Annotated in this window: 51 protein-coding genes; 25 read left to right on the top strand and 26 right to left on the bottom strand. The window is 47.0% G+C overall.

Annotated features, from left to right (window positions below):
• A partial coding sequence (locus AC6R1O_RS02125) for a CreA family protein (RefSeq protein ID WP_500656430.1) occupies window positions 1-331 on the bottom strand: 331 nt, incomplete at its 3' end.
• Window positions 332-503: 172 nt separating this feature from the next.
• Here AC6R1O_RS02125 and AC6R1O_RS02120 point away from each other — a divergent pair.
• Together AC6R1O_RS02120 and AC6R1O_RS02115 are read left to right on the top strand one after the other, a co-directional pair.
• On the top strand, window positions 504-1,010 hold the full coding sequence (locus AC6R1O_RS02120) for a GNAT family N-acetyltransferase (protein WP_500631268.1): 507 nt from the start codon (window positions 504-506) through the stop codon (window positions 1,008-1,010).
• Between the two features lie 169 nt (window positions 1,011-1,179).
• Entirely contained in the window at window positions 1,180-1,821 is a 642-nt protein-coding gene (locus tag AC6R1O_RS02115) for an HAD-IA family hydrolase (protein WP_500631269.1), read from the top strand.
• A gap of 76 nt (window positions 1,822-1,897) precedes the next feature.
• Here AC6R1O_RS02115 and AC6R1O_RS02110 read toward each other — a convergent pair whose 3' ends face one another.
• Together AC6R1O_RS02110 and torT are read right to left on the bottom strand one after the other, a co-directional pair.
• Window positions 1,898-2,353, bottom strand: coding sequence for a methylglyoxal synthase (locus tag AC6R1O_RS02110; protein WP_487901476.1), 456 nt, complete (start codon window positions 2,351-2,353; stop codon window positions 1,898-1,900).
• Between the two features lie 25 nt (window positions 2,354-2,378).
• Window positions 2,379-3,371: a TMAO reductase system periplasmic protein TorT gene (gene torT, locus AC6R1O_RS02105; protein ID WP_500656432.1), complete on the bottom strand. Its 993-nt coding sequence runs from the start codon at window positions 3,369-3,371 to the stop codon at window positions 2,379-2,381.
• An 89-nt stretch (window positions 3,372-3,460) separates the two neighbouring features.
• Between torT and torS the strand changes: the two genes are divergently transcribed.
• A complete protein-coding gene (gene torS, locus AC6R1O_RS02100; RefSeq protein WP_500656429.1) occupies window positions 3,461-6,346 on the top strand; it encodes a TMAO reductase system sensor histidine kinase/response regulator TorS in 2,886 nt (961 codons plus the stop codon).
• A 56-nt stretch (window positions 6,347-6,402) separates the two neighbouring features.
• Here the strand turns inward: torS and AC6R1O_RS02095 are convergent, their stop codons facing one another.
• Entirely contained in the window at window positions 6,403-7,551 is a 1,149-nt protein-coding gene (locus AC6R1O_RS02095) for an iron-containing alcohol dehydrogenase (RefSeq protein WP_500656428.1), read from the bottom strand.
• Window positions 7,552-7,695: 144 nt separating this feature from the next.
• Between AC6R1O_RS02095 and AC6R1O_RS02090 the strand changes: the two genes are divergently transcribed.
• A complete protein-coding gene (locus AC6R1O_RS02090) occupies window positions 7,696-8,583 on the top strand; it encodes an AraC family transcriptional regulator (RefSeq protein ID WP_487901479.1) in 888 nt (295 codons plus the stop codon).
• Window positions 8,584-8,753: 170 nt separating this feature from the next.
• On the opposite strand, the gene glgC is transcribed toward AC6R1O_RS02090, so the two are convergent.
• The 5 genes from glgC to fruB all read right to left on the bottom strand — a co-directional run bounded on the left by glgC (window position 8,754) and on the right by fruB (window position 16,139).
• The gene (glgC, locus tag AC6R1O_RS02085; protein WP_500656427.1) at window positions 8,754-9,971 is read right to left on the bottom strand and encodes a glucose-1-phosphate adenylyltransferase; all 1,218 of its coding nucleotides are present in this window, start codon (window positions 9,969-9,971) and stop codon (window positions 8,754-8,756) included.
• Window positions 9,972-10,116: 145 nt separating this feature from the next.
• Entirely contained in the window at window positions 10,117-12,036 is a 1,920-nt protein-coding gene (locus AC6R1O_RS02080; RefSeq protein ID WP_500631272.1) for a GGDEF domain-containing protein, read from the bottom strand.
• Between the two features lie 221 nt (window positions 12,037-12,257).
• A complete protein-coding gene (gene fruA, locus AC6R1O_RS02075) occupies window positions 12,258-13,994 on the bottom strand; it encodes a PTS fructose transporter subunit IIBC (RefSeq protein WP_500631273.1) in 1,737 nt (578 codons plus the stop codon).
• A gap of 54 nt (window positions 13,995-14,048) precedes the next feature.
• A complete protein-coding gene (pfkB, locus tag AC6R1O_RS02070) occupies window positions 14,049-14,999 on the bottom strand; it encodes a 1-phosphofructokinase (protein WP_500631274.1) in 951 nt (316 codons plus the stop codon).
• 9 nt (window positions 15,000-15,008) lie between these two features.
• The gene (gene fruB / locus AC6R1O_RS02065; RefSeq protein WP_500631275.1) at window positions 15,009-16,139 is read right to left on the bottom strand and encodes a fused PTS fructose transporter subunit IIA/HPr protein; all 1,131 of its coding nucleotides are present in this window, start codon (window positions 16,137-16,139) and stop codon (window positions 15,009-15,011) included.
• 375 nt (window positions 16,140-16,514) lie between these two features.
• On the opposite strand from fruB, the gene cra reads away from it, so the two are divergent.
• On the top strand, window positions 16,515-17,492 hold the full coding sequence (cra, locus tag AC6R1O_RS02060) for a catabolite repressor/activator (protein WP_500631276.1): 978 nt from the start codon (window positions 16,515-16,517) through the stop codon (window positions 17,490-17,492).
• A gap of 100 nt (window positions 17,493-17,592) precedes the next feature.
• On the opposite strand, the gene AC6R1O_RS02055 is transcribed toward cra, so the two are convergent.
• Window positions 17,593-18,111, bottom strand: a complete 519-nt coding sequence (locus AC6R1O_RS02055; protein ID WP_487901486.1) for a hypothetical protein — start codon at window positions 18,109-18,111, stop codon at window positions 17,593-17,595.
• Between the two features lie 215 nt (window positions 18,112-18,326).
• On the opposite strand from AC6R1O_RS02055, the gene AC6R1O_RS02050 reads away from it, so the two are divergent.
• The 5 genes from AC6R1O_RS02050 (at window position 18,327) to modC (ending at window position 23,279) form a co-directional block, all read left to right on the top strand.
• Entirely contained in the window at window positions 18,327-19,124 is a 798-nt protein-coding gene (locus AC6R1O_RS02050) for a MetQ/NlpA family ABC transporter substrate-binding protein (protein ID WP_500656426.1), read from the top strand.
• Between the two features lie 130 nt (window positions 19,125-19,254).
• The gene (locus AC6R1O_RS02045; protein WP_500631277.1) at window positions 19,255-20,730 is read left to right on the top strand and encodes a cobyric acid synthase; all 1,476 of its coding nucleotides are present in this window, start codon (window positions 19,255-19,257) and stop codon (window positions 20,728-20,730) included.
• Window positions 20,727-21,482 (top strand): molybdate ABC transporter substrate-binding protein, encoded by a 756-nt coding sequence (gene modA / locus AC6R1O_RS02040; protein WP_500656425.1) that lies wholly within the window; start codon window positions 20,727-20,729, stop codon window positions 21,480-21,482. Before AC6R1O_RS02045 ends, modA begins: the two co-directional genes overlap by 4 nt.
• Window positions 21,469-22,158, top strand: a complete 690-nt coding sequence (modB, locus tag AC6R1O_RS02035) for a molybdate ABC transporter permease subunit (RefSeq protein ID WP_500656424.1) — start codon at window positions 21,469-21,471, stop codon at window positions 22,156-22,158. The genes modA and modB overlap by 14 nt, the downstream gene beginning before the upstream one ends.
• Complete coding sequence (gene modC / locus AC6R1O_RS02030) at window positions 22,155-23,279, top strand: molybdenum ABC transporter ATP-binding protein ModC (RefSeq protein WP_500656423.1); 1,125 nt, start codon at window positions 22,155-22,157, stop codon at window positions 23,277-23,279. Before modB ends, modC begins: the two co-directional genes overlap by 4 nt.
• Before the next feature lie 55 nt (window positions 23,280-23,334).
• Here the strand turns inward: modC and AC6R1O_RS02025 are convergent, their stop codons facing one another.
• Window positions 23,335-23,772, bottom strand: coding sequence for a DUF3069 domain-containing protein (locus AC6R1O_RS02025; RefSeq protein ID WP_334551889.1), 438 nt, complete (start codon window positions 23,770-23,772; stop codon window positions 23,335-23,337).
• A 169-nt stretch (window positions 23,773-23,941) separates the two neighbouring features.
• Between AC6R1O_RS02025 and AC6R1O_RS02020 the strand changes: the two genes are divergently transcribed.
• Window positions 23,942-24,871: a GGDEF domain-containing response regulator gene (locus tag AC6R1O_RS02020; protein ID WP_500627183.1), complete on the top strand. Its 930-nt coding sequence runs from the start codon at window positions 23,942-23,944 to the stop codon at window positions 24,869-24,871.
• Window positions 24,872-24,940: 69 nt separating this feature from the next.
• Here AC6R1O_RS02020 and AC6R1O_RS02015 read toward each other — a convergent pair whose 3' ends face one another.
• On the bottom strand, window positions 24,941-26,176 hold the full coding sequence (locus tag AC6R1O_RS02015; RefSeq protein WP_500656422.1) for a GGDEF domain-containing protein: 1,236 nt from the start codon (window positions 26,174-26,176) through the stop codon (window positions 24,941-24,943).
• Window positions 26,177-26,394: 218 nt separating this feature from the next.
• On the opposite strand from AC6R1O_RS02015, the gene AC6R1O_RS02010 reads away from it, so the two are divergent.
• Window positions 26,395-26,766 (top strand): late competence development ComFB family protein, encoded by a 372-nt coding sequence (locus tag AC6R1O_RS02010; RefSeq protein WP_334551886.1) that lies wholly within the window; start codon window positions 26,395-26,397, stop codon window positions 26,764-26,766.
• A 10-nt stretch (window positions 26,767-26,776) separates the two neighbouring features.
• On the top strand, window positions 26,777-27,055 hold the full coding sequence (locus tag AC6R1O_RS02005) for an HlyU family transcriptional regulator (protein ID WP_334551885.1): 279 nt from the start codon (window positions 26,777-26,779) through the stop codon (window positions 27,053-27,055).
• Here the strand turns inward: AC6R1O_RS02005 and AC6R1O_RS02000 are convergent.
• Complete coding sequence (locus AC6R1O_RS02000) at window positions 27,048-27,323, bottom strand: hypothetical protein (protein ID WP_500627181.1); 276 nt, start codon at window positions 27,321-27,323, stop codon at window positions 27,048-27,050. The genes AC6R1O_RS02005 and AC6R1O_RS02000 overlap by 8 nt on opposite strands.
• Window positions 27,324-27,448: 125 nt before the next feature.
• On the opposite strand from AC6R1O_RS02000, the gene pntA reads away from it, so the two are divergent.
• The 8 genes from pntA (at window position 27,449) to AC6R1O_RS01960 (ending at window position 35,717) form a co-directional block, all read left to right on the top strand.
• Window positions 27,449-28,996, top strand: coding sequence for a Re/Si-specific NAD(P)(+) transhydrogenase subunit alpha (gene pntA, locus AC6R1O_RS01995; protein ID WP_500631282.1), 1,548 nt, complete (start codon window positions 27,449-27,451; stop codon window positions 28,994-28,996).
• 12 nt (window positions 28,997-29,008) lie between these two features.
• The gene (pntB, locus tag AC6R1O_RS01990; RefSeq protein WP_500631283.1) at window positions 29,009-30,385 is read left to right on the top strand and encodes a Re/Si-specific NAD(P)(+) transhydrogenase subunit beta; all 1,377 of its coding nucleotides are present in this window, start codon (window positions 29,009-29,011) and stop codon (window positions 30,383-30,385) included.
• Window positions 30,386-30,539: 154 nt separating this feature from the next.
• Window positions 30,540-31,991, top strand: a complete 1,452-nt coding sequence (vxrA, locus tag AC6R1O_RS01985) for a sensor histidine kinase VxrA (RefSeq protein ID WP_500656431.1) — start codon at window positions 30,540-30,542, stop codon at window positions 31,989-31,991.
• The gene (gene vxrB, locus AC6R1O_RS01980) at window positions 31,966-32,625 is read left to right on the top strand and encodes a response regulator transcription factor VxrB (RefSeq protein ID WP_334551881.1); all 660 of its coding nucleotides are present in this window, start codon (window positions 31,966-31,968) and stop codon (window positions 32,623-32,625) included. Before vxrA ends, vxrB begins: the two co-directional genes overlap by 26 nt.
• A 1-nt stretch (window position 32,626) precedes the next feature.
• Entirely contained in the window at window positions 32,627-33,502 is an 876-nt protein-coding gene (locus AC6R1O_RS01975) for a DUF2861 family protein (protein ID WP_334551880.1), read from the top strand.
• Between the two features lie 60 nt (window positions 33,503-33,562).
• The gene (locus AC6R1O_RS01970; protein ID WP_500656421.1) at window positions 33,563-34,711 is read left to right on the top strand and encodes a conjugal transfer protein TraF; all 1,149 of its coding nucleotides are present in this window, start codon (window positions 33,563-33,565) and stop codon (window positions 34,709-34,711) included.
• 72 nt (window positions 34,712-34,783) lie between these two features.
• Window positions 34,784-34,936 (top strand): YoaH family protein, encoded by a 153-nt coding sequence (locus AC6R1O_RS01965; RefSeq protein ID WP_500627178.1) that lies wholly within the window; start codon window positions 34,784-34,786, stop codon window positions 34,934-34,936.
• A 430-nt stretch (window positions 34,937-35,366) separates the two neighbouring features.
• Window positions 35,367-35,717: a DUF3693 domain-containing protein gene (locus AC6R1O_RS01960; RefSeq protein ID WP_500656420.1), complete on the top strand. Its 351-nt coding sequence runs from the start codon at window positions 35,367-35,369 to the stop codon at window positions 35,715-35,717.
• 813 nt (window positions 35,718-36,530) lie between these two features.
• Here the strand turns inward: AC6R1O_RS01960 and AC6R1O_RS01955 are convergent.
• The 7 genes from AC6R1O_RS01955 to AC6R1O_RS01925 form a co-directional block, all read right to left on the bottom strand.
• The gene (locus tag AC6R1O_RS01955; protein ID WP_500656419.1) at window positions 36,531-37,643 is read right to left on the bottom strand and encodes a zonular occludens toxin domain-containing protein; all 1,113 of its coding nucleotides are present in this window, start codon (window positions 37,641-37,643) and stop codon (window positions 36,531-36,533) included.
• Complete coding sequence (locus AC6R1O_RS01950; RefSeq protein ID WP_500656418.1) at window positions 37,640-37,954, bottom strand: DUF2523 family protein; 315 nt, start codon at window positions 37,952-37,954, stop codon at window positions 37,640-37,642. The genes AC6R1O_RS01955 and AC6R1O_RS01950 overlap by 4 nt, the downstream gene beginning before the upstream one ends.
• Before the next feature lie 3 nt (window positions 37,955-37,957).
• On the bottom strand, window positions 37,958-39,469 hold the full coding sequence (locus AC6R1O_RS01945; RefSeq protein WP_500656417.1) for a hypothetical protein: 1,512 nt from the start codon (window positions 39,467-39,469) through the stop codon (window positions 37,958-37,960).
• Between the two features lie 142 nt (window positions 39,470-39,611).
• Window positions 39,612-39,812: a hypothetical protein gene (locus tag AC6R1O_RS01940; protein WP_500656416.1), complete on the bottom strand. Its 201-nt coding sequence runs from the start codon at window positions 39,810-39,812 to the stop codon at window positions 39,612-39,614.
• A 259-nt stretch (window positions 39,813-40,071) separates the two neighbouring features.
• Complete coding sequence (locus tag AC6R1O_RS01935) at window positions 40,072-40,422, bottom strand: DUF1293 family protein (protein ID WP_500656415.1); 351 nt, start codon at window positions 40,420-40,422, stop codon at window positions 40,072-40,074.
• Between the two features lies 1 nt (window position 40,423).
• The gene (locus AC6R1O_RS01930; RefSeq protein WP_500656414.1) at window positions 40,424-41,584 is read right to left on the bottom strand and encodes a replication initiation factor domain-containing protein; all 1,161 of its coding nucleotides are present in this window, start codon (window positions 41,582-41,584) and stop codon (window positions 40,424-40,426) included.
• Entirely contained in the window at window positions 41,577-41,783 is a 207-nt protein-coding gene (locus AC6R1O_RS01925) for a hypothetical protein (RefSeq protein ID WP_500656413.1), read from the bottom strand. The genes AC6R1O_RS01930 and AC6R1O_RS01925 overlap by 8 nt, the downstream gene beginning before the upstream one ends.
• A 156-nt stretch (window positions 41,784-41,939) precedes the next feature.
• On the opposite strand from AC6R1O_RS01925, the gene AC6R1O_RS01920 reads away from it, so the two are divergent.
• Window positions 41,940-42,308, top strand: coding sequence for a DUF3693 domain-containing protein (locus tag AC6R1O_RS01920; protein WP_500656412.1), 369 nt, complete (start codon window positions 41,940-41,942; stop codon window positions 42,306-42,308).
• A gap of 147 nt (window positions 42,309-42,455) precedes the next feature.
• Here the strand turns inward: AC6R1O_RS01920 and yciH are convergent, their stop codons facing one another.
• Together yciH and AC6R1O_RS01910 are read right to left on the bottom strand one after the other, a co-directional pair.
• Window positions 42,456-42,767, bottom strand: a complete 312-nt coding sequence (gene yciH / locus AC6R1O_RS01915) for a stress response translation initiation inhibitor YciH (protein ID WP_500631286.1) — start codon at window positions 42,765-42,767, stop codon at window positions 42,456-42,458.
• 1 nt (window position 42,768) lies between these two features.
• A complete protein-coding gene (locus AC6R1O_RS01910; protein WP_487901497.1) occupies window positions 42,769-43,143 on the bottom strand; it encodes a DUF3319 domain-containing protein in 375 nt (124 codons plus the stop codon).
• A gap of 135 nt (window positions 43,144-43,278) precedes the next feature.
• Here AC6R1O_RS01910 and AC6R1O_RS01905 point away from each other — a divergent pair, with 135 nt between their 5' ends.
• On the top strand, window positions 43,279-44,199 hold the full coding sequence (locus tag AC6R1O_RS01905) for a tyrosine-type recombinase/integrase (RefSeq protein ID WP_500656411.1): 921 nt from the start codon (window positions 43,279-43,281) through the stop codon (window positions 44,197-44,199).
• Here the strand turns inward: AC6R1O_RS01905 and AC6R1O_RS01900 are convergent.
• Both AC6R1O_RS01900 and AC6R1O_RS01895 read right to left on the bottom strand, forming a co-directional pair.
• Window positions 44,189-45,184 carry a D-alanine--D-alanine ligase gene (locus AC6R1O_RS01900; RefSeq protein WP_500637607.1) on the bottom strand — a complete coding sequence of 332 codons (996 nt, stop codon included), beginning with the start codon at window positions 45,182-45,184 and terminating at the stop codon, window positions 44,189-44,191. The genes AC6R1O_RS01905 and AC6R1O_RS01900 overlap by 11 nt on opposite strands.
• 171 nt (window positions 45,185-45,355) lie before the next feature.
• Window positions 45,356-45,931, bottom strand: coding sequence for an SPOR domain-containing protein (locus tag AC6R1O_RS01895; protein ID WP_334551873.1), 576 nt, complete (start codon window positions 45,929-45,931; stop codon window positions 45,356-45,358).
• 221 nt (window positions 45,932-46,152) lie between these two features.
• On the opposite strand from AC6R1O_RS01895, the gene AC6R1O_RS01890 reads away from it, so the two are divergent.
• Window positions 46,153-48,834, top strand: coding sequence for a bifunctional acetate--CoA ligase family protein/GNAT family N-acetyltransferase (locus tag AC6R1O_RS01890; RefSeq protein WP_500656410.1), 2,682 nt, complete (start codon window positions 46,153-46,155; stop codon window positions 48,832-48,834).
• 31 nt (window positions 48,835-48,865) lie between these two features.
• On the opposite strand, the gene AC6R1O_RS01885 is transcribed toward AC6R1O_RS01890, so the two are convergent.
• Entirely contained in the window at window positions 48,866-49,762 is an 897-nt protein-coding gene (locus AC6R1O_RS01885; RefSeq protein WP_500656409.1) for a LysR family transcriptional regulator, read from the bottom strand.
• A gap of 247 nt (window positions 49,763-50,009) precedes the next feature.
• On the opposite strand from AC6R1O_RS01885, the gene AC6R1O_RS01880 reads away from it, so the two are divergent.
• Complete coding sequence (locus tag AC6R1O_RS01880) at window positions 50,010-52,142, top strand: TonB-dependent hemoglobin/transferrin/lactoferrin family receptor (RefSeq protein WP_500656408.1); 2,133 nt, start codon at window positions 50,010-50,012, stop codon at window positions 52,140-52,142.
• Window positions 52,143-52,546: 404 nt separating this feature from the next.
• Here AC6R1O_RS01880 and AC6R1O_RS01875 read toward each other — a convergent pair whose 3' ends face one another.
• A complete protein-coding gene (locus AC6R1O_RS01875; RefSeq protein ID WP_500656407.1) occupies window positions 52,547-54,241 on the bottom strand; it encodes an SgrR family transcriptional regulator in 1,695 nt (564 codons plus the stop codon).
• Window positions 54,242-54,418: the final 177 nt, after the last annotated feature.

Raw genomic sequence — 54,418 nt, 5'->3', positions numbered from 1 at the left:
GGCGCACTTTCATGGTTTTGAAGAAGATGCTTTTTGACTTTTTGAACACCACTTCACCCGACGCGCTCTTATCGATTTTTGCAATCATATCCGTGGTGATTTCGCCGGTTTGACGGCATGAAATGGAACTGTCGCTTGGATCGGAGAGGCTAAGATTCGCTTCAATGGATGCGATGTGGCAGGTCACGCCTGTCACCACCTCATCTTGCAGTGAGGTGATCTTAATGTCTTTCAATGTAAATAGACCGAGTGAAACGTCACCCACTTCGTTGCTATCACACGCGGTGAGCAGCAGTGAAGCCATGGCAACGCCAAGTAATTTTATCCGCATGGCCGCTATCCTTTCTTAAATAATGGTTGAGTTTTGTGATTGTCGAGCTAATTATGAACCAAGCTTATCTGTTTTATGCTCAAGCAGCCAATAGTTCAATGAAAAACTTGTCGCATCATGATCTTATCGTTAAGCTCATGACGATAAGACTCATGACGTTAAAAGATATCCCATGCCCAATACCGCCTCTGCCATCACCGAGATGAAAAACCAATGGCTTGCCAGCCAAGTGGACGTTGAATTTCCAACGCCAGAGAGCCTCAAAGGGCACGAACTTTATCAAGCACGCGCTTCAGAGCGAGAGACACACTTGCTTGATCTCAGTGAGTTGTCTCTAGACGAATTCAGTGAGCAAGATGTGTTTGTGGCGGATTTTCATCGCATGACCGTGATGTTTGCCTTGCAACAGGCCAAACAGTGGCAAAGCCAACAAGACAGGGAGTGGATTGTTGAGTTTTTCACTCAGATCATCTACTCAGCGCCTTGCCAATTGATCGTTGCGTTTAAAGGTAATCAACCCGTTGGCGCAGCGTTGGTGACCACGCATCAAGGTGCTGCTTTGGTTTCAGATGTCGTGGTGGAGCCGGAATACAAGCGTTCTGATCTGATTGCAGCGATAGTGAGTAAACTTGAACTCAATCAATGTGATGCTGTATATGCTGAACACAGCGCACATTAAGCGCACGAGATAGTCGTTATCTTCATCATTTATTCTACCTACCATTCGTGACGCGTGCGAGGGTTCTCAGCAAAACCCTTCCCTTGTCACTTAAAGTGTTAAGTGACGCATTTCAAATCGTGGCCGCTCGTTTACTATTTTGTTTAACGAATTAACAGAGTGTGCGGCTATGTCAGAAACCCAATGCGTGATATTTGATTGTGATGGAACGCTAATCGACAGCGAGAAGCTGTGTTGCCAAGCGCTGAGTGAGACGTTTCATCATTTTGGTGCTGGGCTTTCTACTCAAGATGCCTTAGCCCATTTTGAAGGGGGGAAGTTGGCTGACATTTTAGCAGCAACGAATGAGCGCCTTGGCTGTCGAATTTCAATTGATCAACTAGAACCTTTTTACCGTGAGCGGCTAGATGACTTGTTTGAACGTCATTTAAAGCCCTCGCCCGGTGCCACCGAGCTTTTGAAGCAGCTCGAAGCGAAAGGGATTGAGTACTGTGTGGCTTCAAATGGCCCAAAAAGTAAAATCCGCCGATCGCTTGAGCTGACAGGACTTTACCCTCATTTCGAGAATAAGATTTTCTCTGCGTTCGATACCAACAGTTGGAAACCTGAACCGGATCTGATTTTATATACTGCCATGACCATGGGATTTCGCTTAGAAAATTGTGTCTATGTTGATGACACAGTCAAAGGGTTAGAGGCAGGGATTCGAGCGGGGATTAAAACTGTTCACTATCTGGGCGTCAATAATCGAGTGCATGAGCACGCCCTGCCCAAAATTCACGATTTACGCGAACTGACCACCTTGATGTGAAGCGATCGATAGACAAAAACAGCCTGCGACGGTGGCAGGCTGAATACTTGATAAGCGAACTAGGTGAATGAAGGCGTTAGGTACGCTTGGCCAGATACGCCGGGTAGTCAGGGATCTCAATGTCCACTTCTTTCTCAAGTAAGCTCGACTCAAACAGGAACTTGGCCGTTGCGCGGTTGGTAGCAACGGGAATATTCCATACGCTCGCAATACGCAATAGCGCTTTGACATCTGGGTCATGTGGAACCGCGTTGAGTGGATCCCAGAAGAAAATCAGCATGTCGATTTTCCCTTCCGAAATGAGGGCGCCGATCTGTTGGTCCCCGCCCATCGGGCCACTGATCATACTCTTAATGGCAAGGCCGGTCTGTTTACTTAGCATGGTGCCAGTTGTGCCAGTGGCATAAAGAAAGTGACTCTGTAACTTTTCTTTGTTTTCCGTTACCCAGCGCAGCAACTCTGGCTTGCAGTTGTCATGCGCGACCAGCGCAATGTGTTTGTGTGCAGGTAGGGTACGTGTTGTTTTTTCCATGAATGTTCTTCCTGATTATGAATCGTTATTCTTTAGCTAAGACATTAAAAATGGGTCGGTATTCGGATGGAGACAGCGAGGCTTCGATAACCGAACGTGGTAAATGATTGGGCGTTAGCTTAACAATATCGGGCGCAATATGCCTGTCAAAAGGCGCTTGTTTGAGAGATTGAACCGCTTGACGAACCGATAGACGACCTTGCAACACCATCTGATCGCTCGGTGCAAACAGCACTTTATTGCGAAGTAAACCGCGATAGACGCCATGACTGAGGTAGGTAGAGACAAGACCGATATGCGCGCTCTTTCCGCCGAGGCGCAACTCACTGATTGCCGCTTCAATCGCGACCGCACTGCCAATTAGGTAATGGATATCGCGGTTTTCTGTTATGCGCTGAACTAAATTGCGTTGCAGCTCTTTGTCGTTGTCTGCCCAATACACGCCGGTGATAGTGACATCACTGCCTTTAATTGCAGCCTCGATGCCTTGCATCACAGGTTTGGTGCCACCACTTGCCACGGGGCCGGGAAGCACCGCGACGTTAACATGACCACTGCCTTTCGGGTGACGTTTTGCCAAAAACTCGCCAGAGAAATAGCCCATCTCATACCAATCAACTCCGACCTCGCCAAGCAAGACGTCATCGCCGTGCTCGGCACTGTCTAACTGATTGATGGTGGCAAAAACCGGGATATCGGCAGAGAGTTGCGCTAATTTGCCCAAATAGATGTCTGGGGCAACGGTACCGAGCAATATCGCATCGGCTTGCCAATCTCGACAGCGTTGCAACTGAGCGGCCTGTTTACTTTGATTGGGGTAGCCGCCCGCTTCCAGTACTTTCAGTGTCACGTTCTTCGCTTGGGCTTCTTGCACCATGCCATAGTTGACCGACAGCCAGTACGAGTCTTTTAGATGCGGATAAAGCGCGCAGATCTTAAACACGGGTGAGGCAATCGCCACCGATGACCATGATACAAACAGCGCACCAAGCAGCAGAGAGGATTTCAGTGTTGGGATCAAAGTCATTAAGCAATTCATTGGTAAAGTCGTGATAAACCTTGCAAAATATAACCCAATATTTCGGTGTACAGAAGCGATGATTTGTTATGTTACTAGCCAAGGCCAGCATTGGGCGTACGCTCTTATTCGCCTTTGTCGCAATGGGGCTGCTGGTTGTCATCTCGGCGCTGATCGGCATGGCGGGCTTTTCTATGGTGGCGAAAACCGAGCGCGGCGTGGTCAATACGGCAATTCCCTCCATGGTGGAAGCGCGGCAAGTATCGGAGCTCAGCGCTCGTATTCTCTCATCTGTCCATACCTTATCGAACGCGAAAACCGCTCAGCAACATCGTGACTCCGGTCAAGCGCTACTGACACAGCTCGAATCTTTGTTATTGCACATTAAACAACTTGGCGCAGAGGCGTTTGATTCAACCTTATTGGAACAGTTAGAAATCGATGTCGAGCAGGTGATTGATAACGTAGTGCAACTGGGCGTCGTGGTGGAAAAGCGTTTGAGCTTTAACCAGCAACTTTCGGCAGATACGAGGGAGATGCGCCAATTTGCAACGGAGCTTGAAGAGCTCACCCGCACCCAAGTGGCAAACACCAGTACTATCGCGGTGGCCAACGTGACGCATATCTATAATCTGCTTGGTGAAAACAAGCTCACGGATGCCTACCAAGCGCTGGATGCGCTGGTGGAAGTGGACATGGATTTGTCTGAACGTTTGCACGAACTGCATCTGCTGGCGTTTCGATTGCTCAATCAAATCGAAGAGTCGCGGACCATGAATGATGCGCAGCGTATTGAGGCCGTCAAATCCGCTTATCAGAACAACATCGAGATTATGCAGCGACGGGTTATGGGAGTCGAAGATCCCACTCGCTCACAGCAAATGGCCGACTTACTGGAACAATTGGCGCAGCGACAATCGGTATTTACGCTATTGCTTGAGCGATACCAAAATGAGCTTGCCGCACAGGCGCTGCTCCAAGCTACATTTGATCAATTTTCTCAGCTCAACTCGACAGTGACACATCTAGTGGATCAATCCAACCGCTCGACTACTACAGCGGTTGAACGGCTTAAAGGCACGTTGAGCTATGCGCAGTGGCTCTTGGCGATTATTACCGCGCTTGGCTTAGCGGTGGCCATACTCATTGTCTGGCGCGTTGTATATCAATCCGTGCTCAAACGTTTGGATAACTACTCGACCGCACTGCTCACGATCTCTAAAGGGGATCTTAATGTGGATTTTGAGGTGCGTGGTAAGGATGAGTTAGCAGAGATGGGGCGCGCGATTCTGACCGCCCGAGACACCGCCAAAGCGCTGAAAGTGGTGGCTGACAGCGAAGCGAAAGCCAAACAAGCGCTTGAATCACATAAAAGCCACCTGGAAGAACAGGTTGAATTGCGCACTGAGCAACTGCAAACGGCCAATCAACGTCTCAATCAAGAAGTGGAGCAGCATGCTGATGCGCGTTCACAAGCAGAGCAAGCCAGCCAAGCGAAATCCGCCTTTTTAGCCACCATGAGCCATGAAATTCGAACGCCGATGAACGGAGTTCTCGGCACCGCGAGGCTGCTTACAGAAACGCTGCTTGATCAACAGCAGCAGCGTTACGTCGACATCATCACCCACAGTGGGCGAACCTTGCTGGCAATACTTAATGATGTGCTCGATTACAGTAAAATTGAGGCCGGGCATATGGAGATTCGTCCGGTGTCATTCCCTATCCGCGCTATGGTGGAAGATGTAGTGGCGCTGCATCAGGCCGACGCGTTGGCTAAAGGATTGTCACTCTCATATACGGTTGAAAGCGATGTCGCCGAGAGCGTGTTTGCCGACAGCACGCGTCTTAGCCAAGTGCTGAATAACTTGGTGGCGAATGCGGTTAAGTTTACTGACAGTGGCTACATTGATGTGTATATCGCCAATGATCCAGCGAAAGCTGAGCACGTTTTGTTCGATGTGAGTGACAGTGGCGTAGGAATAGCCAAGCCAGATCAAAGTGAGCTCTTCTCTGCGTTTACCCAAGTGCATCAAGGACAAGGCAAGCTGGGTGGAACAGGGCTTGGGCTTGCGATCAGCCAAAAAATTGTGCGGGCGATGGGCGGCGAGATTGCGCTTGAATCGGATCAGAATCAAGGCAGCCGCTTCTACTTTTCTTTGCCGATGCCTGTAGGGGCGACATCACGCAAAGATTCACACAATCATACAGTGACAACACCGTCTGCTCGCGTATTGCTGGTAGAAGACAATGAAGTCAATCGCTTTGTCGCTGAGGGATTTTTGGCAGCGCTCGGGCATCACACCGACGCAGTCGACACCCTCGCTAAGGGAGCCGCGCGATTTAAGGCTCATACTTATGATATTGCGCTGATTGATATTAATCTTCCAGATGGCAGTGGTGTGGACTTAATGCAAAGCATGAAGCATGACACCGATTGCGAGACAAAGATGATTGCGGTGTCTGCGCACGTGTTCAACCAAGAGGTCGAGCGATACCTGCAAGCGGGATTTGATGGCTATCTACCCAAACCGCTAGATAAAGACGCCCTCGATGCCATGATTCATACATTGATGACGGGAGAAACGGTTGATGATACGCCGCGCCAACCCGCGCCTATAAATGCAGAGGCTCCCAAGCTATTGAACACACAACTGATTGACACCGACATCAAGGTGTTGGGTTTTAGCCAAGTACAAGAACTCGCCGATCTTTTTGCCCGCACTACCCGGACATCGTTAACTCAACTGGAACAGGCATTCGTCGAAAATCATCCTAGCGAGGTGTCTGACATCGCACATAAATTGAAAGGCTCTGCTGCCAGCTTGGGCTTGGAGCAACTGAGAGTACTTTGTCACCAATGGGAAAACTCGCCGAGCGAAATGGGTAACGACATCATCGGACTTCGTGAGGAGGTCGATAAGTCTTTGCAAGCATTGCAGGCTTATTTAAAGGAAAGATCGGAGAAGCGTGAATAGGTTAAGGAATTAGAAAGAGCAGCGTTTGCTGCTCTTTGCGTTATTAAGCGTTTTGATTAGGCGATCGCCGCTTCAAGAATTTGACGACTGGCCTTAAGGTCAATGGCTTGGTTTTCACCGAGCGCCGACATGCCGTGGCTCTCTAGTTGTGATACGACACTGTCAACGGCCGCGCCTTTATCTGCCTGATACTCATCAAACTGTGTTGACACACCGAGTGAGTGGTAGAAGGCTTCAATGTGCTGAATCGTCTCTTCGGCAAGGTTGTCGCTGGCAGCTAGACCAAAGACGTTGATGCCCATCTGCTCGAGTTTGCCTTTTTTCGCCGCTAACTGGTTGCGCAGTAGGGAAGGTTGCACAATCGCCAGTGAACGTGCGTGGTCAACACCCCAAAGCGCCGTAAACTCATGACCAATCATGTGCGTTGCCCAATCTTGCGGGACACCTGCACCGATCAAGCCGTTAAGCGCTTGGTTGGCCGTCCACATCAGGTTTGCGCGCCACTGATCGTTGTCACGGTCAGCAAATTGTTCACCGAGCTGTTTTAGATTTTTCAACAATGTTTCTGCGTAGCCATCTTGAACCATAGCGCCATGTTGGTAGGTGATGTACTGCTCACAGACGTGTACCCACGCATCAACAATACCGTTGACCAACTGTTTTTCCGGTAGGGTTTTCATTACGTCCGGGTCCATCACAGAAAATTTAGGCTGCACGAAAGGTGACATGAATGCCAACTTATCATGCGTTTCCGCTTTAGTGATCACGGCGCCTGAGTTTGACTCAGAGCCAGTCGCTGGTAGGGTCAGAATCGCAGCAAGTGGTGTGGCCGAAGTGACAGGGTGTTTACCTGTCAGAATATCCCAGCCGTCGCCATCAACGTGTGCAGCAGCAGCGACGTATTTAGAGCCATCAATCACTGAACCACCACCCACAGCTAAGATGAAATCGACCGATTGCTCTTTAACGATCGCTACCGCTTTGTCGAGTGTTTCTTTGGTTGGGTTTGGCTCAACGCCGGAGAATTCAACCCAAGAATGCGCGTTGAGTGCCGTGACGACTTGGTCATACACGCCATTTTTCTTGATGGAACCACCACCGTAGATCACGAGTACTTTTTGGTCTGTAGGAATTTGCGCAGCGATGTTCGCGATTTGACCTTGACCGAATAAAATTTTGGTTGGATTAACATAGGTGAATTGCATTGACATTACCCTCTTGTGTTATTGGGATAGTATTGATTTTGTATGTGTGCATAATAGTAATCAAATGAGATGGGATAAAGGCGAAATTCTGCAATTATTTTGCCTAATCCTACTTATATTGCTTGAGTGAATAGGTGGTAAGCGATGACGCTGGTGGATTGGATGGAGCAATACGTTGAGCAAAATGGCCTTGACGATTTGGAAGGGGTAGTCGGTACCGCCATTGAAGGCGTGTGGTTTTATCGAAGCTCCAAGGGGAACAAACGCCAACCTTTGGTCTACCAGTCAGGCGTGATCATATTGGGGCAGGGGACAAAACATATCTATCTAGGCGACAAGCCCGTTAAATATGGTGGTGATGATTATCTTGTGGTGGGTGTACCGCTCCCCCTTGAATGTGAAGCGATCGCTGATGCTGGAAAGCCACTGATGGGGTTAACGGTCGATGTCGATCCTCAAGTGCTGCACCGTTTAGTCAATAAGCTTGAAGAGCTAAACGTTCAGCCAAAGGCGATGACGCCTGCGCGCAGTGAAGGGCTCTCTTCAGTGAGTATGGACAACGATATGATGGACGTGAGTTGTCGAATCATGAAGGCACTTTGTCATCCTGTAGAGAGCGCTCTGTTAGGTGAGTCTCTAACTGAAGAGTTGGCACTGAGAGCGCTAATGAGCAGTGAAGGACATGTGTTGTTCGATTTAGCCAAGCACGAAGGGCATTACGCGCGCGTCGCCAAAGCGCTCGAGTATGTGCATCATCACTACCATGACTCACTCACTGTTCAAGGGTTGGCTGAGACGGCGAACATGAGCATTTCCGCTTTTCATCAAGCGTTTCGCTCCGTGACGTTAGAAACCCCTATTCAGTACATTAAAAAGGTGCGCCTAAACAAAGCGAAAGAGTTGATTCATCTTGATGGATTGAAGGTCAGTGAAGCCGCAAGGCGAGTGGGTTACAACAGCACCTCGCAATTCTCACGGGAGTACAAGCGCCATTTTAACGAAACACCTCGTGCTGGCGCTTTAGCGGCGTAACCAAGCCATCTTCTAAAAAGGGGAAAGTGAATCGCACGCAATTTGCTGTGTTAATCCGATCGCAAATAGGTGATAATAACTCTCAACAAATCGAAGATTTGTCACCTACCCCTATAGGAGATCTAGTCAATCTCTGAGTGAAGCCTCTAACTTAGGTTAGAGGCTTTTTTTTACGAAAAACTGTAACTCTCTGGCACCACCACGATCCCGTCTGATGAAATCTTAAAGCGCTTGGCATCTTCTTTCGCATCGACGCCAATTTCTGTGTTGGCGGGGATTCGGACGTGCTTATCAACGATGCAGTTGACCAAGCGGCAGCCTTCACCCACTTCAACATCATCAAACAAGATGCTGCCAGCGATAGTGGCGCCGTCGTTAATACGCACGTTGGGCGAGATAATGGAATGATGCACTGAGCCACCGGAGTTGATCACGCCATTGGCAATGATCGAATTAATGAAAATACCCTCGTTGCCTGTGGCTGAGGAGACGGTCCGTGCCGGAGGAAACTGGGACTCGTAAGTACGAATAGGCCAGTTTGCCTGATAGAGGTTCATTGGGGGAACGGGTTCGAGTAAATCCATATTGGCCTGATAGAAGGAGTCGATAGTACCGACATCTCGCCAGTAGCAGTCTCTGTCAACTCGACCTTTGTCGTTGCAGAAGTTATAAGCGTAGACGCCTTGCTCTTGGATGAGTTTTGGAATGACGTCTTTGCCAAAATCGTGTGAAGAGTGGCTATCTTTGGCATCCGCTTCTAGAGAGCGGGTCAGGGTTTCCATATCGAAGATATAGATGCCCATCGACACAAGACTACGCGTATCATTGCCCGGCAGTGATGGCGGATCTAGCGGCTTCTCAATAAAATCGTCGATGCGGCCGCTTTCGCCCACAGAGACACAGCCAAAGGCTGAGGCTTCACTGCGCGGGACGTCCATACAAGCAATCGTCAGCTTCGCGTTCTTGTCGATATGTTCTTTGAGCATCTCCGCGTAATCCATGCGATAGATGTGATCGCCCGACAAGACGATGACATATTTGGCATCGCTGCGGCTCAAAAGCCATAGATTATGGTAGATTGCATCAGCGGTGCCTTCATACCACTTACCACCACCCCGCATTTGAGGTGGAACGGCGGTGATGTACTCGCCAAGTTCAGGGTTAAAAATCGACCAGCCATCTCGTAGATGTTTTTGTAATGAGTGAGACTTGTACTGGGTAAGGACGAGGATTTTCCGAAGTCCAGAGTGTAGGCAATTGGTTAGGGTGAAATCAATAATACGGTACTTTCCGCCAAAAGGAACGGCAGGTTTTGCGCGATCGTCCGTGAGGGGGCTAAGACGAGAGCCCATTCCTCCAGCGAGAATGACCGTGAGAGCGTCTTGCATACTATTCTCCATAATAGTGCGGGGGTACTACTGGGGTATCAAGAACCGAGCCAACCCGAAGGTGATGGTGTTACCTAAGTATAGCGTTCGATAGGGCGTTTATCTGCGCTATCGTGGTGCGTGAACAAAATAATCTTGCACCAATTTAGACGAAGGCTTGCACCTGATCACTTTTGATCACGGAAATGCGATTTCTGCCCAGATATTTAGAGTCGTAAAGCGCCATATCGGTGCGTTTGTAGGTCTGACTTGGATTCGCGCAGACATCACTGACACCGCCACTTATCGTCACATTATGCATAGAGTGTTGTTCAACCACATTGCGTATGCGATTCGAGACGGCTTCCGCCTCTTCAACCGAGGTGTTAGGCATGATGACAGCAAACTCTTCACCACCGACACGGGCGAGCAAATCCGTTTCTCTTAACTCACCTTTCAATAACTGCGCCACGCTTTTAATCACGTGATCACCGACATCGTGACCGTACTGGTCGTTCACCTGCTTAAAATGGTCAATGTCGAATAAACAGAGCGCTGCCTGTTCCTCTTGCGGATAACGCTTCACACGCATGCATAGGCTTTGCAATTCAATATCAAACTTGCGTCGGTTCCATTGCGATGTGAGGGCGTCTTTTTCACTCAATCGGCGCAGTTGCTGTTCCAATGCCTTCAATTCGGAGATATCGACAAACGAGGCGACATAGAACTGAATCTTGCCATCGTGATTCTTGACCGTTTGTATGCGCAGCAACTCAGTGATAAGGGTGGCATCTTTGCGTCGATTGATGATTTCGCCCTGCCAAATTCCCCTTGTATGAATAGACTCCCACATCTCACGATAGAACTTTTGCGTATGTTCTCCGGAGGCAAACATCGACGGCTGTTGATCTTTGACCTCTTCAAAGGTGTAACCACTAATCCGGCAGAGCTCGTCATTCACTTTGATAATCCGATTGTCTTTATCTGTGATCATCAGAGCAGACATACCGTTTATCGCCGCGCGGGCAATTTTGCTTTCCAAGCTATTTTTGTGGTGATTGTCATTCCAAATGACAAAGGATAGGGCAATCAGAAAAATCACCGCCGAGACAGAACACAACTGAACAAATAGCTCAAAGCGTTCGGCGCGACTGATTTGGTTAGCCTGCTGCGCAGGCATAGTCACGAAGAGCAAAAGCGATTGAGTATGCTGACCGAGGGTAAAATCGATGGTTTGATAGGTCAGCCAAGCATTCGACTCGTGCACTGTTCCTGAAGCGTTTATCGCTTGCTGTCGCCATAGCAATGGGAAGTCATTGGCGACAGAATGCTGGGCTCGGCCGGGGAGCAGATCACCAAACAGCGTCGCTGTATCGGGAGACAGCACATAAAAGCCGTTTGCATTAGCAACGATGGGCTTCGAACCGCTGTTGTCTCGATACGCCAACTCGTCATAAATCATCGACAGATTGAGATTCGCAATAAAGTAGCCTTGTCGGACGCCAGAAGTCGCAACGGGCACGATCACGCGCAGCGCCGGCGTGTACGGGCGTGCGTATTCACCGTGCTCAATCTCGAGATCAATGCCATACACCCCCAGTTGGCCGTCTTCCAAGCTCTGCGCATAAGAAAAATAGTTGCGCCCGGATTTATCTTGCAAAAATACATCTTCAACGATTTGGGTTGTACGACCATTGTGGTTGATACGAATTTTTTCTTGGCCATGGATGTCCAAATAACGCAGTTGCGAGTAGTAGCCTTGGGTTCGAGCGACGAGGGCCCAAAAGTCTTCAATTATACTTCGTGAGAGCGGAGAGGGAGAGTCGATAGCACGGTGCAGCAGGCCATTGTTGGCCAGTTCCATCACAGAGAGTTGGATTTTTTGATTGATGGCATTGAGCTCTGCCACCGCGTAATTGACTTTGGCTTGCTCAATCATGGCGACTTGTTGTGCAGTACGAGTCTCGAGATCATCAAGTCGCTCATAGAAATAAATCGCAGGGACAACAGATAGTGCGCTAAACACGAGGATAAATTGCAACAAAAGTTTGGTCGGAGAGTAGTAGCGCATTGCGTCTAGAGTCATCTTCTGGATTTATTCATCGAAAAGTTTACCCCAGGGGGATATGCAATACTGTGAAGATGGTGGGATTCTATTGAGCTTAACACCCGTTCCAATATTTTTCTTGGGTATTGTGTTTTATATCAATAGAGTTGTTTGATTGCGCCGCTCTAAGCGATAAAAAAGCGCCCCGGAGAGGAGCGCTGAGCAGATTAAGCATAGATCTAATAAAAGGTTGGGGGGTGTTATGCTTGTGCTTGAACTTGTTTTGCGTCACTGCGTGCTTTTAGGAACGCGTAACCAAAGCCTGTTACTGCTGTACCCGCTGCGATAGCGACAAGATACATGACGACTGGAGTAATCGCGTTCGGGATAAGAAGAACGAACAGACCACCGTGTGGTGCCATCAGTTTAGCGCCAAACAGCATAGACAGAGCACCAGTTAACGCGCCGCCTGCCATACACGCCGGGATAACGCGCATTGGATCTTTTGCTGCAAAAGGAATCGCACCTTCCGAGATAAAGCATAGGCCAAGTACGAAAGAGGCTTTGCCTGCTTCTTGCTCGCTTTTCTCAAATTTGTTTTTCGCGATAAAGGTCGCCAAACCCATGCCCAGAGCCGGTACCATGCCCGCCGCCATGATGGCTGCCATCGGTGCGTAAGTTTGTGATGCCAATAGGCCAACACCAAACGCGTACGCTGCTTTGTTGACTGGACCACCTAAGTCGAAACACATCATCGCGCCAAGGATAATTCCGAGAAGTACTGCGCTGTCAGAGCCCATGTTGTTTAGGAAGTCTGTTAGACCGTTCATAATGCCGGAAACAGGACCACCGACGATGTAGATCATGACCAAACCAGTAAAGAGGGTCGCGACAAACGGGATGATCAAAATGGGTTTGAGTGCTTCCATCGATTGCGGAAGTTGTACTTTATCTGCAAGGAATTTCGCGGCGTAACCAGCGATGAAACCTGCGGCGATACCACCAAGGAAGCCTGCGCCTGTTGAGCTTGCGAGCATACCACCGACAAGGCCCGGTGCCAGTCCTGGACGATCCGCAATAGAAAAGGCGATGTAACCGGCGAGCACTGGGATCATCAGCGCGAATGCTGAACCACCACCGATGGTCATCAATGCTGCGGCAAGCGTGCCTTCTTCTTTAAATGCTTCAATACCAAAGACAAAAGAGAGCGCGATAATCAAACCACCTGCAACCACGACAGGGAGCATATGTGATACACCGGTCATTAGGTGTTTGTAGGCCCCTTTCTTCTCATCTTGAGCGGAAGATTGATTAGCTGAGCCAGAATGTTGGTAAACCGTCGCTTGTTCAAAGGCTCTATCCATCTCTTCGGCGGTTTTCTTCAGGGCAGGACCGGTTTTAGTACGGTACATTTTTTTGCCGTTGAAACGATCCAGTGGCACTTCAATGTCCGCGGCGATGATCACTAAGTCTGCGTCAGCAATTTCTTGGTCTGTGAGCTGGTTTTTCGCACCGACCGAACCGCGAGTTTCTACTTTGATTTGGTGACCACGACGTTTGCCTTCTTCTTCGAGTGCCTCAGCAGCCATAAAGGTGTGCGCCACGCCTGTTGGGCACGCTGTGATGGCCACAATCTTCTTCGCAGAAGAGGTGGCTGGAGCTGCAGCAACCGATTGTGTCGCACTGGAAAGGAGTTGTGCTTGGCTAGTTGCTTGCTCAAGGAATGCAACGGCGTCTTTGGTTACAGCGCTGATGTCACTGCGGAACACTTTTTTGCCGACAAAGCGCGCGTCGTCAACTTCAGTATTCGCCGCAATGACGATCACATCCGCTTGATCGATGTCCGCTTGTGAGAGCACATTGGTGTCGACAACGCTTGATTGGCATTCAATGGTCGCGTTCCATGCAAGTTTCTTCGCTGCTTTTTCTAACAGTCCAGCAGCAAGAATGCTATTTGCCACGCCGCTCGGGCAGGCAGTAATGATGGCAATATTCATAATGATAACCTTCTGTTCCTTAGTTTGCTTCTACGTTTTGGCGAACGGATTCGCTTAGGCAAGCTCATTAACTTGAGTATTAAGCTTAATTTGATCCAGCTCTTGTTGGCTGGTCACACCAACGCCGACTTGACTCACTGCAAGTGCAGAGAGGGCTGTGGCAAATTGGAGTAATTCGGTTTTTGGCATCTGTTGCATGTGGCCCCAACATAGACCCGCGACTAACGTATCGCCGGCGCCTACTGTGCTGACCACTTGCATTCTTGGCGGCTTGGCGTGGAGCCATTGATCGTCGTGCAACCACATCACACCGTCAGCGCCCATTGAAACGACAATGTTGTCGATGCCTTTGTTAGACAGGGTTTGTGCCGCGTTTTGGCACGCTTCTCGCGTATCCAGTGTTTGACCTAGGAAATCGCCCAACTCTTCCTCGTTAGGTTTGATAAGCCAAGGTTTGGCATCAAGCCCTGCGGCAAGTGCGGCTTTACTGCTGTCAAACAGGACTTTTTTGCCACGTTCACGCAACTGCGCGATCCATGCTGCGCACTGAGCCGGTGTGACACCACCGGGTAGGCTGCCAGCAAAGACAAAGTAGTCATGATCGATCGCCAGTTCGTGCAGAACTCGCTCAAATTGCGCGATTTGAGCATCGTTTACTTCGACGCCAGGAAAATTGATGTCGCTGACCTCGCCATTTTTCTCCACCAACTTGACGTTGATACGAGTGGAGCCGTCAACTTCGACAAAGCGATCCGTCACACCGATGTTTGAAAACAGTTGGTGGAACAGCTCAGGGTTATCTTTACCTAAAAAACCCGTGACAGTGACGTCAGCACCTAAATCGCGTAGGACCATAGCGACGTTGACCCCTTTGCCCGCCGCTCTTAGGTTGCTCTCTTTGACAAGACTCACGCTACCCACATTGAGGGTATCCAGACTACCGGTCAGATCGAGCGCTGGATTCAACGTGATGGTCACGACTTTATTGGTTGCAATCTCAGACATGGTCGCCCCTTAACCTTCACCAAGGCCAGATTGAATCGCGCTGCCAATGGCTTCCAGTGCTTGAGGTGCATCTGCCCCTTCTGCGGTGAATTGCAGCTGATGACCGTGTTTAACACCAAGCGCAATCACTTTCATTAGGCTTTTCGCGTTAACGGCTTTGCCGTCGCCATCAAGGTTTGCAACGCGAATGTTCGACTCAAACTTTTTCGCTTCCGCCACCAACATCGCGCCCGGTCTTGCATGTAAACCATGTGCGTTTCGAATTTTGAAGACTGCGGTATTGCCATCAGCGCTGGCTTGCTCTGCTTGTTCGCCTTTGAGTAGCGCGATGACTTGCTCGGCACTACCATCAAGCAATGAGGTGTGTTTTTGTTCAAAAACCAACTGCGTCAGGTTTTCTAAGATTGCTTGGTGTGCATTGTTGCACGCTGCAAAGGTGATCAATGCTTTGACGTTTTCACCGTCAAATTGGCATTGATTCGCCGTGGAAACAAAAGAGACACCGCTACGCTGAACGCCTTTTTCACTGCCGACTAACCAAAGCCCTTGACCAAGGTGGGTGGGTGTTTTTGATACGATATCGGCAACAAAATCGTGGTTTGCGCATCCGGTATTTTTGAGCAAACCAGAGGCGACAGCGCTGAGCTGGACCATATCACTGGCTGGAAAGCCCACTTGAACTAACGACGCGTCGAGATCCACTTCTAACTGAACATCGCCATTCAGGAGTGCGACGATTTCATCCGCGGTTTTTACCGATTTTAGGCGTTCTTCAACGCCGTCAGCGCTAAGTACTTTGGTCAATTGCTTAAGAATGCCCAAGTGTTCGTCCGATTTTGCCGCAATACCAATGGCGACGTAGACACGGTTACTGTCACCCCATTCTACACCGTCAGGGAAGTGGTGAATCGCAACGCCTGTCTCTTTGACCATGTGACGGGTGTCGGTGGTTCCGTGTGGGATGGCTATGCCGTTGCCTAAAAACGTCGAGTTTTGCTTCTCGCGATTGAGCATGCCCTCGACGTACTGCGCGTCGACTAAGCCTTTATTCGCTAGTGTCGATGCAATGTTTTGAATAGCGGCAAATTTATCATCGGCCTGTTGCGATAGGGTGATATCAGTTTTAGTGAGCTTGAGCATGGCGCTTCTCCAGCATAAAAGTCATACAGTTCGTTCTCAGTCTGTGGGCGCGGAGTGCAACTTCTGTTGTCTCTTCTCGCTATTTACTTTCATCTTTTTACTGGGCAGTCAGTATAGCTTGAGACCAGTAACTACTTTAGTGAATCGATTCAGCAAATTCGCGCCACAAAAAAGTTTTAGCAAAGAATGGAGTAATATCTATGAGGTTCCCGCCTCAATACTGTTCAACTTGGTTGAAAATAGTGACCTTACTCTTGTTTTATTCTTTGCTGAATCCTTTCAGCTTTTATACTGAAACGTTTCAGCTTATAATTCAACTCAGCGATAGATCTTTGATGAATTATTATGATCGTGCGCACAGATTAAGGTAGAGATATGACACTAGATGAAGTAGCCAAATTGGCCGGTGTGTCCAAGACAACCGCAAGCTATGTGATTAACGGCAAAGCACAAAAATATCGGATCAGTGAAAAGACACAACGTAAAGTGATGGCGGTGGTGGAAGAGCATAACTATCGCCCGGATCTTGCCGCCAGTACGCTGCGCGCAGGGCAAAGTCGATCGTTTGGGTTGGTGATCCCTGATTTAGAAAACACCAGTTATGCCAAGCTTGCAAAACTTCTCGAACAAAGCTCTCGAAAAGCGGGCTATCAAATATTGATCGCTTGTTCAGATGATGACGCTGATACCGAGAAAAACGTCGTCAATGCGTTGATCAGTCGTAAGGTCGATGGGCTGTTTGTGGCGAGCGCGATGCCAGATGCCAATGAATTTTATCTCGACATCCAAAATAAGGGCACGCCGGTTATCGCGATTGACCGTCCCTTGGACGATGAGTTTTTTTCATGCGTGATCAGTGAAGACTTTGGCGCGGCGAATGAGCTCACTCACTCCGTAATTAGTGACGCCGTCACAACTATTGGCTTAATTGGTGCACTTCCAGACCTCAATATCTCTAAAGAGCGTGAGTTGGGTTTTAAGACGGCGGCAGAAGAGCGAGGTTGCAGTGTAGTAATTGGCTATGGTGACCACTTTAACCGTATTGACGCGAAAAAGGTGATGCGTACTTGGCTGGCCAACAATGAGCTCCCCAATGCGATTGTGACCACCTCGTATACTTTGTTGGAAGGGGTATTAGACGTATTTCTCGAGCAACCAGAGTTGGTCAAAGGCATCAAACTGGGGACCTTTGGTGATAACCGTCTGCTTGATTTCCTTCCCTTTAAAGTGAACTCTTTGCCCCAACAATTTGAAATGATTTCAGACAGCGCGTTGGCGTTGGCACTTAACGCATCGGCAAAACGTTACCATCCGGGTATTGAGTTGATTCCACGTGAGTTGATTGTTCGCTAACCGTTTTAACTAAGATAAGGTTACTAAAACAGGGATACTAAAACCGTGGAACTAAAAAGCGCCAAGACGGCGCTTTTTTCACATCAGAGCAGCACGATCATCAGTACTGAAAACGAACGCTCATCGTCAATTGTGGACCATAGAGTCCGTTGTTTCTTGTCTCGGCTGATAGCGACATCTGCTGAGTAGAGTGAAAACGAAGTCCGGCGTGAAAGACAGAGGAATCATCCAAACGGCCTAATCGCATCGTCGCTTCGACTTGTTCAGTCAACCAAAGACGACCGCCAATGTTCATTTCAATCTGCGTGTCACTGTCACCTGCTACATATTTTGTTTGGTGAAGTAGCATTTGACCATACACATCCGCAAATTGTGTTACTGGTCCATTAAAACCGATACCACCGGCAACGTCATAATCGCCATCAAACTGAGAATCGGCGCGAATGATCAAATGGGAGTTTTCCGTGAATAGAGTGGTGAACTCACCGCCTAATGTCGAGGGATTGGCGCCTACACGCACTTCAAAGTAGTTGTAGCTGAAGTTATTCGCTTGTGCTGATGTCGCCGCAAGAGCCAGCGCGCTGGTAAGTAGGATTTTTTTCAAAACAGTCTCCGACATTGTCAATTTTCCGTCTAAGCGCCACATTGGCTTGGCGTTTTTGCCTAATGAAAAAATATTAGCAAGTTTTAAGCCAGCCATTTGAGGTGGGTGTCATTATTGATGATTTAAAATGATTTGTCGCCTACGAATTGAATTGATTGATTTTTTATATAGAAAGCTTACAGTGGAGCTCTAGCCATCTAAAAGGCTTTTATTAACAATGAGAGGGAAATATGAAGTTAGTCAGTAAGGTGTCGTTGTTAGCATTCATCACGGTAGTCGGACTTACCGGGTGCGGCGAAAAAGAAGAGTCAGTGATTAAAGTTGGAGCGACGGTTGGCCCACACGCCCAGGTTGTCGAGGCGGTAGCAAAACAAGCCGAGCAGCATGGGTTAAAGGTGCAAGTGATCGAGTTTTCGGATTATGTCACACCAAACGCGGCGCTTGATGATGGCAGTATCGATATCAATAGTTATCAACATCAACCATTTTTAGACAGTTTTAATCAAAATCATGGTACAGAACTTGTCTCAATCGGCCGTTCAATCCTCATGCGTATGGGACTTTACTCAAATAAATACCGCACTTTAGATGCGTTGCCAGAGAAAGCGCGTATCGCGATACCTAACGATCCGACTAATGGTGGTCGCGGTCTATTATTGCTTGCTGAAGCGGGAGTGATCACCCTGAAAGAGGGCGTTGGATATGCGGCAATGCTCACTGATGTTGTGGACAACCCTAAACAGTTCGAATTCATCGAGGTCGATGCGGCGCAGTTACCCAGAACTCTGGATGATGTCGATGCTGCGGCAATCACGATGAACTATGTGATGTCATCAGGGCTTGATCCGCAGAAACAGAGTATTTATCTCGAATCGACCGATGCCCCGCTCGCTGTTATGGTCATCGCGACCCGTAAAGGGGAAGAGACTAAACCTGAGTATCAGCAGTTTGTTGAGATCTTCCAATCGCAAGAGACGAAAGCCTTCCTAGCCAAGCAGTTTGGTAGCACGATTGAGGCGGCGTTCTAATTCGCAGAATGATTGAGAGCCCGAGGCATTACCACCTCGGGCTTTTTTTATCGAAACATTAGCGATTGCAAGGTGGGAGTGGTATCGTCAGCCAACATAACGGATGGATTTATTGTAGTTTTTTCTTTATATGAAAACGCCTCTTCAAGCCCTAATGGTACAGGGTACAACCTCTGACGCCGGAAAAAGCGTCGTCGTGGCAGGTCTTTGCCGAGTGTTGGCTCGCCGTGGTGTGCGAGTTGCCCCATTTAAACCACAGAATATGGCGTTAAACAGCGCCGTAACCTCTGATGGTGGTGAAATTGGTCGCGCCCAAGCGGTGCAAGCTTTAGCCTCCGGTGTCGAGCCTAGTGTTCATATGAATCCAGTATTACTTAAGCCCAATTCCGATATTGGCGCACAGGTGATCGTGCAAGGTAAAGCACTGAGTAATATGGAAGCGTGTGGTTACCAGAACTACAAACAGTTAGCGCTGCCTTTTGTGATGGACTCGTTTAGTCAACTGACCGAACACTATGATTCGATTATGATCGAAGGCGCTGGTAGCCCCGCAGAAATCAATCTACGTGAGAATGATATCGCCAATATGGGCTTTGCTGAGGAGGCGGATGTGCCCGTCGTGATTGTCGCCGATATTGACCGGGGCGGCGTGTTTGCTCACTTGTACGGCACTCTAGCCCTGCTATCAGAGAGCGAGCAGCAGCGAGTTAAAGGATTTATTATTAATCGCTTTCGTGGTGATATTTCACTGCTCGAACCTGGCCTTGATTGGCTGGAAGAAAAAACCGGCAAGCCTGTTATCGGCGTGTTGCCGTATCTGCACGGGTTTGAGTTAGAGGCGGAAGATGCCATCAATACTCAGCAATCGCTCAATTCGAGCGCGAAGATTCAGGTTGCGGTGCCAGTGTTTACTCGGATCAGCAATCACACCGATTTTGATGCGTTAAGAAGCAACCCAGACATTCACCTTAGATACGTAGGTAAGGGGGAGTCGCTGTCGGGAGCAGACGTCATTATTTTGCCGGGCTCAAAATCGGTCCGCAGCGATCTTGCCTACTTGCGCAGTCAGGGATGGGATCGCGATATCCAGCGTCATCTTCGTTTAGGCGGCAAAGTGATTGGCATTTGTGGTGGATACCAAATGCTGGGTCAGAAAATTGATGATCCTTTGGGGTTAGAAAGTGACGCAGGCAGCACAGCAGGGCTAGGGTACTTGCAGACTCAAACGGTGATCACCGACTCCAAAACGCTAACGAATGTGGATGGCCAACTCTCATTAAATGGCAGCACGGTGCCCGTATCAGGCTATGAGATTCACGCTGGTCGCACTCAAACCACAGATGTATCGCCCATTATGCTCAGTTCGGGTGAGAGGGATGGCGCGTTGAGTGAGTGTAATCAAGTCTTTGGGACCTATTTACATGGTATCTTTAACTCGGCCGAGGCGACGACGCAGATTATGCGTTGGGCAACCGATGAGGATATCGGCGCGATAGACCATAATGCGCGCCAACTTGAAGCCATCGATCGTATTGCTGATGCCATCGAGCAGCATTTGAAACTGGATTTACTCTGGCCAGAACTAGAGACACAGAACAAACAATGAAACAGCGATTTTCACTTTTCTTCGCTTTGTGGTTAAGCCTTGCTTTTCACGCTCAGGCGCAAGACAAACTCACGGTTTATGCTGCCGCGTCGATGACCAATGTGGTCTCAGAGCTCGTGAATGAATTCGAGCAGCAGCGTGATGTTTCGGTGACCACTGTGTTTGGTGGCTCGTCATCCCTAGCGCGGCAAATTGCCTATGGTGCTCCCGCAGACGTATTTATTTCAGCGAACCATCAGTGGGTGCAATATTTGATCGACAACGGCAGTGTAGAACCACACCAGGTGAAACAGATAGCGGCAAACCAACTCGTCGTCATTGCCAAGAAGCAGATCGCTTTGGCTGTCGGGGACGTTCAATCTTGGCAACAAGCGCTAAACGGGCAAAGACTCGCGGTGGGGCAAACCGACACGGTTCCCGCTGGTATCTATGCGAAACAAGCGCTGACTTGGCTTGGCGTCTGGAAGAGCGTAGAGATGTCGCTCGCGCCTAGCAAAAGTGTTCGTGCTACTCTAGCTTTAGTGGAGCGAGGTGAAACGCCATTAGGGATTGTCTACAAAACCGATGCGATGCAATCAGAGAAGGTGACAGTGGTAGCCACGCTTTCGGAGCGTAGCCACGAACCGATTCAATATCCTGCTGCTGTTGTGAGTGACAATGTCACGGCGAACGAATTTCTTGATTATTTGCAAACGCGTGACTCAAGAGCCCTGTTTACACAATACGGATTTTTAGTCAGTGATGCTCAGTGATTACGAGATTCAAGCCTTATCGCTCAGTTTGAAAATAGCGGGGGTGGCGGTGCTATGGCTGATCCCACTCGGTATCTTGTTGGCGTGGTTGCTGGCTAGAAAGTCGTTTCTCGGACGTAGTGTGCTAGATAGTCTTATCCACCTACCACTGGTGTTACCCCCTGTTGTGATTGGCTATTTGCTGCTGATTTTCCTTGGTCGCCAAGGCTGGCTTGGCCAGTATCTGTTTGAGCATTGGGGGCTGGTCTTCGCCTTCAGTTGGAGAGGCGCGGTAATTGCGTGCATGATTGTCTCTCTACCATTGATGGTCAGGGCGATTCGTTTGAGTCTAGAGTCAATCGACCCACGCCTTGAAGAAGCAGCGGCCACATTGGGCGCTTCCCCGTTGAAAATCTTTACCACCATTACACTGCCTTTAACGCTACCAGGTATTATTTCCGGTACGATGCTCGCCTTTGCGCGCAGCTTAGGTGAGTTTGGGGCCACCATCAGTTTTGTCTCCAACATTCCTGGCGAAACGCAAACCATTCCATTGGCGATGTATACCTTTATCGAGACCCCGGGCGCAGAGTATGCAGCAATGAGGCTGTGTCTCATCTCAATTGCGATTGCGTTACTCTCTCTGTTTATCTCTGGCTGGTTAAGCCGAGTCAGTCAAAAAAGGCTAGGGCGATGACGAATTCGCACGCGCTGAGCGTTCAGTATCGCACTCGACTCGGTGATCAAACGTTTGATATCGACCTTGAGTTGCCCAATCGCGGCATTACCGCCATCTTTGGCCGTTCGGGGGCGGGCAAAACCAGTTTGATTCATTCTGTCGCTGGTCTTCATACGCCCCTAGAAGGGCGGATTCAACTCAATGACCGTGTGTTGTTTTGCTCACAAAATAAGATCAACGTCCCGGTACATCAGCGCAATGTGGGTTATGTGTTTCAAGAAGCCCGCTTGTTTCCCCATTATCGCGTTGAAGGTAACTTGCTGTATGGCGTGAAGGGGGATGATAAGGCACATTTCGATAAGGTGGTGGACACGCTCGATCTCGGCGCGCTGTTGCGTCGTTACCCTAAAGCGTTGTCTGGGGGAGAAAAGCAGCGCGTCGCAATAGGACGAGCATTGCTGCGCAAGCCAGACATACTCCTGATGGATGAGCCGCTTGCGTCATTGGACATGCCGAGAAAGCGCGAAGTGATGCCATATCTTGAGCAGCTTGCTGCCGATATCGACGTACCTATTCTTTATGTCTCCCACAGCTTGAATGAAGTATTGCGTCTGGCTGATCAACTGGTGGTGATCGATGACGGTCGGGTGGTGGCTTGCGATAATATTGAGGCGGTCTGGTCTTCGGACGTCATGCGCCCGTGGCACTCATTTTCGGAGCAAAGCTCGCTGTTCGAAGCTCGTGTCCTGCGCCACAATCACCACTATGCGTTGACTGAGGTGAGTTTAACGCCTTTGCATTCGCTCTGGGTGCAAAAAATCAACGCCGGTGAAGACGACTTAGTAAGGCTGCAAATTCGCGCCAATGATGTCTCTTTAGCTCTAGAGCCGCCAAAGCAAACCTCGATTCGTAATAGCCTTAAGGTCACGATTGAGGAATTGGAAGAGGTGCGTCATGGTGATCAACGGCAAAGTGTGACGGTCTATTTGTGCCTAGATGAAAGACGAACCCTCAAAGCGACCATTACTCAGTGGGCCAAAGATGAGTTGAATTTAACACCTGGGATGACGGTCTACGCCCAGATCAAAGGCGTGAGCGTGACTCAAAAAGACATTGCGCTTGCCCACGGTGACAGATAGCCATTAAAAAAGCGCCTTGCGGCGCTTTTTTAATAAAACGGTTGTGTTGCGCTCATTACTTCGCAAAGACATCCGTAAAGTCGCGTTTCAGAATAGGGTCGCGGCGTGCTTTTTTAATCTGCTTAACCATATCTTTTACGCAGTTGTGCAGGACTTGGTCGAGAAGCTGCGCACGGTACTCTTCTTTTTGCTCATCTGTCATCTCTTTAGGCAGATTAAGCGTTGGAAACTCTTCCATTACGTTAAGCCCAGCAAACGCTTGGCTTACCGACACAAGCGCATGGAACTGCTCAAAGTTATCGAGAACATTTTGCGCACTGTTTGGCAGTTGTTCCCAAGATTCGCGCACGGCTTCTTCCGATACTTCATGAATTGAGACGACCATGTTGTGCATAGCTTCTGGTACGCCATCAAACTCAATCACTTGACGAAGTTCAGCGGAAACGGTGGACAGGTCTACGACAGCTTGTTCTGCTTGATTCTCGTCAGACATAAGGATGCTCTCTTTAATTACTAAAATTAGGGCGCTATCGTAAAAAAAACCGCATAAAAGTCAACATAAGTTGGCTGAACATGGGGTGGTAAGATATGCTTTTAGATAACGGATTACGATATTCATGAATTAAATCAAGGTAGTTAGCGTGGATAAAGCAGGTTCTTCGATGAAAATCTTGCTAGTGGATGACGTGCAAATGGAACGCATGCAGCTAGCCATTCGACTTAAGCAGCTTGGCCATACGGTCGAAATGGCGGATTCTGGCGCCGGTGCTTTGGATATCTATCCCACCTTTGAACCTGATTTGGTACTGCTCGATATCAGCATGCCGGATATGAACGGCTTTGAAGTCTCATCTCGAATTCGTGATTTATATGAAGAATGGGTGCCGATCATTTTCCTAAGCGGTCACGATGAGCCGGCGATCATTGCTAAAGCCATTGAAGCTGGCGGCGATGACTACTTGATCAAGCCCGTGGATAAAATCGTGCTTAACTCTAAGTTGATTGCCATGCAGCGCATCGCTGCCATGCGTCGTGAATATAAAAAGAAATCCGCCGCCCTTGAGGAGGCCAATCGTCTGCTTGAAAAGTTGGCGACAGAAGATGGCCTTACTAAAGTCGCAAACCGTCGCTCAATCGATGAAAAAACTCTTGAGCTGATTGCGTTTCATGGTCGCCATCATCTCCCCCTCGGGTTCATACTGCTGGATGTAGACCACTTTAAACTTTACAACGACACGTACGGCCACATTGAAGGGGACAAGTGCCTTGTTGCCCTTGCGAGTGCATTGTCGGGCTTGTTTGTTCGTAATGGCGAAGTGGTGGGCCGTTATGGTGGTGAAGAATTCATTGTGCTGCTCGGCTATACAGATGAAAACAAGGTTGAGCAAGATGCGCAGCGCATCCACAATACCGTTGAAGCGTTGGCTATCGCTCACGAATCTTCACCCATTCATCAAAACGTGACCGTGTCACAAGGTGTCTATTCCTTTGTTCCTAGCGGAAAGGAGACATTGGAGTCGGTATTTGAGAAAGTGGACAAAGCTTTGTACCAAGCCAAGGCGTCTGGCCGAAATCGATACGTGATTGTGTGAGCGCTGGTTGCACTCTTCATTTATGCACTCTTTATTTATGTTGCACTTGATTTACGCGTATTGGGTTTATTATGCGTAAGCGACTCGGTTACGCCCGGCCTTTTTCGCTTTATATAAAGCGTTGTCCGCTTCTTTAATCACTTGAGAGACTTTGCGTGTTTCCTGGCTGTCGCAGACACCAATACTGATGGTCACGCTTACCGAGTCTGGGTTTTTCGCCGAACCGCGCTGTTTCGTCCCTTGTTTGTTGTCTTTTGGCCGCGCAGATTGATCGCGTAACATCATTTCGTATTCTTCAATCGACACTCTCAACGCCTCTAGATGCTCTTTTACCTGCTCGGAGTACCGCCCTTTAAATATGACGGTGAACTCCTCACCCCCGTAGCGATACACTCGCGCTCTACCGCCCACTTGCTGAAGTTTACTGGCGACTAAGCGTAGCACATCGTCGCCGGTGTCATGGCCATAGGTGTCATTGAACGACTTAAAGTGATCAATATCGAGCATGGCAATCGTAAATTTTCGACCTAGGTGTTTTAAGTCTGACTCAAGTGCCAATCGTCCAGGAATATCGGTCAAACGATCGTTAAACGCCATTTCGTAACTGGCTGACAGTAAGTAAACCAGCAGCAATATGCCTGCGAGAGAGAACATGGTGCTCGAAATAAAGGGCACATGGAAAAAGATAAAAGTCACAGATGCAAGCAGTATTGATGAGTAGATTACCACATCGATAATGCGATTTTTTGCCATGACCAATATCGCGCCACTTAAAGTGATGGCAAACATGTAAAGCACAAGAATCAGTGGGATTCGCGATACGGCGGGTTCGATAAATAAAAATGTTGAGTTGATGTCGTCGAAACCACCATCGTAGAAGTGAGCCAATACGAGGTAGCACCAGACGATAATAAGTGACAGTGTCACCAGGTAAAGCCCAAATGAGCGAGACATTAAACTCGAATCTTTGTAGGGATAGACACTGAGTAGTGCAATAGGCAGCAAAAAGGCCAACAACGACAACTCAAGCACCGTTGTGCCGGTCGATAGTGGAGATTGTAGTCGAGACTGTATCAACCAGTAGGCAAGCAGAAGGGTCGTGGCGACCATGGCTATTCGGCTCTGTTTGAACGCGTTCGCTAACGCTATCGCACAAATAAACAGAACAAAAGGCAGTTTCGAGGTGATATCCAGGTTGGCTTGCGTCAATGTGATGACATTGTTCATACCAGACGCGATGAATATCAGTAGCAGTAGCGGAAACGACAACCGAAACCAATTAGCGGAAACTACTGACAGTGACATGCAACAACCAAACCCACAGAAAAAGACACATTGAATAGCAAAAGATAAGAATACTTTGATTTGCTGAAAATCCAAGCTTTTTACTAAACTTAAGTAGCAAATTGGATCATATGTTTAATGTTTGAACACCATCATATCTAAATGACTCTATTGCATGGCAATTTTAGGTAATGTTCCACATACTGATACCGGAAGCATAACGAAAAGGAGTGATTGATATGCAGATTAGCGTTGATGTCCACAATTACATGGAAACCTTGGTTGGACACGTGCTTGCGCGAGAAGAATTTACTCAGAGATTCGACCATGATCAATTGGCCGATTTAGCGTGTCTTGCGCTCAGCCAATTGAGGCCAGTCTACATCCGTTTTGATGTCGACTTTCTCTCTGCACTCCCAGAAGAACGTTTAGTGGCATTAAAAGAGTATGCTGAGACAGCGGTCTCCTCTGCTGTGAGCCTGATCGTTGACGACCGCCGTAAAAATCGTAAAGATGAGATTCCGGTGATCATCAACAAGCCTCGTTTTGATGATGACTTGGAGCTGGAATGGTTTGAGAAACCGATTGTATCCATGAAAAGTCGTAAGTAAGGAGTTATAAATGGGATTGTTTTCACGTCTATTTGGTGGCGGAAAATCACAACAAGCCGTCGCGGTAGAGCCGGTTGAATATAAAGGTTATCTCATTTATCAAGAATCCATTGCAGAAGGCGGTCAATACCGTATTGCAGGACGTATTGAGAAAGAAAAAGAGGGCGAGATCCTATCACACCGTTTTATTCGCTCGGATGTGCTCGCTAGTAAAGACGATGCCAATGAATTGATGCTGAAAAAATCACAAATGTTCATTGATCAAATGGGTGACAGTATTTTTAACTAACAGTTTTCGTTAACAGTGACGTAATAAGACGCGTAATGGGAAAGTAACCCATAGAGAGTTCGCCTGATTGATTATTTTGCTGTGATAACTCCTCAATTTGATGAACATCATACTCTAAGAAGCCATTAGCCGTTATGCTGATGGCTTCTTTGTTTTGGTGAGTAAGATAATTTGTTGTTTTAAAGGAAATTTTTGCTTGCACTGGACGCAACTGGTTTGACCTCCTATCAATGGTTTCTGTCTTGTCCTTTTTGTCGTTCAGACGCACAATCCTTCATTCCCAACGGTTATAACTCATGATTTTTTCAGCAAGTTTTTAAAAAGACTTGCAGTCTGTTTTTACGTTGGATAAAAACAAATCAAACAGTGTTGCGAATAGTCAAGGAATAGCTAATGCAGATTGGTGTGCCAAGAGAGTCGCTCCCCGGTGAGACGCGTGTTGCTGCGTCACCCAAATCGGTCGAGCAATTAATTAAATTGGGGTTCAGCGTTGCCGTTGAATCAGGAGCAGGAGAGAAAGCCAGTTTTGATAATGGTGCGTTTGAAGCCGCAGGGGCGAGCATCGTCTCAACGCAAGATGTGTGGCAATCAGACGTCATGTTAAAGGTCAATGCGCCGATTATCGATGACACGCTGGACGAACTGGCTTTGATCAAGGAAGGGGCCACGCTGATTAGCTTTATTTGGCCAGCACAAAACCCAGAATTGATGGAGAAGCTTTCGAGCAAAAACATTAATGTCATGGCGATGGATGCTGTGCCGCGTATCTCACGTGCTCAAGCGTTAGATGCACTCTCGTCAATGGCAAATATTGCCGGTTATCGTGCGGTGGTTGAAGCCGCTCATGAGTTTGGTCGATTCTTTACTGGGCAAATTACCGCCGCGGGTAAGGTGCCACCAGCAAAAGTTTTGGTAGCCGGCGCTGGTGTTGCTGGTCTAGCTGCGATCGGTGCAGCCGGCAGTCTTGGTGCGATCGTTCGTGCGTTTGACGTGCGTCCAGAAGTAAAAGAGCAAGTTCAATCGATGGGCGCGGAGTTCCTTGAAGTCGACTTCAAAGAAGATTCTGGCGCTGGCGATGGTTATGCTAAAGAGATGTCGGATGAGTTCAACAAGAAAGCGGCTGAGCTTTACGCTGAGCAAGCGAAGGATGTCGACATCATCATAACTACCGCACTGATCCCGGGTCGCCCAGCTCCTAAGCTTATCACCAAAGAGATGGTCGACAGCATGAAAGCGGGCAGTGTGATTGTTGATTTGGCTGCGGCCAACGGCGGTAACTGCGAATACACTGAAGCAGACAAAGTGATCACCACAGCCAATGGTGTCAAAGTCGTGGGCTACACCGATATGGTCGGCCGATTGCCCACACAGTCATCGCAGCTCTATTCAACCAACTTGGTCAACTTGCTCAAACTGCTGTGCAAAGAGAAAGATGGCAACATCACCATCGATTTTGATGATGTTGTTATCCGCGGCGTCACTGTAGTTAAAGAGGGTGAAGTGACTTGGCCTGCGCCACCAATCAAAGTCTCAGCTCAACCAGAGCAGAAAAAAGCGCAGCCAGTAAAAGCAGAGCCGAAAGTTGAAGAGCCCACTTCACCAGTGAAGAAACTGGCGGCGTTAGCTGTGGGTGTCGGAGCGTTTGCATGGATAGCCTCTGTCGCGCCAGCGGCCTTCTTGTCACATTTTACTGTGTTTGTTCTTGCATGTGTCGTTGGCTACTACGTGGTTTGGAACGTCACACACGCTCTGCATACACCGTTGATGTCGGTGACCAATGCAATTTCTGGCATTATTGTTGTCGGCGCTTTGTTACAAATTGGCCAAGGCAACGGAGTGGTATCATTTTTGGCGTTCATCGCTGTGTTGATTGCCAGTATTAACATCTTCGGTGGATTCACCGTCACCAAGCGTATGCTTGAAATGTTCCGTAAAGACTAAGGAGTAACAAGGATGTCTGCAGGATTAGTACAAGCAGCTTACATTGTTGCTGCATTATTCTTTATTTTAAGTTTGGCCGGGTTGTCAAAGCAGGAGTCTGCTCGCGCAGGTAACTACTATGGTATCGCTGGTATGTCGATCGCGTTGATCGCCACGATCTTTGGTCCTGAATCGCAAGGCTTTGCGTGGATCATCGTTGCCATGGTGATCGGTGGGGGTATCGGCATCCACTATGCGAAGAAAGTCGAAATGACCGAAATGCCAGAACTAGTAGCAATTTTGCACAGTTTTGTTGGTATGGCGGCAGTATTGGTTGGTTACAACAGCTACCTCGACGCACCAGAGGCAGCAACGCATGCCGAGCACGTTATTCACTTGGTTGAGGTGTTCCTAGGTGTCTTCATTGGTGCGGTTACCTTTACAGGTTCCGTGGTCGCATTTGGTAAGCTGCGCGGTATCGTGTCATCTTCACCATTAAATCTGCCGCATAAGCACAAAATGAACCTTGCGGCGATCGTGGTATCAACGCTTTTGATGGTGCATTTCGTCAACGCTGAAGGTAGTATGTTCGCACTGCTTGTGATGACGTTGATTGCGTTTGCGTTTGGTTACCACTTGGTTGCGTCTATCGGTGGGGCGGACATGCCTGTGGTGGTTTCTATGCTCAACTCTTACTCAGGTTGGGCAGCGGCAGCGGCCGGTTTCATGCTCGCCAACGATCTATTGATTGTCACCGGTGCGCTTGTGGGTTCTTCCGGTGCGATTCTATCCTACATCATGTGTAAAGCGATGAACCGCTCGTTCATTAGTGTGATCGCCGGTGGTTTTGGTCAAGAAGTGGTGATCTCTGAAGATGTTGAGCAAGGTGAACACCGCGAGACCACAGCAGAAGAAGTGGCCGAGATGCTCAAGAACTCTAAGTCTGTGATCATCACACCAGGATACGGCATGGCCGTTGCTCAAGCGCAGTATCCAGTGCATGAAATTACCGAAAAACTTCGTGCACAAGGTGTGGAGGTGCGATTTGGTATTCACCCTGTTGCGGGCCGACTACCTGGTCATATGAACGTATTGCTCGCGGAAGCGAAAGTTCCTTACGACATCGTATTGGAAATGGATGAAATCAATGACGATTTCTCAGAGACCGATACCGTGCTCGTCATTGGTGCTAACGACACGGTGAACCCAGCCGCGCTGGAAGATCCAAACAGCCCGATCGCTGGCATGCCCGTGTTAGAAGTGTGGAATGCGCAAAACGTGATTGTCTTCAAACGCTCGATGAACACCGGTTACGCTGGCGTTCAGAACCCATTGTTCTTTAAGGAGAACACTCAGATGCTGTTTGGTGATGCAAAAGAGAGTGTCGACGCCATCTCCAAAGCGTTGTAATCTCCCCTCACAGTACGATAAAGCCAGCGTAATGCTGGCTTTATGCGTTTTAGTGGTAATGATTCCTGACATCAATATTACATTTGAAATGTCTATTTTTGTCATAATGGTTTATTCTATTTCTAACTTACTGATTTAATGAATTTTTACAGTGATTAAACCCGTAAACATACTGATAACTGCTTTGATAACTCTGGCCACAAAGAGCGCGTTCGCGAACTCTTTGCCTGAGCGTATCGACACATTTATTGATATGTTTGACCGCTCTGAGGCGGTAGTGAGTTACGATATTCGCGTACTACAGGCCGATTACCCCACACGTTTGCTTACGCCTGAATCTATGCTGCCGCAAACGGCGCATTATCCTCTCAAAGATATTCAGCGCTTGTATGATCTCGCAAGAGACTGTACAGGTAAGCTCCCTCTGAGCCCTTTAGTGACGGAGCCGTTGGTGTTTACCCGTTCTGTATGTAAAGGGAATACCGTGAGCACCAAGTGGTTTGCGCGCAGTGCGCTTATCCATCCTGGCGGCGGAACCTACGCCAGTCGTTATGTGGCACTGCATCCGGAAAAACTGGATGAGCTATCGCAATACATGCACATCAAGGAGCGTCCGCTCGATCCAGAAACGACCTTATTAGGACGATTGCAGCGAATGGATGAGTCTGCCATGTTGGCACTGTTGGCAGGATCGAGCATGTTTTTGGATCGAAATGCACTCTGGCTTCGCAATAATGATGAATATTTAGTGTATCCAGACAATGTTTGGAAAACCTATGTCGATCAGAGTGGTCTAAAAGTAGAGCCGAAATCCACGGCGGTACGCTGTTTCGCACAGCGGGGCAATTTGTGTTGGGATATTGAAGATCAATCAGAGATCTTACGAATCAGCATGGCGGTTTTGGTTGTCGCGAACATTTTGCTGGTACTGGGTTGGTTGACGTATCGCTGGAACACCAAGCGCCAAGAAATGAAAAGCCGTATGCTGATTTTGCAGATCTTAACGCACGAACTGCGTACGCCAATCGCCAGTTTATCCTTGACGGTTGAAGGCTTTCGTCGTGAGTTTGAAAAGCTGCCAGAGTCAGTGTACGACGAATTTCGTCGATTATGTGAAGATTCTAGACGATTGCGCCAACTGGCCGAAGCCAGTAAAGATTATTTGCAATCAGATAACAAACCATTGGCCGCAGATTGGGTACCATCTGTCAGCGAATGGCTTGAGTTCAAATTAGAAGAAGAATTTGGCGACAAAGTTGAGTTCTTAATTAACCAAGATGTCGCGGCAAAGCTTAATGTCTACTGGCTAGGGACTTGCATCGACAACTTAATCCGCAATGCCATTAAATATGGCGTTGCTCCTGTTCAACTTGAGGTTGAAACCTCAGTGGACATGATTACGCTAAAGGTCAAAGACCAAGGCCAGTTAACCCATAAAGACTGGCGCAATTTGCGCAAACCCTTTGTGAGTAAAAGCGGCCTGGGCTTAGGATTAACCATAGTTGAATCGATGGTCGGACGTATGGGCGGAACTATGAACCTCATCGGCCCACCGACAACATTTATATTGGAGATACCCTGTGAAACAGACACTGCTTCTCGTTGAAGACGACAAAAATTTAGCTGACGGCCTACTAGTTAGCCTTGAACAAGCAGGTTACGAATGTTTTCACTCTGAAACCATTGCGGACGTGGCACAGTACTGGGATAAAGCAGACTTGGTGGTGCTTGATCGCCAATTGCCTGATGGTGATTCTGTAGCGCACTTAACCGATTGGAAAAAAATCAAAGACGTTCCAGTGATCTTATTGACGGCTCTGGTAACGGTAAAAGACAAAGTCACAGGTTTAGATGCCGGTGCGAATGACTATTTAACCAAACCTTTCGCTGAAGCGGAACTATTTGCTCGAATTCGTGCGCAGTTGCGCTCTCCGGACGCCGAAGCTCAAGATGATTCGAAAGTGACGACCAGCGACTTGGTGATCGATAAAGCGACCCGTGAAGTTTTCTACAAAGAGGAATCCATCACCTTAACACGTACAGAGTTTGATCTCTTGTTGTTCTTAGCCAGTAACTTAGGCCGCGTGTTTACTCGTGACGAATTGCTTGATCATGTTTGGGGATACAATCATTTTCCTACCACACGTACGGTTGACACACATGTATTGCAGTTACGTCAAAAACTCCCAGGTCTAGAAATCGAGACCTTGCGTGGTGTTGGATACAAAATGAAAGCCTAATATGAAGATACGGGCTCTCTTATGGGGTGCACTCATTGCGAGTGCACCTGCACTCAGCGATACCGCGCCTTGGTTTGAGGACAACACACCGTTGACTCAAGCTCATAAGCATCTACTCAACAATAACTTGTCGGGTATGTTTTCTTCATTGGTGGAAGTTTGGCAACTCGAATCAACCTCAAATTTATCAAGCCACCTCAATTCGTTACTCCTTCAATCGCTTGAAGTGGACTGTGGAAAAGGCCTAGATACCAATCCCACGCCCACGTGGATATCCTCGGTTGTCATCCGCCGTACTAACATTGAAAGCCCTGGGCGCGATGCGTTTCGAGCCATCGTCGAAGTGGATTCAGAAAAGCCCATTCGAGATATCGCATTAACCCAGTGGGTATCTCGTAATATATCCACTGACAACACTTTGACTAAGTTACCGGGTAACGAAAGTGGGCTGAGTAAATACATTAAGCGATACAACTTGAACAGTCGTTTACCTATGGGGCTCTATCGATTGGACGTCACTGCTGCCGACCAATCCTCTTGGAGTGCTTGGGTGCTGCTTGGCGAACCCAATGCTGCGATTGATGTTCGTTGGAAATCAAAGGATGAGTGGAGTATCGATCGCACCGCATTGCTCAACCCGCACTGCCCATTGCCTAAGCTAGAAACGGGGATTTATGACTATGTGGATGGCAAATACAACCAAATTTGGACAGAGGTACATGTTTCCGATTTTCCGACTGCGCTGAAACCGAATGTCGTGCCAGCAGGTCGTTACGTGTTGGCCGTTTCCATCAATCAACAACGTTGGCAGGGGCCAATAATTGTTGAACAATCCCAAATTATCAGCAAAACCTATGATGTTTCTGTAGAGGAATAGTTAAAGTTCATAGACAATAAGACGATATAAATGAATGGAACTGAAAAGATTTATATCGCTATGGATAATAAAATTAAACTGTTGAGCCTGTCTATTGCTCTGGCTGCCACGTCAGCCTCTGCCGCCAACTACGCCATTGAAGCACGTGGTGATGCCATGGGTGGCGTAGGGGTGGTATCCGCCAATTTTCTCACTGCACCGTTCTACAATCCCGCGCTTACCGCTATTTACCGTCGCAATGATGATGTCGGTATGATCGTGCCTTCTTTTGGTCTCTCGTATAGTGATCAAGATGATATGGTGAATGATCTTGATACAGTGGCGGACCTATTAGAGACCAATGACCCTAGTAGAATTAACGAGTTAGGACAAGCGCTTGATGATCTGCAAGGCGATCAAGCTAAGTTGGAAATGGGTGGCGTAGTAGCATTTGCAATTCCGAATAGTTTTATCGCTGCCAATGTATTCGGCAAGTTATACACCGAGTCGTACGCAACTCCTGATATTGCAACGGATAGTACAGCAGGCACGGAGGAGCAACGTATTTTAGAAAATGCGCAAAATAGCTCTGTCAGTGCTGTTTCTATCGGAGTTGCGGAAGCGGGTATCTCTCTAGCTAAATATCAGACATTTCTCGGACAACACATCGCGTTTGGTGTCTCACCAAAACTGCAGCGTATTTACACATACGTGTATGAAGCATCTCTAGCTGACTACGATATAACAGACGTACGTGAAAACGGCACTGGCGAAACCATGTTCAATATGGATGCAGGCTTCCTGTGGTTCCATGGTCCGTTACGCGCGGGTATCTCCGCGACCAACTTGATCAGTCGTGACATCGAAACTAAAGCGACCACGTCTGGGCGTACGTATCAATATCAACTAGGACCGCAATACACCGTCGGTTTTGGTTTAGTTGCTGACTACGCGACAATCAGTGTTGACTACGACCTCAATGAAGACAAACGTTACACTAACTTTGAAGACAATACACAAATGCTCAGAATTGGTGGCGAAATTGATATCATGCGTCAGTTAAAACTGCGAGCTGGATGGAAACGCAATCTTGCGTATGACAATCAAGATGACACGCTGACAGCAGGTATAGGTATATCGCCATTGAACCTGTTCCAACTCGATATTGGTGCAAGCTACACCAATGAAGATTCTATGGGCGCCTTTATTAATTTCTTAGGCAGTTACTAAAGGCGAGGGTAGCGCTAGCCACCTCGAATAATTCGTACTATAGTCGGGCTCCTATAAAAAGGAGCCTTTTTTATGTTTGATGATTTACCACCGCTGACACACGAAGAGCAGCAAAAAGCCGTAGAGCGGATTCAAGAGCTAATGGCAGGCGGGATGAGTACCGCGCAGGCAATAAAAGTCGTTGCCGATGACATACGCAAAGCCGCAGCAGAAAACAAACAATAACCCACCTAGAGAGAGCCAATGGCTCTCTTTCTTTTGCCTAAAACAAAGTGGTTACAGAAACTGAAAGTTATATCGAAAGCAATAACATTAAGATTAAGTTCATAAATTACAATGGTTTATGTTGGTTTATTATTCTGTCAATAACTTCTTTCCACTTTGTGGTGTAATTTAATTACACAACTGAAAGTCGGTCGGTGTAAGCGCTCACTATTGCCAGTTAATTATGCTTCTGGGTGATGCCGTCACTGATGCGGACTTTGACCAACGATGTCGCCTTGTCATTTACAGTCACCTATAAATTGGACGGATGGTTTGTATACAAGACTGTAGTTACGCGGTCACGTAAACTGAATCTAATTAATGTAATTAAGATAACGAGAGTTAAACGTGGATGATTTTGTAAGGACTACAATGTTCGACTAGAGGTGTTTTGGTTAGAACCGTTTTTAAGTCGCGCACAGTATCGGCAACACAGAACGTTTGTGCGGACAAAGAAATGGTGTTGGTTTACTTGGCGGCTGATAAAGCCAAGTCGCACGAAGCGCAGACACTGTGGAGCCAGATCGCAAAAAAGTATAACGGGCTAGGAATTACAAGCGTATCAGGTGCTTATGCGGTGTTTAGCCTTAGCTCAGATGGCCTATTTCAACGTGTTAATGAGTGCGTATTATCTGATTTTATGTTTAATATTGTTTCATATCAACGATTTGCGCAAACTTCTACTTTTAGAGGTTTGCATAATGAAATGCCACAAAATGACGAAGAATTATATCTTCCGTGAATTTAAGTGTGGATTAAGCATAAAAGATACAGCAGAGTTATGTTTCAAAAGTGTGAGAACCGTCAAAAGTTGGGACATGGGGCAAGAAATACCACCGGAATGCAAACGGCTAATGAGACTCAACAAAAGGTTGAGATTGCACAGCAGTGAGCAGTGGGACGGCTTCAAAATGTCAGGCGATAGGCTAAAGCTACCAACAGGCCAATATGTCAGCCCACAGCAAATTTTAACGGGAATAGCACTACTTGAGATAGCATCGCCTGACGACTTAAAAACACTATCAAAGTTAGTGAAATATGCACGGGTGATCTCATCATTAAGAGAGATTAAAAATAGGCCAGAATCGCGGAAGTATTGAAGAATGGTGGAATTTACCCCCGTAATACAGAACGGGGGTTTTGCTCCGCTTCTTGGGCCCCTCCCGCGTAGCGAGACCCTCCCAAGAATGCTCGCGAAATCCGAGAAGTATAGACGTTGTTAGTTCTATGGGTTGCAGTGGCTTAAACCGCCTTTGTTGTGGTAATTCTCTGCGAGGCAGATTCTAGCAAGGAGAGGGGGAGGTTGGTGTAGCAAGCAGCAGCGAAGACTAACCGCGCCGATTGGCTGATGTGGTCAATTGGAGTGAGGCGGGCGGCTTGGTGCCTCGTTCGCGCTCCGCACTCACTTTTCCCTATCGGGTCGAAAACCAATCAATAAGACGCCAAACGGCGAACGCGCCGAAAGCTCCAAGAAAAGAGTCAAGAGCCGACATCATACTAAGGCCATCTACCAATTCTATAATCTGTTCTTCGGTCATTTTTTGTTAAACCCACTTTAGTTTGAAAATGGAGTTGCAGCAAAGAGATCATTTTGCTTTGCTTGTTCCTCATAGTCGCCGCAAACGACTAGGCGCGTTGTGTCCTCGTAAGTAAGCTGATAGACACAATCAGTTAATGAACGAAACACATAACCCATTTCCTGCAAATCTCTATTGGTTGTCGTGAACAGCTTAAAGTCATTTTCGAACACATCGATATAAATGAGCTTAAAGGTCTTGTTTCTTATTGGCCTATTATCATCATCAAACACAGCCTGAAGAACTTCACCACTGGCGTACATCTTATAAGCGGATAAAGGATCATTTGGTTTACGGCGACGTTCCCTTTTGTCAGTTGGTAAGGTTGTATTCTCATCAACTTGCGTTTGTTGTGGTTGCGGCGGCGTGGAGTCCACATCAGGAAATAAACCGCCGTTTGATATAAGCATTGCAGGCCCAGCGAATAGGAGTATGGCAGCGAGCCAGACAGTCCAATGTTTCCATATGGGTTTTACGTCCTTTGCTACTGCCTCCTCGACTGCCTTATTAGAGCTAGTATGACTCTGATAAAACGGAAAATATTTTTTCTCGTAAGTCCGAACGTTCTGATTGAGGTCTGTACCATTTGCACCGTTTTTCACCTTTCGTGTGTATGTGTTTTTTGAACCCATTGCGGCGTTTTTAACGCAATAGTAATGAATCTCGACCATGTCTTTAATGTCTCGGTGAACCTTGCGCAAGTTCTGAGTCATCAAAAGTATGTCTGCGCCGTAATGGCGGTGCATTGAATACCATTCCAGAACAGCAGTATTGACTTGACGGCCCAGTACCATGTGAGCCTCATCGATAACATATAGAGGCGCTTGGCCTTTGTCATTCCTCCAAGAATCTCGATAGTGTTCAACACTGGAAAACGGGCGATTATTAGAACCGAAATTGTCTAGTTCACCATCAATTACCACCAATAACTCATCAACAGTTTCTTTACCAAAGACCTTTACAAAATGAGGAATATTGAGAGCTACATTAGTTATGACTTTGCGACCATCTTTCAAAGCGGGGATGATGTGAAAAGCTACAGCTTCGTAACTTTTGCCGCCACCTGGTCGCCCTGTTAATGCGTTAATCATGAGCCTAACCTCGTAAACGGAATCAACTGTAGAACTATTCGAATACCAATTGCTGAAACGATCATTGCTACGGCTTGGGGAAGTCCAACTTGACTAAGTACCCAAGCCGCCTCGGGAGGAAAGCCGCGCATATATTGACTGATGTCGATTGGCTCAAATAGCGCTATGGCTGAAAGTAATATAGTGTCGATAACCGTCATAATTAGGTCAAAAAGCCAATAAACAATATCTTTGACAAGTTCCAAGATGCTCATAAGAAGAGCGTTGAGCGCATCAACAAGTTGCTGAAACAAATCTACTAACCATTCCATAAGTTAACCTCCAAAAATGAGTTTTCGGCAAGTCAAAGCCGCAGTAAAAAGTATGCAAATGCGAATAAAACTAAATACATAATCGAGATTGATATAACTCTCCAAGTCATAAGAGCCAAATCCAAAACCAGACATATCAAGAGCGAAACTAGGTTTAGAGGCGTTGGATAAATCAATGTCCGCAAATGCACTAAGCATACCGTCATAAATCGCATCACGAGTTAAGCCAATGCGCGTGACCATTTCATTAGACAGTGACTCAGTAGTGTGTTGAGAGACATAAGCGGAGCCTGTAACGTCTAATGTGGCATCGGTGTTAGTGATGGCGTCTCGAATTTCATTAATAGATTCAGAACCGTTACCAGTGGACAAATCTTTTAAAGCTGATAAAAGTTGGTTTTGTTTCTGCATCATTTGGTCATGATAATATTGGTCATAATCATCAAGTTGGTTAATAGCGTTAATTGTGTCTTGAGTTCCCTGAATTTCTAGCGTCTTTAACTCGTTCCATATTTCTATTTGCTTATTAGTCCCAGCGACAATTTGATCAAGTTGAGATTGATTAAACTCGTTGTTGTCTTTTAATTCGTCTATGACTTTTTTGAAGTTTGTATTGTTGTCTTCATTGAGACCAGTAAGCAAAACATTGATTTGCTCATTTAACTTTTTGATTTGTTCGCGTTCATCGGATTCAAGGGTAGGAGCGTCGGGTTGGTTAACGATTTCTTGAGATACGTCAGATTTGTTGACCGGGCCGGATTCGACACCTTGTAATGGTTTGGTAGGGTCTTTCATCTCGTAAGGTTCATCGGCATAGGAACCGCCATAACAAACGAACTTATCCTTATCGTTATAGCCGCACTTGGCGGATGGGTCTAAAGGTTGCCCTGAGTCTGGTTGACCGTCACCGGAGGAGTCTTCAGGACAAAGATAAATACCAGAAATTTGTTCACAGCCTTGAGGAACTTGGTCAGGAATATTGCCACCTGCCTCTGATTGTTCACAGGTATTACCAGAAATTGTCGCTGTACCAGAACATGAGCCTGAATTAAGAAAACAAAGTGTCAGAGATGTAGTTAATTCGCATGAATTAGAGCAAAGGCGGGGATTATCGCCTAGATTAAAGTAATCCCATGACGTAGTTGTAGAATTACCGGCAAGGTTTTCACATTGGTTTTTACAAACACCGTCAACTAAAGTTGTGCCAGGTGGACATTCGTAATTTTGGAATGTAATAGTGAAAGATTTGCCAGAACTCCAAGCTTGAGAACAAGCACTATCAGCATAAGTTAAACCCCCTTGTAGAGTTATTGTGCCACTTGAAAAGGTTGGAGAAGAATCCTTGTAATAATTATCGTAATATCCAGTGCGAACTTGAACACAACCAGAAAAAAATGATTGCGCACTAGATTGAGATGAAAATATTTTGTCTTTATATAATCCGCTCGTTATTTGAATCTGAGCAAAAGACGAAAAAGAGAAAAAAAATAAGGATAAAAGTATACGTTTTTTCATTAAGGAACCTATTAAAAAAGGGAGCTTATTAAGCCCCCAATTGATTTTTAGATTCGCATGTTAAAAGCGCATATCAGAGCCGAAAAACCACCTAAAAGTGTGAATATGAGCAACTGCAAATCATAGAGAGCTAACAGCAAGATTAAGCTTTGCCGACTGCACGTTTAGCAAGGCTGATCGCTTTCAAAGCAACAGCGATACCAACGGCAGTGACACCGATAGCAACAACGTTTGTTGATACACCTGAAAAATCCACTTCGGCCCAAAGTGTAGTTAAATCAACAGCTGCATGAGATGATGCAGAAGCAACCAACGCGCCTAGCGCAACGAGTTTAGTTTTCATAACAAATTTCCTTTTATATGAGATTTACAGCTTTTAAAGCGGCCTTTATCGGGAAAGAAATAATCCAACCGAAAAAAACCAGAGCGAAACCGAAAGAATAAAACTCGACAACATCCGCACCAGTTACCGTGGTGTGCTCAGTTAGATAGTTATACTCATCGGCACTTAGTACGACGAGCTGCGAACACGTCTCAATAGGTTCACTAGAGAGATACAAAAAACCGTCTTGGTCAGTGTTAACGCAGCTAGTCATATTGGTTTAACCTTTCATTGAGGCTTGAAAGTGTTTCTTGATTTCTTCCTCAACTGGAATCAGTTCGGTTACGACTGCACCTGCAAGAGGATCATTTGGGTTAATCTCCAAACGAAGTTCGTATTCACGGCGTGGAACAAGTGCACCAGTGCGCTCAAGCTTTAGGGCATACTCGTAATCGACAGCTAGAGGTTGATCCCATTGAGGATTGACATCACCTGATTCACCGATAGTTCGGCGTTTAAATTTCTCAGATTCGATTTTACGAAGTGGTCGAGAAACATTGAGTTGAGCAGAATCGCCGCGAGCGCTATTCCATGTGATATCCATACCCAAAACGAAAACGGCCTTAGACATATTAATTCTCCAATATATGAGTGACTAATTTCCCGTACGTATCAGGGAAAGTGAATTTTGAATTGTCACGGACAAGAGACCCAATTACGGTTTCTATGTCACCATCGTGAAATTCAATGAGTGAGGTTAAAATTTTTCCGTACTGGCGGCGGAGCCAATAAGCAGAAGCAAGCAAATCAAGCGCGGCCTTTTTAGTCGGCTTGGGTTTAGTGTTGAATGGCTCAGAAACAGCAATAGAGGCAGAGAACGCACAAAGGGCAGCGAACGCACCGGATGGGTTAAGCAAAACATCAATGTTCCACTTTTTAAGTTCAACCTCAGAGCGATACCAAACGAGACCAGTATCAGATAATTTTTGTTCCAACGCCTTATTATAAATGCGCCAATAAATACGAGACTCACGAGAGCCTATTGAATATTGTTCGACTGAATAAACAGGCTTGCCATCTACCATACGATCAATTTCATGACAGGGTTTAAGCTTTGGACCACGTCCGCGAATGTTGGTACGAAAGGCATCGTCAAGCCATGCTTTGTAGGCATACTCGCAATCAAAAATACCGTCATAATCATCAAAGGCGAGGTCAACGCGAGCAAGCGTTGTAACGCCTAAAACGTTACTAAGCCAATCATGCAAGGCCCAAGGTCTAAGCTTACTGAACATGTGCTTACAACCAGTACCGTTTATCTGAAAATGGACAGTGTCATTATTTCCCCCGATACCAACGAAACCGCAGAAATCGTCACCGTTGGGAGAGGTCAGCTTGAGAGAGTCAGAGTAAAACTGAAATCCTAAGCCGCGAGGCGCTGATAGCGAAAGACCCAAAACGCGATTAGTAAAGATGCGAAGACAATCTTCCAAATAGTTCATGTAAACAACGCGAAAAGCATCGTTATACGCGTTCATTTCCTCATTTGAGATTGCAACAGTTGGGTTAAACGTTGGAGGAGTAGGGAACTTAGGGGCGCGTGCATGACGTTTAAGCAATGGTTTTTGTTTAGAAGTACGCAATTCCTTTGAAGTTCCTGACGGCAAAGGATCACCCATCGCTTGATAGCAATATTTAAGGTTGCGAATTGGGAACGTGAAACAAACATAATCGATATTAACTTGTTCAGATGGGGACTGAAATTGTTTCATGATGTGTTTAGCATTATTCATCGAACACCCCCATATCTAAACGCTCTTGATAAGTGGTATTGGTGATTGAAACGAGTTCATATGATGGAAATTCAGAATCGCACCATGACTGAAGCAAACGCATAGACTTGAACAAGTCCCAGTCGAGAGAGCCTTTGACCAACACGGAAACCGTGTAATCGGGCATCAAGTCATAGAAAACGATTTGAGGTTGAGTCATAACAAAAACCAAATGAGGTGCCCGAACGACAAAAGACAAGTAAAGCCGAACGGGCTAGATTTCGATTATTAGAAACTGTAATTTCGATTTAGAGAATTTACAAGATGCGAAAAATAGAAATTTAGAGGCTACTATGAGGACAAAGGGAGACATATTATGTACGTAAATAAATTGTTGGATGCCTACAAAACGGCAAAAAACTACATACAAGATAAGCAAATAGCCCATGATTTGAATCTTCAACCAAGCATGATTAGCAAAATGAGAAATGGAACACGCTATGTGTCTGATGAAGAAGCTATTTTTCTCGCGAAAGGCGCAGGAATTGACCCAGAAGTAGCGCTATTGGGCTGTCACGCAGACCGCAACGAAAACCCAAAAATAAAAGCGATGTGGGCGAACATCGCAAAAAAGTATAACGGGCTAGGTTTTCAAAGTTTATCAATGGCTTACACGGCTTTTATGATGGCCAAGGAAGGGCTGTTTTCGTATCTAAATAAGTGCGTATTATCTATCTTATGTTAAATGAGGTTGTTCAAATATAGGGAGCCACGCTCCCTATTCGATCTTTACGGTTAAATACAGCATTGATTAAACATAACTGAATTTACCATAAAATACCTAATAATCAGTTTGTTAATCTGCGATTACCAAACCGCTGATTACTTAGCATTAACCGCCAGCGAGCTTTACCGTAAAGCCTTTCTTTTCTAGATGGGCTTTGATTTTATCTCGCGCGTCGCCTTGGATCTCAATGTTGCCATCTTTAACTGAACCGCCGCAGCCACACACTTTCTTAAGTTCTGCTGCGAGGAGTTTCAATGGCGCGTCATCCAAATCAAGGCCAGTGACAATACTCACGCCTTTGCCTTTGCGGCCTTTGGTTTGACGTTGAATACGCACAACACCGTCGCCTTTTGGGCGTTGTACTTTCTCTTCTTCTGGCTTAATTCGGCCAACTTCTGTTGAATACACTAAAGACATATTACTTCTTCTGTTGCTCTGCTTTTTGTTTCGCGACCAAGTATGCCTCTATGTGCTTCTGAATGGCAAGTTTTCCGCCCTTAAGTAACCTGCCATTGAAAAAACAATACCAAGCGTTGGGTTCGCCTGTATCATTCTTTAGGGTGAAACCATTAAAATTTTCTTGTGCGGGCTGGCCTGAACCTTCACGTTTCGAGTTGATGGAACTGAATTCGCGGGGATCGATAATGGTCGCAGTGTCACAAAACCAATCAATGCTCTTCTTCACCGCCGCCATACTGCCTTGCAGTTGGTGGTTTTTGATTTGCACTTGCCAAATCTCTGTAGAGTTCCCGGCAGTTTTAAGGTTAAAACCTCGATAAGTCGCTACTGGCATAGTATTTATAGTCTTAGTTATGAGTTAAATTAATGATAATTGTAATTCCTTGTTTATCAAGTATCTCGATATGAGTTTGTGCGTTTTTATAGTGAATCCATGAGAAAAAATGTTCGAATAGTGACCGATAACAGCATGAGACAAACATTGACTCGTGCACTCAACAAACAGACGACAATTCAAGACCTTAACCTTGTTACCGATGGGCAATACTCGCACAATTCCGTCTTGGCGATGAGTAATGATTGGAATCGTTTCTACAACTTTTGTCTTAGTCACCATGTTGTCGCGCTGCCAGCCGCCTCGACAGCGGTACGGTTGTTTCTGCAGTCGGAATCGAGAAACAGAAAGTACGCCTCCATTCGTCGTTACAGTGTCACCATAAGTTTGATGCACCGTATATTGGGCTACGACGATCCTGTCAACACCCACTCTGTTAGGCGCTTGATGTCTGAACTTAGCAACGAAAAGCGTGGGGATGCGACATCAAGCCATGCCTTTACTAAATCCTCGCTCGATGCACTGACTGATAAGCTTGAGCGTTCGAATACGCCAATCGATGTTCGAAATCTAGCGATTTACCAAGTGATGTTTGAGTGTTTGTTAAAACGTTCAGAGCTCAAATCGCTTAACGTTGGCAATGTGACGATTGAGTCATCGCAGGGGATTTTGAGCTTGGGTAATGAGTGTTATCGATTGAGTAAAGGTGCGACAGACAAGCTTAATCGTTGGTTGATTTTACGTGGTGTGGCTCCCGGTCCTCTTTTTGTCGCAATAGACAAACATGGTCGGTTTGGTACCGCACCTTTGGATGACTCCTCAATATACCGAATCATGCGCTCAGCGAGTGACAAGCTTGGCTTGGCACTGGATTTTTCTGGTCAGTCTTTACGTGTAGGTGGAGCGATTGAGTTAGCTAAACAAGGTATAAACACGCGTGAGATTCAGACTTACGGTCGTTGGAAGAGCGCTGCTATGCCCTATTACTATGTTGGTAATACAGTGCGAGCAGCGCAAGAAAGGCTCAAATATAAAGTGATCCGCCCTATTGATTGATTGACGTTGTCACGCAGTTGGCGAGAAACTGATGAAATGGCACACCGTCGTTGACCACCATCTTAGGGAACATTGAGATTGGGGTCATCCCAGGGAAGGTGTTGACTTCATTGAGGTAAAGCTCACCCTCTTGTGTCAAAAAGAAATCGATCCGAGAGAGGTGACGCAGCTTCATATGGGTAAAGACCTTTTCAGCGTTGAGTCGAATCATCTGTTGTTGCTGCTCAGTGAGATTAGACGCGACGATATCCGTTGTGGAATGGCTCGTTGCGCTGTATTTTTCTTCGTAGCTGTAAAAGGCATCCGCAGGCGCCTTTACTTCACCGGGTAAGGTAATGTGCAGTTGGCCATCCATTTCGTAGGCCGCCACTTCGAGTTCTCGTGGCTTCACGGCTTTTTCGACCAAAACCTGATCGGAAAATGTGAACGCGTCTGCAATCGCCGTACGCAACTGATCGATATTAGTGACCTTGTAACAACCAACGGAAGAGCCCTGTCTCGCCGCTTTGACAAACACACTACCCCAGTTTTCAAAGGCTTGCTTACTCTGCTGATAAGTTTCTTCTGTGTTTTCTGTGAGAAACAAGTAAGGTGTGTTGGGGATGCCTAATGCGTCGTACCAAAGCTTAGAGGTGATCTTATTGAAGCTGTTGGTGCTCGCCTCAGGTCCACAGCCTAGATAAGGAATCCCTGATAGCTCGAGCATAGATTGAATATCACCCGTCTCCCCAGGGTAACCGTGTATGCACGGGACGACAAAATCGAGCGTGATGGCATCGGTTGCGGTATTTAAGGTGCCTGCATTGGTATCGAGATAGACTAACTCATCATCTTCGGTATGCCAGCCATCAGAGCGCATTTCAACGCGTACGACGTTAAACCCATCCGTCAAGGTAAGTTGTTCTTGCAGGTAATTGGCTGAAACGAGTGAGACTTCGTGCTCAGATGAGCCGCCGCCACAGAGTAATAAGATGTTGGTCGTCATTGATGGTCTTTCCGTAATGCAACAAAGAGGCTTATCCGATCTTAATGAAAACTCGGGAGCGTTTACACGTTTTTCGCCTATTCATATCGAGTTAGTTGGTTAGTTGTTGAATTTCTAAGCGAATAATAAGAAGAGTCATGAAAAAAGGGGCGCTTGGCCCCTTTCATTCTATCAGTTTAGTTTGTTGAGCGTCGGGTACTGAGAGTTCTTAATATCATCGATGCTCTTAACAAATGGCTTGAGTGCTTGCAGTTCGGCTGGCAATTCACTCACTGCCTTTTTGGCATCCGCACGCGTCGCATAATCCCCATAAAGCACGGTGTACCATTTTGTACCGTTCACGACTTTGTAGTTTTCCCAAATCGGTTGATCACCTTGAGGTAGTTGTCGAGCAAACTGGTCCACTTTCGTTTGTGACCCTACGGCCGCGACTTGAATCGTAAAACCAAAACGTGGATTCATCGCTTTCTGTTTAGCTGTCGGCGGTATGATTGCAACAGCAGGCTTGCTTTGTGGCTGCTTTTTCACCACTTGCTTGCTAGATTCTGGTGACATTTTCACAACATTAGGCTTGACGTTACTTTCGGTCACATCTTTTGCCATGCCCTGCTCAGAGACGACAGGTTTGGCGACAGATGCCGTTTGGTAATCTTCACGGTAGCTCTCTGAGCTGACATCGGTGACGTAATCACTGGATACACAAGCGGAGAGAACGACGGACAGGCCTACTATTGCGATTTTTTTCATGGGATATTCGAATGCCTTAAACTAGAAATTACTGTAAATCATGCCGTTAGATAATCGTATAATCAACCCAACAATGAAATTATATACCAAGACTCTTGTGACACATGACACAAAGTCAGTGAGCAACACAGTGATCTGATTAAAACTACGTCAAACTCAAGCAGCGAATGGGCCTAACCTCGGATACCATAAAGAGAGTTAGATTCAAGGAGTGTCACGTTATGTCCAGTATCGCTGCGTTACTCAAGCCTTCGTCAGTCGCCGTCATCGGCGCCTCTTCGCGACCGATGAGAGCGGGCAACATCGTGATGAAAAACTTATTACAAGGTGGGTTTGAGGGCGCAATCATGCCTGTCACACCTCGTTATTCCTCTGTTTGTGGTGTGCTCGCCTACCCGACGATTGACTCGCTGCCGATTGTTCCGGACGTCGCGATTTTATGTACTAGCGCAAAGTACAATGTTGAGCTGATACGTCAGCTCGCCGACAAACAAGTCAAGGCCGCGATCATTCTTTCGGCGGACATGCACCTCCCTGACCAAGACGGCATCACTCATCAATCACGCTGTTTAGAGATAGCGCGGGCCGCTGGCATGCGCTTGCTTGGTCCTAATAGCTTGGGACTCATCCTCCCTTGGCATCATTTTAATGCTTCGTTTTCCCCTGTGATGGCGCAGAAAGGCAAAATTGCGTTCATTTCCCAGTCTGCAGCCATGTGTACCACCATTTTGGACTGGGCCAACGACAAAGACATCGGATTTTCCGCATTTATTTCGATTGGTAATGCCAGCGATGTCGATTTTGCCGATCTTCTCGATCATCTTAGCACCGACACTAACACTGATGCGATCTTGCTCTATGTCGATACCATCAAAGATGCCAGACGGTTTCTTTCTGCCGCGCGTGCGGCATCACGTAACCGCCGCATACTGGTGCTCAAAGGCGGGCGAACAAAAGCCGGACGCGCCGCTGCGAAAGCACACACAGGTGGCGATGACACGCTTGATATTATCTATGATTCGGCGATTCGACGTACAGGTATGCTGCGCGTCAATAATTCACATGAACTGTTTGCAGCCGTTGAGACGCTGACTCACTCCGTGCCTTTGCGCGGCGAACGATTGGCCATCATTACCAATGGCGGTGGCCCAGCGATTATGGCGGTGGATACGCTGCTCGAACGCGGCGGCAAACTTGCGCAGTTGTCTGAAGAAATGATGTTGCGTTTAAGCTCCGCGTTGCCGCCCAGCTGGAGCCAAAGTAACCCCATTGACATGGTTGGCGACGCAGACCGTTTGCGCTATGTGAATACGCTTAACGCTTTGATGGATACAGATTGTGCGGACGCCATTTTGATTATGCACAGTCCCTCAGCCGTGGCGGAGTCGGAGCAGACCGCACGAGCGATTGTCGAAGCGGTCAGAGCTCATCCTCGTCATCGACGTTTCAACATTTTGACCAATTGGTCTGGCGAGTTAACCGCCAAACCCGCGCGATTGCTGTTTACCCAAGCGGGCATTCCTACCTATCGTACTCCGGAGAGCGCTGTGGTGGCCTTCATGCATTTGGTTGAGTACAGACGAAATCAAAAACAGCTGATGGAAACCCCAACCACCGCAGAACCTATCGAGATCAATGATAGAAATGAAGCAAAAGTATGGATCAATGAGCGCTTAGAGCAACATGATGTCCGCCACCTCGATACTCATCAAATAGGGACATTACTCAAGCACTATGGGTTCAATGTGCTGCCGACATGGCTTGCGTCCGATGCGAGTGAAGCAGTGCATATCGCCGAAAGCATTGGTTATCCTGTTGCGGTAAAGCTTCGCTCGCCTGACATTGCGCATAAATCCGATGTACAAGGAGTAATGCTTAATCTAAGAAATAGCCAAGAGGTGGCAAATGCGGCGCAAGCGATACTGGACCGAACGCAGCTTTCTTACCCTTCCGCCAATGTTCATGGTTTGATTGTGCAGGGCATGGCGAAATTGGCCGGCGGTGAAGAGATTCGTATTAAGATCAAACATGACAATACCTTCGGACCAGTAATTCTTATCGGTCAGGGTGGCTCCGAATGGGACGAAGCGATCGACGCGGCCGCCGCTTTACCGCCGTTGAATATGGCGTTGGCGCGTTATCTTATCGTCATTGCGATTAAAAATGGCAAGATTCGTCTACAAAAACTCCCAGAACCGATGAACATACAAGGGCTCTCTGAGTTTTTAGTCCGTCTGTCTCAATTAGTGGTGGATTGCCCTCAAATTCATGAACTGGATATACATCCAGTCTTGGCAAATGGCTCACAATTTACCATCCTCGATGCGGATCTTACATTACGACGCTATCAAGGCGACGCCCAGCAGCGTTTGGCCATTCGACCGTATCCAGTAGAGTATGAAGAGTCGATTACATTGAAAAACGGTGACTCCCTACTCCTTCGTCCAATCTTGCCTGAAGATGAGCCGCTTCATGCGGATTTTATTCACAACGTCAGCAAGGAGGATCTCTACAAACGCTTCTTTACGGATGTGGGGGAATTTAATCATGAAGCGCTGGCGAATCTAACCCAAATTGACTATGACCGAGAGATGGCGTTTGTGGCAGTGCGTCAAGAGCAAGGTCAGCCGCAAATCATTGGCGTGTCACGCGCGTTAATCAACCATGACAACACCGATGCCGAGTTCGCGATTTTGATCCGCTCCGATCTTAAGGGGATCGGCTTAGGTAAGGTGTTGATGCAAAAGATCATTGATTATTGCCACCATAAGGGCACCAAGCAAATGTCCGGTATGACCATGCCCACCAACCGCGGTATGCTAATGCTGGCGCAAAAACTTGGCTTCACCCTTGATATTCAGTTTGAAGATGGGGTCGCGGATATGGTGTTACCCTTGAATTAACGAGCCAAGTGTTGAAATCCGTGAGTTGATATTAGATTTTCGCCAGAGACTTCCAGTTTTTCTTCAGGTATTGGATGCACCAAGACTTGGCTTCGCCCATTTTATTGCGCTTCCAAGCTAAGACGATGTCGATGGTGACAGGTTCGGTATCGGTGATCTGTTTGAGCTCCCCTTTTTCAATCAAGCTTTGCGCCAGTTCGGCAGGCAGCGTTCCTATGCCTAGACCACTGCGCAGAGCATCGACTTTGGCAGCAAAGGTCGTGACGGTCAAACGCGGTTGGCGCTGCATCACATTGATGCTGATTGCCGGTTGCTCTCTTGCCGTATCCGCAATCGCAATAACACGATACTTCTCACGTGCAGATTCATTAAATGCGCCTGAACGTTTGTGTACGTAGTGATCACTGGCCGCGACCCAAATCATTTTCATTTCCCCTAATATTTCAGCCTTAACGTCATGGGGAAGCGCATCCAGTTTCGGACACACTAACAGGTCAGCTCGACCCGTACTCAATGCCTCCCAACTGCCGGCTAAAATCTCTTCTTGCAGTTTGACTCGAGTTGAACTGACATTGCCAAGTGCATCGACAAGGGGGAAAAAGTTGTGAACAGGAATGATGCCATCGAACGCGAGTGTAATATCGAGCTCCCACCCATTGGCTATCACACTGGCGTCATTGACGAGTTTCTCTGTCGCCGCCAATATGGCCCTACCTCGTTCGAGAATCAGTTTGCCTGCCTCAGTGAAATTCGCTTTGTGCCCAGAGCGATCAAAGATGGTGATATCGAGGTCTTGTTCGAGTTTCTGAATTTGATAGCTCAAAGATGATGGCGCTTTATCCAATTCATTCGCGGCGGCCGCAAAGCTTCCTCTTCGATCAATCGCGTCCAATATGTGTAAGGCTTCTAACGTTATCGGGCTTTGCATCGCTTACATTCCTATAAATGAGAATCATTATTGTGACCCGCGTCTCACTAATGAAGTCTTGTTTTTACTAGTACGCTGACTATTCTACAAGTTTAAGTTTATGTTTTATATATGAAATATTGATAGGATTCATTCTAATTCCAAAAGTTCAAATCAAAAGTGATATTGATAACGATAGTAATTATCATTTAGATCCAATAAAATTCAGGCCGTTCAACCAAACCTAATGGATTTAAGGTAATTATAAATGTATAAGAAATCACTATTGTCGGCTTCGATTGTTTTAGCCCTAACAACGAGTGCGTATGCACAAGAGTATGCCCTATTTGACGAGGTTGTGGTATCGGCAACGCGTACTGATCAGCAGCTTAGTGATGTTGCTGCATCGGTTGCGGTGATCGATAACGACGAAATCGAAAGTAATATGACCACAGGTCTTGAGGATTTGTTCAAGTACACACCGGGTGTGAGTGTACAGACAAACTCTCGTCAAGGTGTGCAAGGCATCAATATTCGCGGCATGGAAGGTAACAGAATTCAAGTTTTGGTGGATGGCGTCAACCAAACCAACCAGTTCGCGCCAAGCGGTGGTCAGTCGTACAACTTTATCAACTCTTCACGTATTGATGTAGACACTGACCTGCTAAAATCGGTTGAAGTGGTTAAGGGGGCCGCCTCTTCCCTTTATGGCTCAGGCGCTATCGGTGGGATCGTCGCTTTTCAGACCATCGACCCGAGTGATTTACTGAAAGGTCGAAGTTTTGGTGGCCATGCTAAGTTCAATTTCTCATCTTCTGACAATACGTTCAGTGAGTCGATTGCACTTGCCAACAAAACAGGCAATTTAGAAAGTCTCGTCGCCTACACGCGCAGGGATGGGAATGAAGTGGATAACTTTGGCGAGCCTGATGAGCAAGACACCACGGCTAACAGTTTATTGGTTAAGCTTCAATACCAAGCGTCAGATGATCACCGTTTCGAGTTTACGGGTAATATCTTGCACGATACGGTAGACACGCAGTTTATTAGCGACAGCTACAGTGATTACAACGGTGACGATACGACCGACAAGCAGCAGATCGGCATTAAACACATTTGGAATGCAGACGCGTCTATTGCAGACACGGTGACCTGGCAGTTGGATTGGTTGAGCAAAGAAGAAAATGGTGTGACCAATCGTACCTCAAATGGTGGAATGTTCTTACCAACGGCCGGTAACGTGCAGCGTAAAGATTACCTCTATTCCGACGAAGGCTTCCAGTTTGACGCGCAGTTTGATAAAGGATTTAACCTAGGTTCAACGGAGCACTTCCTCGTCTACGGACTGTCGTTTGCCGATAAGGATATCAAAAACATCAATAACGAATACAACTCGATTGATGATGACAAAACGATTTTCTACATTCCTTCTGCTTCTGAACGAAACTACGGCTTATTTATCGAAGATACGATCACCATTGGTCAACTTACGCTGACTCCAGGTGTCCGTTTTGACAGTTTTGAGACAAAACCTGGCGACAGCTCGGAAAACCCAAGTGAAAACCCAGCGTCTGATTACCAAAAGTTCTCCGATTCTGCTCTCACTGGACGTCTAGGTGCGGTGTATGCACTGAATAAGCAGCACAAACTCTTTGCTCAAGTGAGTCAAGGTTTTAGAGCCCCTGATTTCCAAGAGTTGTACTACTCCTATGGCAACCCTAACTATGGCTACATCAATAAGCCTAACCCTGATCTTGAGGCAGAGAAGAGTGTCTCGTATGAGTTAGGCTGGCGCCATAACACAGAGAACTCAGCTACAGAGTTGGCCGTGTTCTACAGTGACTACGACAACTTTATCTCTAGCGATACGGTCAGCGGTTCATTTACGCCAGCGGATCCTGCAGTTATTCAATACATCAACATTGATCAAGCAACCATCAAAGGTGTAGAGCTCTCAAACACATTCTATTGGGATGAGCAGTTGCCACTTAACGGGATCAGTACGCGTGTTGCCGCGGCTTACACCGAGGGTGAAGATGGAGAAGGTAAACCACTTAACGACGTGACACCATGGAACACTGTGGTTGGCCTCAATTACGACGCACCTGCTGGTACTTGGGGTAGCGCGTTGACTGTCACCTATAACGCGGAGAAGAAAGCCAAAGACATCAACTCTGAAGGCTCAACTCGTGGAGATTACATCGGTATTGATGCCGCGACCATTGTCGACCTAACGGCTTACTACGTACCAATGAAAGATCTGACGCTACGCGCCGGACTCTTCAACGTAACGGACGAAGAATATTACGAGTGGAATGATGTCAAAGGCTTTGTAGAAGAGGACAAAGATTTTACTCAACCGGGTCGTAACTGGGCAATCACGGCTAAGTACGAATTCTAAATATTGACGACGTCAAAAACAAAAAAGCTCCCTTTTTAATAAAGGGAGCTTTTCTTTGGTTTCCAATAAAAGTGAACAAAAAAGGGTTGGAATCCATTAAGCGTTTGAGCTAGCCATCTCTTTCTTAACCATAAGCGCAGCAGCGACGATGAAAGCGACGATTAAACCTAGTTCCATTATGAACCTCGTTGATTTGTTGAAAATACCGAATTTAAACTTCGGCAATTCTAACAGTTTACGTCGTCGTGCAAAGTTCAAATGTTCACTTTTTTGCCAGTTTTATCGACTCAGTTCAAAAAAGCTGCGCTATGATTTATTTTTGACACATAAATCCGTCTTATCTTTGAGATAACATATGCCTTTATTACAAATAATTAACATTGAGCAGTGAGTGCTTGAGACTATCACTGTCCGAGTTCTGGTTTCACCCACACTGAACTAAAATCAAACCAACCCAACGCGTTACACTGCGCATTTTGCAATGAACCGCATTGATCTTTACTCACTCCCAACCAACAGTGGAACATCGGAATTAACTGCATTCTTTCCACAAGAGACTGCCCTAGCGCTTTAGCGGGAAAAGGTCGGTTTTGATCACTTTGCCAATCAATCACAAGTTGCTGCCAATATTGAAAGTCATCTGACTGGCTCATCGCTTCAATATCGCTGTAGCTGAGTAACCAAGCAGCCAATGCATCATCACGATTGTTAGTGATGCCCATCGCTTTAACCCAGATATCCACATCGGCGAGATCAGGTGTCTCGTGCTCATAACGAATGAGGCGAACTAATACCTTGTCTTGTTTGAGAACACGCTCTATACACTTAACCAAAGTCGGAAACATCGGGTGTTGCGATTGGTAGGCAACCGTCACCTCTCGCTCTGTTGAGGGAGCTTCGACAGCGTCGGTTTTTATGTGGTGATACCAACCTGGCTTGAGTCCATGTGCCGGCAGAGCGCCCAACTCGACTAATTTCTCATCAGGAATTTGTTTAAATAAATTGAGCGTGGCTAGGCGGTCATGGAAATAGCTTGCCCATTGTGACTCTTTAGCTAGTCCCGTTTTACGATTGAAGAGCAAAAAGGTACAACCCGGGTCTAGCTCGACATTATCTGTGACACGCTCAATGCCAGTCGCAATTGGCTGTGAAAGGCTCGGAAAAATCATTGAAGAGAGCGCACGCTCAATCACCCATACTTCCACACGATCGAGTAAAGGTCGGTAGCCAAAATACCCATCGTGCGCTTGAAGTACCAGACGTTTGGCATCATTTTGAACCACTTTGAACGGTCCTGTACCAATGGGAAACGCGTCATAATCGTCTTGTTGGTCTCGCTCTGGCAACGTGATCTTCGCACTCGACTCTGCTAACAGAACAGGCAAATGGTAATCAGGCCTAGAAAGGTATACATCAATAGTGTTAGCGTAACGACACTCAACGCATTCGATATGAGAAAAGAGCGTGTTTTGGCTCAATCGGCGCAGAACGGACAAAATGTGCTCAATAGTAAGCAACTCTCCGTTGTGAAAGCGTACCCCGCTACGAATGTAAAAGCGCCAATGCTGCGGTGTCACCAACTCCCAATTGTGCGCAATATCCGGCTCGATACGCTCTTGATCGCCAATTTTAGTTAAACCGCTGAATATCTGCGTGATGATGTGCAGCTCTGAACGGCGAACCCTTTTAGCGGGATTGAGAGTGGATAAGGGGCGATAGTAGGGTAAGCGAATCACCTGCTCACCTTGCTGGTGGACCACGCCTAAGTAGCTTTCAATCACTTGAGCTAACTTAGCGGTATCTTGATCGAGCGCTTTGAGCGCTTGGCTGATTTTTCCCTCATCTAAATATCGGCGAGCTAGAGTTTCGCTGACGTCACTGCGGCTACGTTTGAACACCAACTGGGAGAGCTTGCCGCGCCCCGGTGCTGGGTGCCACTCAAGCCACCCCTCTTCTTCCATTTTATTCAGCACGATTCGCGCATTTCGCCGTGTGCAGAATAAGATCTCTGTGATCTCTTCTAGTTGGACACCACAATCTTTGCCTTGGTAGTGCTCAAATAAAGTTTCGAACTGGACGCGTAATCTTGGGCTACTCATAAAGGGGAAATTCGTTGGTTTTGGATTCCAAACTAGTTTCCTCATTTATGAGCTCACATGCAAGTTTTGATATCTCACCCCAATACCGAGTTCTATGATATTGCGATACCTAATTGCTCGGCAACTTGGGTTAATTGATGGGCGTTATCGAGCGAGATTGACCAGCTAGCTTCAGAC

It is taken from the genome of Vibrio sp. R11-SG3-ISO3-SZ (genome assembly GCF_059834345.1).
The sequence above is the reverse complement of the archived record's forward strand: the minus strand, read 5'-3'. Positions and strand labels throughout refer to the sequence as shown.

Bases quoted from the DNA above. Each gene is read 5' to 3' on its own strand.
- AC6R1O_RS02120 (WP_500631268.1), top strand. From the start codon at position 504: ATGCCCAATACCGCCTCTGCCATCACCGAGATGAAAAACCAATGGCTT.
- AC6R1O_RS02115 (WP_500631269.1), top strand. From the start codon at position 1,180: ATGTCAGAAACCCAATGCGTGATATTTGATTGTGATGGAACGCTAATC.
- AC6R1O_RS02110 (WP_487901476.1), bottom strand. From the start codon at position 2,353: ATGGAAAAAACAACACGTACCCTACCTGCACACAAACACATTGCGCTG.
- torS (WP_500656429.1), top strand. From the start codon at position 3,461: ATGTTACTAGCCAAGGCCAGCATTGGGCGTACGCTCTTATTCGCCTTT.
- AC6R1O_RS02095 (WP_500656428.1), bottom strand. From the start codon at position 7,551: ATGCAATTCACCTATGTTAATCCAACCAAAATTTTATTCGGTCAAGGT.
- AC6R1O_RS02090 (WP_487901479.1), top strand. From the start codon at position 7,696: ATGACGCTGGTGGATTGGATGGAGCAATACGTTGAGCAAAATGGCCTT.
- glgC (WP_500656427.1), bottom strand. From the start codon at position 9,971: ATGCAAGACGCTCTCACGGTCATTCTCGCTGGAGGAATGGGCTCTCGT.
- AC6R1O_RS02080 (WP_500631272.1), bottom strand. From the start codon at position 12,036: ATGACTCTAGACGCAATGCGCTACTACTCTCCGACCAAACTTTTGTTG.
- fruA (WP_500631273.1), bottom strand. From the start codon at position 13,994: ATGAATATTGCCATCATTACTGCCTGCCCGAGCGGCGTGGCAAATAGC.
- pfkB (WP_500631274.1), bottom strand. From the start codon at position 14,999: ATGTCTGAGATTGCAACCAATAAAGTCGTGACCATCACGTTGAATCCA.
- fruB (WP_500631275.1), bottom strand. From the start codon at position 16,139: ATGCTCAAGCTCACTAAAACTGATATCACCCTATCGCAACAGGCCGAT.
- cra (WP_500631276.1), top strand. From the start codon at position 16,515: ATGACACTAGATGAAGTAGCCAAATTGGCCGGTGTGTCCAAGACAACC.
- AC6R1O_RS02055 (WP_487901486.1), bottom strand. From the start codon at position 18,111: ATGTCGGAGACTGTTTTGAAAAAAATCCTACTTACCAGCGCGCTGGCT.
- AC6R1O_RS02050 (WP_500656426.1), top strand. From the start codon at position 18,327: ATGAAGTTAGTCAGTAAGGTGTCGTTGTTAGCATTCATCACGGTAGTC.
- AC6R1O_RS02045 (WP_500631277.1), top strand. From the start codon at position 19,255: ATGAAAACGCCTCTTCAAGCCCTAATGGTACAGGGTACAACCTCTGAC.
- modA (WP_500656425.1), top strand. From the start codon at position 20,727: ATGAAACAGCGATTTTCACTTTTCTTCGCTTTGTGGTTAAGCCTTGCT.
- modC (WP_500656423.1), top strand. From the start codon at position 22,155: ATGACGAATTCGCACGCGCTGAGCGTTCAGTATCGCACTCGACTCGGT.
- AC6R1O_RS02025 (WP_334551889.1), bottom strand. From the start codon at position 23,772: ATGTCTGACGAGAATCAAGCAGAACAAGCTGTCGTAGACCTGTCCACC.
- AC6R1O_RS02020 (WP_500627183.1), top strand. From the start codon at position 23,942: ATGAAAATCTTGCTAGTGGATGACGTGCAAATGGAACGCATGCAGCTA.
- AC6R1O_RS02015 (WP_500656422.1), bottom strand. From the start codon at position 26,176: ATGTCACTGTCAGTAGTTTCCGCTAATTGGTTTCGGTTGTCGTTTCCG.
- AC6R1O_RS02010 (WP_334551886.1), top strand. From the start codon at position 26,395: ATGCAGATTAGCGTTGATGTCCACAATTACATGGAAACCTTGGTTGGA.
- AC6R1O_RS02005 (WP_334551885.1), top strand. From the start codon at position 26,777: ATGGGATTGTTTTCACGTCTATTTGGTGGCGGAAAATCACAACAAGCC.
- pntA (WP_500631282.1), top strand. From the start codon at position 27,449: ATGCAGATTGGTGTGCCAAGAGAGTCGCTCCCCGGTGAGACGCGTGTT.
- pntB (WP_500631283.1), top strand. From the start codon at position 29,009: ATGTCTGCAGGATTAGTACAAGCAGCTTACATTGTTGCTGCATTATTC.
- AC6R1O_RS01975 (WP_334551880.1), top strand. From the start codon at position 32,627: ATGAAGATACGGGCTCTCTTATGGGGTGCACTCATTGCGAGTGCACCT.
- AC6R1O_RS01970 (WP_500656421.1), top strand. From the start codon at position 33,563: ATGGATAATAAAATTAAACTGTTGAGCCTGTCTATTGCTCTGGCTGCC.
- AC6R1O_RS01965 (WP_500627178.1), top strand. From the start codon at position 34,784: ATGTTTGATGATTTACCACCGCTGACACACGAAGAGCAGCAAAAAGCC.
- AC6R1O_RS01955 (WP_500656419.1), bottom strand. From the start codon at position 37,643: ATGATTAACGCATTAACAGGGCGACCAGGTGGCGGCAAAAGTTACGAA.
- AC6R1O_RS01950 (WP_500656418.1), bottom strand. From the start codon at position 37,954: ATGGAATGGTTAGTAGATTTGTTTCAGCAACTTGTTGATGCGCTCAAC.
- AC6R1O_RS01945 (WP_500656417.1), bottom strand. From the start codon at position 39,469: ATGAAAAAACGTATACTTTTATCCTTATTTTTTTTCTCTTTTTCGTCT.
- AC6R1O_RS01940 (WP_500656416.1), bottom strand. From the start codon at position 39,812: ATGAAAACTAAACTCGTTGCGCTAGGCGCGTTGGTTGCTTCTGCATCA.
- AC6R1O_RS01935 (WP_500656415.1), bottom strand. From the start codon at position 40,422: ATGTCTAAGGCCGTTTTCGTTTTGGGTATGGATATCACATGGAATAGC.
- AC6R1O_RS01930 (WP_500656414.1), bottom strand. From the start codon at position 41,584: ATGAATAATGCTAAACACATCATGAAACAATTTCAGTCCCCATCTGAA.
- AC6R1O_RS01925 (WP_500656413.1), bottom strand. From the start codon at position 41,783: ATGACTCAACCTCAAATCGTTTTCTATGACTTGATGCCCGATTACACG.
- AC6R1O_RS01920 (WP_500656412.1), top strand. From the start codon at position 41,940: ATGTACGTAAATAAATTGTTGGATGCCTACAAAACGGCAAAAAACTAC.
- yciH (WP_500631286.1), bottom strand. From the start codon at position 42,767: ATGTCTTTAGTGTATTCAACAGAAGTTGGCCGAATTAAGCCAGAAGAA.
- AC6R1O_RS01910 (WP_487901497.1), bottom strand. From the start codon at position 43,143: ATGCCAGTAGCGACTTATCGAGGTTTTAACCTTAAAACTGCCGGGAAC.
- AC6R1O_RS01905 (WP_500656411.1), top strand. From the start codon at position 43,279: ATGAGACAAACATTGACTCGTGCACTCAACAAACAGACGACAATTCAA.
- AC6R1O_RS01900 (WP_500637607.1), bottom strand. From the start codon at position 45,184: ATGACGACCAACATCTTATTACTCTGTGGCGGCGGCTCATCTGAGCAC.
- AC6R1O_RS01895 (WP_334551873.1), bottom strand. From the start codon at position 45,931: ATGAAAAAAATCGCAATAGTAGGCCTGTCCGTCGTTCTCTCCGCTTGT.
- AC6R1O_RS01890 (WP_500656410.1), top strand. From the start codon at position 46,153: ATGTCCAGTATCGCTGCGTTACTCAAGCCTTCGTCAGTCGCCGTCATC.
- AC6R1O_RS01885 (WP_500656409.1), bottom strand. From the start codon at position 49,762: ATGCAAAGCCCGATAACGTTAGAAGCCTTACACATATTGGACGCGATT.
- AC6R1O_RS01880 (WP_500656408.1), top strand. From the start codon at position 50,010: ATGTATAAGAAATCACTATTGTCGGCTTCGATTGTTTTAGCCCTAACA.
- AC6R1O_RS01875 (WP_500656407.1), bottom strand. From the start codon at position 54,241: ATGAGTAGCCCAAGATTACGCGTCCAGTTCGAAACTTTATTTGAGCAC.